Origin of the sequence: Pseudomonas sp. BF-B-30 (genome assembly GCF_019956305.1) — a bacterium.
Lineage (GTDB): Bacteria > Pseudomonadota > Gammaproteobacteria > Pseudomonadales > Pseudomonadaceae > Aquipseudomonas > Aquipseudomonas jessenii.
On the sequence record NZ_JAHBDG010000028.1, the window covers coordinates 1 to 57671 of the forward strand.

48 protein-coding genes (1 of these 48 running past the window's edge) are annotated in these 57671 nt (G+C 61.3%); 30 read left to right on the forward strand and 18 right to left on the reverse strand.

The features are described 5' to 3' along the window. Positions 1 to 578: 578 nt before the first annotated feature. Both rhtA and KGB29_RS15730 read left to right on the forward strand, forming a co-directional pair. Positions 579 to 1466 (forward strand): threonine/homoserine exporter RhtA, encoded by an 888-nt coding sequence (gene rhtA, locus KGB29_RS15725; protein WP_150812337.1) that lies wholly within the window; start codon positions 579 to 581, stop codon positions 1464 to 1466. Between the two features lie 169 nt (positions 1467 to 1635). After that, the gene (locus KGB29_RS15730; protein WP_090456987.1) at positions 1636 to 1917 is read left to right on the forward strand and encodes a hypothetical protein; all 282 of its coding nucleotides are present in this window, start codon (positions 1636 to 1638) and stop codon (positions 1915 to 1917) included. A gap of 14 nt (positions 1918 to 1931) precedes the next feature. Here KGB29_RS15730 and KGB29_RS15735 read toward each other — a convergent pair whose 3' ends face one another. Next, positions 1932 to 2492, reverse strand: a complete 561-nt coding sequence (locus KGB29_RS15735; RefSeq protein WP_150812336.1) for a TetR/AcrR family transcriptional regulator — start codon at positions 2490 to 2492, stop codon at positions 1932 to 1934. Positions 2493 to 2585: 93 nt separating this feature from the next. Here KGB29_RS15735 and KGB29_RS15740 point away from each other — a divergent pair, with 93 nt between their 5' ends. After that, positions 2586 to 3314 carry an SDR family oxidoreductase gene (locus tag KGB29_RS15740; RefSeq protein WP_218543364.1) on the forward strand — a complete coding sequence of 243 codons (729 nt, stop codon included), beginning with the start codon at positions 2586 to 2588 and terminating at the stop codon, positions 3312 to 3314. Positions 3315 to 3352: 38 nt separating this feature from the next. Further along, positions 3353 to 3943 carry a 2-hydroxychromene-2-carboxylate isomerase gene (locus KGB29_RS15745; protein WP_057713884.1) on the forward strand — a complete coding sequence of 197 codons (591 nt, stop codon included), beginning with the start codon at positions 3353 to 3355 and terminating at the stop codon, positions 3941 to 3943. An 88-nt stretch (positions 3944 to 4031) separates the two neighbouring features. Here KGB29_RS15745 and KGB29_RS15750 read toward each other — a convergent pair whose 3' ends face one another. From KGB29_RS15750 to KGB29_RS15770, 5 genes are all read right to left on the reverse strand, one after another. Continuing rightward, the gene (locus KGB29_RS15750) at positions 4032 to 5840 is read right to left on the reverse strand and encodes an aminopeptidase P family protein (protein WP_150812334.1); all 1809 of its coding nucleotides are present in this window, start codon (positions 5838 to 5840) and stop codon (positions 4032 to 4034) included. Positions 5841 to 5905: 65 nt separating this feature from the next. After that, entirely contained in the window at positions 5906 to 7063 is a 1158-nt protein-coding gene (locus KGB29_RS15755) for a cysteine desulfurase family protein (protein ID WP_150812333.1), read from the reverse strand. 206 nt (positions 7064 to 7269) lie between these two features. After that, positions 7270 to 7884, reverse strand: coding sequence for a LysE family translocator (locus KGB29_RS15760; protein WP_090456994.1), 615 nt, complete (start codon positions 7882 to 7884; stop codon positions 7270 to 7272). Between the two features lie 101 nt (positions 7885 to 7985). Continuing rightward, positions 7986 to 8255 (reverse strand): hypothetical protein, encoded by a 270-nt coding sequence (locus KGB29_RS15765; RefSeq protein ID WP_057713880.1) that lies wholly within the window; start codon positions 8253 to 8255, stop codon positions 7986 to 7988. Positions 8256 to 8372: 117 nt separating this feature from the next. Next, on the reverse strand, positions 8373 to 8744 hold the full coding sequence (locus tag KGB29_RS15770; RefSeq protein WP_150812332.1) for an antibiotic biosynthesis monooxygenase: 372 nt from the start codon (positions 8742 to 8744) through the stop codon (positions 8373 to 8375). 96 nt (positions 8745 to 8840) lie between these two features. Here KGB29_RS15770 and soxR point away from each other — a divergent pair, with 96 nt between their 5' ends. The 10 genes from soxR (at position 8841) to KGB29_RS15820 (ending at position 16416) form a co-directional block, all read left to right on the forward strand. Further along, positions 8841 to 9296 carry a redox-sensitive transcriptional activator SoxR gene (gene soxR, locus KGB29_RS15775; protein ID WP_150812331.1) on the forward strand — a complete coding sequence of 152 codons (456 nt, stop codon included), beginning with the start codon at positions 8841 to 8843 and terminating at the stop codon, positions 9294 to 9296. Between the two features lie 126 nt (positions 9297 to 9422). Next, positions 9423 to 9881, forward strand: a complete 459-nt coding sequence (locus tag KGB29_RS15780; protein WP_057713877.1) for a VOC family protein — start codon at positions 9423 to 9425, stop codon at positions 9879 to 9881. A gap of 289 nt (positions 9882 to 10170) precedes the next feature. After that, a complete protein-coding gene (locus KGB29_RS15785; protein ID WP_150812330.1) occupies positions 10171 to 11373 on the forward strand; it encodes a PepSY-associated TM helix domain-containing protein in 1203 nt (400 codons plus the stop codon). Next, positions 11370 to 11912 carry a thiamine pyrophosphate-binding protein gene (locus tag KGB29_RS15790; RefSeq protein ID WP_090457000.1) on the forward strand — a complete coding sequence of 181 codons (543 nt, stop codon included), beginning with the start codon at positions 11370 to 11372 and terminating at the stop codon, positions 11910 to 11912. The genes KGB29_RS15785 and KGB29_RS15790 overlap by 4 nt, the downstream gene beginning before the upstream one ends. Beyond that, entirely contained in the window at positions 11909 to 12238 is a 330-nt protein-coding gene (locus tag KGB29_RS15795; RefSeq protein WP_057713874.1) for a hypothetical protein, read from the forward strand. Before KGB29_RS15790 ends, KGB29_RS15795 begins: the two co-directional genes overlap by 4 nt. Then, a complete protein-coding gene (locus tag KGB29_RS15800; protein ID WP_150812329.1) occupies positions 12235 to 12810 on the forward strand; it encodes a DUF6162 family protein in 576 nt (191 codons plus the stop codon). Before KGB29_RS15795 ends, KGB29_RS15800 begins: the two co-directional genes overlap by 4 nt. Positions 12811 to 12845: 35 nt before the next feature. Next, on the forward strand, positions 12846 to 13772 hold the full coding sequence (locus KGB29_RS15805) for a metal ABC transporter substrate-binding protein (RefSeq protein WP_150812328.1): 927 nt from the start codon (positions 12846 to 12848) through the stop codon (positions 13770 to 13772). An 83-nt stretch (positions 13773 to 13855) separates the two neighbouring features. Next, on the forward strand, positions 13856 to 14614 hold the full coding sequence (locus tag KGB29_RS15810; RefSeq protein ID WP_167362898.1) for a metal ABC transporter ATP-binding protein: 759 nt from the start codon (positions 13856 to 13858) through the stop codon (positions 14612 to 14614). After that, positions 14614 to 15513: a metal ABC transporter permease gene (locus tag KGB29_RS15815; RefSeq protein WP_007993954.1), complete on the forward strand. Its 900-nt coding sequence runs from the start codon at positions 14614 to 14616 to the stop codon at positions 15511 to 15513. Before KGB29_RS15810 ends, KGB29_RS15815 begins: the two co-directional genes overlap by 1 nt. Beyond that, positions 15514 to 16416, forward strand: a complete 903-nt coding sequence (locus tag KGB29_RS15820; protein ID WP_150812326.1) for a metal ABC transporter substrate-binding protein — start codon at positions 15514 to 15516, stop codon at positions 16414 to 16416. 177 nt (positions 16417 to 16593) lie between these two features. On the opposite strand, the gene KGB29_RS15825 is transcribed toward KGB29_RS15820, so the two are convergent. The 4 genes from KGB29_RS15825 to KGB29_RS15840 all read right to left on the reverse strand — a co-directional run bounded on the left by KGB29_RS15825 (position 16594) and on the right by KGB29_RS15840 (position 20494). Next, the gene (locus KGB29_RS15825; RefSeq protein WP_150812325.1) at positions 16594 to 16821 is read right to left on the reverse strand and encodes an MbtH family protein; all 228 of its coding nucleotides are present in this window, start codon (positions 16819 to 16821) and stop codon (positions 16594 to 16596) included. A gap of 81 nt (positions 16822 to 16902) precedes the next feature. Continuing rightward, positions 16903 to 18303, reverse strand: coding sequence for an aspartate aminotransferase family protein (locus KGB29_RS15830; protein WP_150812324.1), 1401 nt, complete (start codon positions 18301 to 18303; stop codon positions 16903 to 16905). A gap of 188 nt (positions 18304 to 18491) precedes the next feature. Further along, the gene (locus tag KGB29_RS15835) at positions 18492 to 19817 is read right to left on the reverse strand and encodes an ATP-binding protein (RefSeq protein WP_150812323.1); all 1326 of its coding nucleotides are present in this window, start codon (positions 19815 to 19817) and stop codon (positions 18492 to 18494) included. Further along, the gene (locus tag KGB29_RS15840) at positions 19814 to 20494 is read right to left on the reverse strand and encodes a response regulator (RefSeq protein WP_150812322.1); all 681 of its coding nucleotides are present in this window, start codon (positions 20492 to 20494) and stop codon (positions 19814 to 19816) included. The genes KGB29_RS15835 and KGB29_RS15840 overlap by 4 nt, the downstream gene beginning before the upstream one ends. 328 nt (positions 20495 to 20822) lie before the next feature. Between KGB29_RS15840 and KGB29_RS15845 the strand changes: the two genes are divergently transcribed. The 4 genes from KGB29_RS15845 (at position 20823) to dsbG (ending at position 24960) form a co-directional block, all read left to right on the forward strand. Further along, positions 20823 to 21530, forward strand: coding sequence for a hypothetical protein (locus KGB29_RS15845; protein ID WP_150812321.1), 708 nt, complete (start codon positions 20823 to 20825; stop codon positions 21528 to 21530). 96 nt (positions 21531 to 21626) lie between these two features. Further along, complete coding sequence (gene dsbD / locus KGB29_RS15850) at positions 21627 to 23363, forward strand: protein-disulfide reductase DsbD (protein WP_150812320.1); 1737 nt, start codon at positions 21627 to 21629, stop codon at positions 23361 to 23363. Continuing rightward, positions 23363 to 24217, forward strand: coding sequence for a TlpA disulfide reductase family protein (locus KGB29_RS15855; RefSeq protein WP_150812319.1), 855 nt, complete (start codon positions 23363 to 23365; stop codon positions 24215 to 24217). Before dsbD ends, KGB29_RS15855 begins: the two co-directional genes overlap by 1 nt. Next, on the forward strand, positions 24193 to 24960 hold the full coding sequence (gene dsbG / locus KGB29_RS15860; RefSeq protein ID WP_057713862.1) for a thiol:disulfide interchange protein DsbG: 768 nt from the start codon (positions 24193 to 24195) through the stop codon (positions 24958 to 24960). The genes KGB29_RS15855 and dsbG overlap by 25 nt, the downstream gene beginning before the upstream one ends. 117 nt (positions 24961 to 25077) lie before the next feature. On the opposite strand, the gene KGB29_RS15865 is transcribed toward dsbG, so the two are convergent. Both KGB29_RS15865 and KGB29_RS15870 read right to left on the reverse strand, forming a co-directional pair. Beyond that, positions 25078 to 25890: an alpha/beta fold hydrolase gene (locus KGB29_RS15865; protein WP_150812318.1), complete on the reverse strand. Its 813-nt coding sequence runs from the start codon at positions 25888 to 25890 to the stop codon at positions 25078 to 25080. A 222-nt stretch (positions 25891 to 26112) separates the two neighbouring features. Beyond that, entirely contained in the window at positions 26113 to 39111 is a 12999-nt protein-coding gene (locus KGB29_RS15870) for a non-ribosomal peptide synthetase (RefSeq protein WP_150812317.1), read from the reverse strand. A 376-nt stretch (positions 39112 to 39487) separates the two neighbouring features. On the opposite strand from KGB29_RS15870, the gene KGB29_RS15875 reads away from it, so the two are divergent. Next, positions 39488 to 40036: an RNA polymerase factor sigma-70 gene (locus tag KGB29_RS15875; protein WP_046040580.1), complete on the forward strand. Its 549-nt coding sequence runs from the start codon at positions 39488 to 39490 to the stop codon at positions 40034 to 40036. Between the two features lie 133 nt (positions 40037 to 40169). Here KGB29_RS15875 and KGB29_RS15880 read toward each other — a convergent pair whose 3' ends face one another. The 3 genes from KGB29_RS15880 to KGB29_RS15890 all read right to left on the reverse strand — a co-directional run bounded on the left by KGB29_RS15880 (position 40170) and on the right by KGB29_RS15890 (position 42798). Continuing rightward, on the reverse strand, positions 40170 to 41183 hold the full coding sequence (locus KGB29_RS15880) for a GNAT family N-acetyltransferase (RefSeq protein ID WP_150812316.1): 1014 nt from the start codon (positions 41181 to 41183) through the stop codon (positions 40170 to 40172). 75 nt (positions 41184 to 41258) lie between these two features. Further along, positions 41259 to 42077 carry a substrate-binding periplasmic protein gene (locus KGB29_RS15885; RefSeq protein ID WP_150812315.1) on the reverse strand — a complete coding sequence of 273 codons (819 nt, stop codon included), beginning with the start codon at positions 42075 to 42077 and terminating at the stop codon, positions 41259 to 41261. Between the two features lie 97 nt (positions 42078 to 42174). Beyond that, a complete protein-coding gene (locus KGB29_RS15890) occupies positions 42175 to 42798 on the reverse strand; it encodes a TetR/AcrR family transcriptional regulator (protein WP_150812314.1) in 624 nt (207 codons plus the stop codon). Between the two features lie 178 nt (positions 42799 to 42976). On the opposite strand from KGB29_RS15890, the gene KGB29_RS15895 reads away from it, so the two are divergent. The 8 genes from KGB29_RS15895 (at position 42977) to KGB29_RS15930 (ending at position 52304) form a co-directional block, all read left to right on the forward strand. Continuing rightward, positions 42977 to 44779 (forward strand): acyclic terpene utilization AtuA family protein, encoded by a 1803-nt coding sequence (locus KGB29_RS15895; RefSeq protein ID WP_150812313.1) that lies wholly within the window; start codon positions 42977 to 42979, stop codon positions 44777 to 44779. A 12-nt stretch (positions 44780 to 44791) separates the two neighbouring features. Next, positions 44792 to 45661 carry an SDR family oxidoreductase gene (locus tag KGB29_RS15900; protein ID WP_057713854.1) on the forward strand — a complete coding sequence of 290 codons (870 nt, stop codon included), beginning with the start codon at positions 44792 to 44794 and terminating at the stop codon, positions 45659 to 45661. Positions 45662 to 45664: 3 nt separating this feature from the next. Next, the gene (atuC, locus tag KGB29_RS15905; protein ID WP_218543358.1) at positions 45665 to 47281 is read left to right on the forward strand and encodes a geranyl-CoA carboxylase subunit beta; all 1617 of its coding nucleotides are present in this window, start codon (positions 45665 to 45667) and stop codon (positions 47279 to 47281) included. 25 nt (positions 47282 to 47306) lie between these two features. Next, on the forward strand, positions 47307 to 48464 hold the full coding sequence (atuD, locus tag KGB29_RS15910; RefSeq protein WP_008049124.1) for a citronellyl-CoA dehydrogenase: 1158 nt from the start codon (positions 47307 to 47309) through the stop codon (positions 48462 to 48464). Next, positions 48461 to 49258, forward strand: coding sequence for an enoyl-CoA hydratase/isomerase family protein (locus tag KGB29_RS15915; RefSeq protein WP_150812311.1), 798 nt, complete (start codon positions 48461 to 48463; stop codon positions 49256 to 49258). Before atuD ends, KGB29_RS15915 begins: the two co-directional genes overlap by 4 nt. Before the next feature lie 117 nt (positions 49259 to 49375). Continuing rightward, positions 49376 to 51337 carry an acetyl/propionyl/methylcrotonyl-CoA carboxylase subunit alpha gene (locus KGB29_RS15920; protein ID WP_150812310.1) on the forward strand — a complete coding sequence of 654 codons (1962 nt, stop codon included), beginning with the start codon at positions 49376 to 49378 and terminating at the stop codon, positions 51335 to 51337. Between the two features lie 70 nt (positions 51338 to 51407). After that, positions 51408 to 51950 carry an exonuclease domain-containing protein gene (locus tag KGB29_RS15925; protein ID WP_057713849.1) on the forward strand — a complete coding sequence of 181 codons (543 nt, stop codon included), beginning with the start codon at positions 51408 to 51410 and terminating at the stop codon, positions 51948 to 51950. 69 nt (positions 51951 to 52019) lie between these two features. Beyond that, complete coding sequence (locus KGB29_RS15930) at positions 52020 to 52304, forward strand: pyrimidine/purine nucleoside phosphorylase (protein ID WP_150812309.1); 285 nt, start codon at positions 52020 to 52022, stop codon at positions 52302 to 52304. A 72-nt stretch (positions 52305 to 52376) separates the two neighbouring features. Here the strand turns inward: KGB29_RS15930 and KGB29_RS15935 are convergent, their stop codons facing one another. Further along, positions 52377 to 53183, reverse strand: a complete 807-nt coding sequence (locus tag KGB29_RS15935) for an MOSC domain-containing protein (protein ID WP_150812308.1) — start codon at positions 53181 to 53183, stop codon at positions 52377 to 52379. Positions 53184 to 53370: 187 nt separating this feature from the next. Continuing rightward, a complete protein-coding gene (locus KGB29_RS15940; protein ID WP_007973464.1) occupies positions 53371 to 54306 on the reverse strand; it encodes a chemotaxis protein CheV in 936 nt (311 codons plus the stop codon). A 463-nt stretch (positions 54307 to 54769) separates the two neighbouring features. Here KGB29_RS15940 and KGB29_RS15945 point away from each other — a divergent pair, with 463 nt between their 5' ends. The 3 genes from KGB29_RS15945 to KGB29_RS15955 all read left to right on the forward strand — a co-directional run bounded on the left by KGB29_RS15945 (position 54770) and on the right by KGB29_RS15955 (position 57189). Continuing rightward, positions 54770 to 55240 (forward strand): hypothetical protein, encoded by a 471-nt coding sequence (locus tag KGB29_RS15945; protein ID WP_150812307.1) that lies wholly within the window; start codon positions 54770 to 54772, stop codon positions 55238 to 55240. A 399-nt stretch (positions 55241 to 55639) separates the two neighbouring features. Beyond that, positions 55640 to 56533: a sensor histidine kinase gene (locus KGB29_RS15950; RefSeq protein WP_150812343.1), complete on the forward strand. Its 894-nt coding sequence runs from the start codon at positions 55640 to 55642 to the stop codon at positions 56531 to 56533. After that, positions 56530 to 57189, forward strand: coding sequence for a response regulator transcription factor (locus tag KGB29_RS15955; protein WP_150812306.1), 660 nt, complete (start codon positions 56530 to 56532; stop codon positions 57187 to 57189). Before KGB29_RS15950 ends, KGB29_RS15955 begins: the two co-directional genes overlap by 4 nt. Here the strand turns inward: KGB29_RS15955 and yegS are convergent. Further along, positions 57173 to 57671 carry the 3' portion of a lipid kinase YegS gene (gene yegS, locus KGB29_RS15960; RefSeq protein ID WP_150812305.1) on the reverse strand. It continues 419 nt past the right edge of the window, so 499 of the gene's 918 nt are visible here — the last part of the coding sequence; its start codon lies beyond the right edge, outside the window; the stop codon is at positions 57173 to 57175. The two genes, KGB29_RS15955 and yegS, sit on opposite strands and share 17 nt — an antisense overlap.

Sequence of the window (57671 nt, forward strand, 5' to 3'; positions counted from 1 at the left end):
GCTCAGCAATCGTTGGTTACATCTTTGATTTCTCGCGGAGTAACTTGCGATGCTGATAATCTGTTGACTAGCAGTCTGACTCCACAAGCACCCACACGAATTGCTTGATTCAGTTGTTAAAGAGCGGTTGGTTAAGATCTTTCGTCTCAACCGAGGCGCGCATTCTACAGCAGCCTCATTTGCTGTCAAGTGATTATTTTCAGAAGCTTTCAAAGTTTCCTTTGTAACTTCAACCACTTGCGCTTCAGATCTCTCATCAGCGGGAGGCGAATTCTACAGCGTTACACGCTGCTGTCAACACCTCTTTTTCAACTCCCTTTCGGCTTCGATGAACTGAAGCAACCTGCTGCCGAAAACTGCGTAACTCTTTGTTTACCAAGGAGTTTTCCGTTTCGACTGCGCCGGAAGTGGGGCGAATTATAGAGATCTGAAATCTGCCGTCAAGCACTGATTTAGGTTTTCTATCGACATGTGCAAAAACACTGCTTATATATAGACGCGCCTGCAAGGAATGCGCAGTATATTGCCCAACACAAATAGAAACGCCCTGATTCCTCTATTTCGGACGATGCCACGTAATGAATGACCAGCCTCGCAGCCTAGCCTCTACCCTGTTCTCGGTTGGGCTGCTGCTCATAGCCATGGCATCGATCCAGTCCGGAGCCTCCCTGGCCAAAAGCATGTTCTCCGTTGTGGGCCCCCAGGGGACGACAACATTACGACTGATTTTTGCCAGTGTGATCATGATGCTGATACTGCGTCCATGGCGGGCAAAATTCACTGCAAAGTCCCTGCGCACCGTCATCGTCTACGGAATGGCGCTGGGCGGCATGAACTTCCTCTTCTATATGTCGTTGCAAACCGTCCCGCTGGGCATCGCGGTGGCGCTTGAATTCACCGGCCCACTGGCGGTGGCGATCTACGCCTCGCGTCGCGCAATCGACTTTTTGTGGATTGCCCTGGCTGCCGCAGGCTTACTGTTACTGATACCGACGGGAGAAACGACCACAGGCATCGATCTTGTAGGCGCCGGTTATGCCTTGGGCGCAGGGGTCTGCTGGGCACTGTACATTTTGTTCGGTCAAAAAGCCGGGGCCGACAATGGCGTGCAAACCGCCGCACTGGGGGTAATGATCGCTGCGCTCTTCGTAGCCCCCATCGGTATTGTCCATGCAGGCTCAGCCCTGCTGAGCCCGGCATTGATCCCTATAGCCCTTGGCGTCGCCATCCTGTCCACAGCCCTCCCCTACACCCTGGAGATGGTCGCGCTGACCCGCATGCCAGCCAGAACCTTCGGCACACTGATGAGTATCGAGCCAGCCTTCGGCGCGCTATCTGGCTTGCTGTTCCTTCATGAATACCTCTCGCTGTCACAATGGATGGCAATCATGTGCATCATTCTGGCATCCGTCGGTGCCACCATGACCATGAGCACTAGCACCAGACCAGCCGTAGCGGCGGATTGAAAGCAGATATGAAACGGCTCTGGTATTTGCCGCCCAATTAGGCCATGTTTAGCCCCGCACCCCAGTGTCATGACATGGACCATTTCAGATAGGGATATCGGTACGCGTCAAGCGAAAGTGAAAGCGGCCAAACCCGGGCACAAGATCCGGGGACGCTATAAGGACAGTAATGAAACGATTTTTGATGCTGATCGCCGTACTTGCAATTGCGGGCTGCGCAGCGACTTCGGAAACACAGATCAAGCACGGTAAGAAAGGGCTGCACATCAACTGTTCTGGACTGTCTTCGTCCTGGGACAAGTGCTACGCCAGCGCCGCCAATTCCTGCGCCCCCAAGGGATACAAGGTCATTGCCAAGTCGGGAGATTCAGTGGAAGAGCCCGGCGATTACCCGTTTGGCCTCAATCCTGCGGGCTATACCAGCCGCAGCATGATTGTCATCTGCAAATAGGCAGGGCCGTCGGGTCAGGTTCTCGGGCTTGCGATCTGACGGCCAATTTCCTCGTAGCTGGAGTTCAGCACTGTGCGCTGGATATCCGGGCTAGCCAGCATGCGCGCTACGACCAGCGCGCCAATACATTGCGACAGAATCGCCCACGCCAGGCTGTCGCTTTGCAGAATACCCGCCCAACTTTCCTGAAGCCGACAAATCCAGTGCTCTGCCTGTTGACGGACAGTCAGGTCGGAACGGGCAATTTCCGCCCCCAATGCCGGCAATGCACAACCGGTTTCCGGATTCTCGACGTGAGACATACTCAGGTACTGCTTCAAGCAGCGCTCAAGCTTGTCACGGTCCTTTCCCTCCCCCAGTCGCGTCAGGCTTTGCCCCAACTCACGCTCGACAATGCTGGCGAACAACTCGTCTTTCGACGTGAAATGGCTATAGAAGGCGCCGCCACTCAAGCCAATCGCTTTCATCAGGCCGTCCACGCCCACCGTTGAAAATCCGGACTTCTTGGCCGATACCGCACTGCTTTCCAGCAGCCTTTGCCTGGTTTCCAGCTTGTGACTGGCCGAATAACGCATTGCCTTTCTCCCTAGCTTGCTCGCCTTGACGTCTGTCGAATCATAGCATAACGTTCGTTTAGTTAACGATCGTTTACCAAAAGGGATCTACCCATGAATAACAAGAAGGTCGTTCTTATCGTCGGTGCAGGTGATGCCACGGGTGGCGCCATTGCCAAGCGTTTTGCCCGGGAGGGTTTTGTCACCTGCGTTACCCGCCGCAGTGCGGACAAGCTCCAGCCATTGGTGGATGCCATAAAGGCCGATGGTGGCGAGGCCCACGGTTTCGCCTGCGACGCCCGCAAGGAAGACGACGTGGTCGCACTGGTCGAGCAGATAGAAAGCGAGATCGGCCCTATCGAGGCATTCGTGTTCAACATCGGCGCGAACGTGCCGTGCAGCATTCTCGAAGAAACCGCCCGCAAGTATTTCAAGATCTGGGAAATGGCCTGTTTTTCCGGTTTTCTCAATGCGCGTGAAGTGGCCAAACGCATGGCCAAGCGCCAACGGGGCACGATCCTGTTCACCGGCGCCACTGCAGGCCTGCGTGGCGCAGCCGGCTTCGCCGCATTTGCCGGTGCCAAGCACGGCATTCGTGCGCTGGCGCAAAGCATGGCCCGAGAGCTCGGCCCCATGAACATTCACGTTGCCCATGTCGTCGTCGACGGCGCCATCGATACCGATTTCATCCGCGACAGCTTCCCCGAGAAATACGCGACCAAGGATCAGGACGGCATCCTTAACCCCGAACACATTGCCGAGAATTACTGGCACCTGCACAGCCAGCCCCGCGACGCCTGGACTTTCGAGCTGGACCTGCGCCCCTGGAGCGAACGCTGGTAATTCCCCCCACACACAACAACAAGACGAGCGCCTTGAACATGAGCAAAACCGTGGAGTTCTACTTCGACCTCGGCAGCCCCGCCACCTATCTGGCCTACACCCAGCTACCGAAGATCTGCGCGCAAACCGACACCCGGTTGATCTACATTCCGCTCTTGTTGGGCGGAGTGTTCAAAGCCACCGGTAACGCCTCTCCGGCGACTGTCCCGGCCAAAGGCCGCTACATGTTTGAGGATCTGGACCGCTACGCCAAACGCTATGGCGTGCCTCTGAAATTCAATCCCCACTTCCCGATCAACACCTTGATGCTCATGCGCGCCGTAACAGGCATGCAGTTGCGCCACCCTGAACGCTTTGCAGCTTTCATCGATTGCCTGTTCAAGGCCATATGGGTCGAGGGTCGCAGCCTGGATGAACCGGCAACCGTCGCGGCAGTGCTCAGCGAAAACGCTTTCGATCCGCAAGAGGTGCTGGCCCTGACCGCCGATGAAGAAGTAAAAGCCCTGCTCAAGGACAACACCGAAAAAGCCGTACAGCGAGGCGTATTCGGAGCCCCAAGCATGTTTGTCGACAATCAGTTGTACTTCGGCCAGGATCGGCTGGACTTCGTGCTCGAAGCCTTGAGCTGAATCTCGACCACCAACCGCCCTTCGCCGCCCTATGGCTCAGGCGCTGGATAAAGCGCCTGAGCTGCACATAACCAATAGCAGCACCCGATCAGATAGCCGCCGTGCGGGTATTGAGCCACTCCAGCGCGGCACCTTCGACCAACGGACTCAGGCGCTCGCGCACTTCGGCGTGGTAGGCGTTAAACCACTGCTTTTCCTCGTCCGACAGCAGCGAGGTTTCCAGGCAGCGCGTATCGATCGGGCACAGGGTGAGCGTTTCGAACTTGAGGAACTCGCCGAATTCGCTTTTGCCTGCCTCACGGTTCATCGCCAGGTTCTCGATACGCACACCCCAACGACCCGGACGATAGGTACCCGGTTCAATGGACGTGATCATGCCGGGTTGCATCGCGGTTTGCGGGGCAGGCGCGGCCTGATAAGCAATGACTTGCGGACCTTCGTGGACGTTCAGGAAGTAACCGACGCCATGACCGGTGCCGTGACCGTAGTCGACACTTTCCGCCCAGATGGGCGCACGGGCGATGGCATCGAGCAGCGGCGACAGAATGCCTTTCGGGAACTGCGCGCGGGACAAGGCAATCACCCCCTTGAGCACGCGGGTGCAATCGCGTTTTTGCTCATCGGTCGGTGTGCCCACCGCAACCATGCGCGTGATGTCGGTGGTGCCGCCCAGGTACTGGCCGCCGGAGTCGATCAGCAGCAGGCCGTCCCCTTCGATCACCGCGTGTTCTTCTTCGGTGGCATGGTAATGCGGCATCGCGCCATTGGCGTTGAACGCGGCAATGGTGTTGAAACTCAGAGACACATAATCCGGACGACGTTCACGGGCCGCGGTGAGTTTTTCGTCGATGGTCAGTTCGGTGATGCGCTCGCGCCCCAGCGCCGAATCCAGCCAGGCAAAGAATTCGCACAGTGCTGCGCCGTCCTGTTCCATGGCCTGACGGATGTGTTCGGCATCGGCCAGGCTTTTTTGCGATTTGGCCAGGGTGGTCGGGTTCAGGCCTTCGATCAGGTTCACCCCGCTGTCGAGGTTGTCCAGCAACCCCGCCGTGACCCGCGCCGGATCGACTTGCAGGCTCGCGCCGCTCGGTACGGCACGCAATGCAGTAGCGACTTCGCTGTAATCGCGCAAGGTCACCCCGTCCCGTTCGAGGATGGCGCGCAGTTCGGCGCTGACTTTGCTCAAGGCGACAAACAGCGTGGCCTGTTGCTGATTGATCAAGGCGAATGAAACAAACACCGGGTTGAACGAAACGTCGCCGCCACGCAGGTTGAACAGCCAGGCGATATCATCCAGGGTGGCGATGAAATGCCAGTCGGCACCCCGCGCCTGCAGGGTTTCACGCAGTTTGGCGAGTTTTTCGCCACGGCTGACGGTCGCCTGTGGTGGCAAGTGCTGATAGATCGGTTCGTTCGGCAGGCCTGGGCGGTCGCTCCAGACGCCGCTCAGCAGGTCGATGTCGGTGCGCAGGCGAGCGCCACGCTCTTCCAGTTTACCGCCCAGGGTCCGTGCCGAAGCCACGGCCATGACCGCGCCATCGACCGCGACAACGCCACCCTCGGGGGTTTGCTCGGCCAGCCATTCCAGTGGTCCGGGTTGACCCGGTTGCAGCTTGACCAGATCAATGCCGCTGCCGTTGAGCTCCTTGGTCGCCTGCTCCCAATAACGGCTGTCGGCCCAGACGCCGGCAAAATCCGGGGTCACGATCAGGGTGCCGACCGAACCATGGAAACCCGACAACCACTGGCGCCCCTGCCAGTAACCCGGCAGGTATTCGGACAGGTGCGGGTCGGCCGACGGCACCAGCAAGGCGTGAATGCCCTCCCGGCTCATCAGTTCGCGGGTTTGCGCCAGGCGCTGGGGCACCGATCCATTGATCGAAAGCTGCGTATTCATCGTGTCTCCTGCTAACCACTTCATCATTATTGTTGAGTGCCGATCAATGTCGGCGCTTCGTCGCCCTATTGCCAGAATGCCGGAGCACTGGCGCAGGCTGCCTTGATCAGTTGAACCGCCTGGTCGATGTCCTGCTCGGTGGTGAAACGCCCGAGGCTCAAGCGGATGGTGCGACCGGCCGAGCGGGCATCGTGCCCCAGGGCCAGCAGTACATGGGATGGGGTATTGCTCGCGGAATTGCAGGCCGAGGTCGCGGAAAACGCGATCGAGGCCAGCAACGCCGCCGGGTTGAACTCGCCTTCGTCGAAGGTCAGGCTCAGGGTATGGGGAATGCGCCGGGTCGGGCTGCCGTTGAGACGCACGCCGGGAACGCTCTGCAATTGCTCGAGCAAGCGCTCACGCAAACGCACGATGGTGGCTTTCTCTTCATCGAACGCAGCCGCCGCCAGTGCAAAGGCCGCGCCCATGGCCGCGATCTGATGGGTCGCCAGTGTGCCGGAGCGCAAACCGCCCTCATGCCCGCCGCCATGGATCTGCGCCTGCAAACGCTGTTGTGCACGCGGACCGACGTACAACGCGCCGATGCCCTTGGGGCCGTAGAGCTTGTGCGCGGAAAACGACATCAGGTCCACCGGCCACAGTGCGAGGTCGATCGCCACTTTGCCCGCGCCCTGTGCGGCGTCGACATGGAACAACGCCCCGCGATCACGCACGACCTGACCGATGGAGGGAATGTCGTTGAGGGTGCCCAGTTCGTTGTTGACCAGCATCAGCGACACCAGGAAGGTGTCTTCGCGCATGGCTTCGCTGACTGCTTGCGCCGTGATCAGGCCCTCGGCGTCCGGCACCAGGTAGGTCACCGCGACACCGGCATCCTCCAGTTGCCTGGCGGTATCGAGAATGGCCTTGTGTTCGATCTGGCTGGTGATGATATGGCCCCCGCCAATGCGGCGGGCCTGGGCCACGCCTTTGAGCGCGAGGTTGTTGGATTCGGTGGCGCCTGAGGTCCAGACGATCTGCCCGGGCGTCGCGCCGACCAGCTCGGCGACCTGGCGTCGCGCCTGTTCGACCGATTGCCGGGCCTGCTGGCCGAAAACGTGGGAACTGGAGGCAGGGTTGCCGAAATTGCCGGTAAAGCCCAGGCACTCGACCATCACCTTGATGACCCGCTCATCCACCGGCGTGGTGGCGGCGTAATCGAAATACAACGGACGTTTATTCATAAAAGACTCGCAGAGCGTGTTCCGGGATCAGGAAGCTCGTGACTGCAAACGGCAAAGCGCAGCCTTGTGAGCTGCGCGCGGTTTTCAGAACGTTACCAATACCTGATCGGATGCCGTTAAAGAAGAATTACTTCATTTAAAAGTGCGTAGGAACGCTCCTGAAAAGTCAGCTTAACAGGCATCGGGCAACCGGTTGAAGCAATGCGTCAGCTAAAGCTTTCGAGTATCAGCGGATACAGCGAACCCACAAGCAGCGCGGCCATGCCCCAATTGAACAGGCGCAGCCAGCGGCGATCCTTCAGAACATTGCGCAACAGCGTGCCGCAAGCGGCCCAGACACCAACACTCGGCAGGTTGATGATCGCAAAGACGGCCGCGATCACGATCACATTCGTGAAGTACCCCTGCATCGGCGTGTAAGTGCTGATAGCGCCGATGGCCATGATCCAGGCCTTGGGATTGACCCACTGGAACGCGGCGGCACCCAGATAGCTGATCGGTTTCGCCTCGCCCTGCTGGCTCTCCGACATTGGCCCGGAATGGGCGATTTTCCACGCCAGATACAGCAGATACGCCGCCCCTACATAACGCAGCACGGTGTAGAGCAAAGGGTAGGTCTGGAACACCGCGCCAAGGCCAAAGCCGACCGCCACCACCAGTATGAAGAAGCCACAAGTGATGCCGAGCATGTGCGGAATCGTGCGGTTGAAGCCGAAGTTCACCCCGGAGGCCAGCAACATGGTGTTGTTCGGGCCGGGCGTGATCGAGGTGACGAGGGCAAACAGGGCGAAGCCCAGCAGCAGGTCGAGTGAGAGCGTCATGGGTGGCAGTCCGTCAGGGTCGGTCAGGTGTTGACCCTATCGCACACCTTCGGCGAAACCCATGGACAGTTACGCGAAACTTGGAGCAGTACAGTTTCGCCTCAGCTCGGACGACCGTGAAGCTGTACAGATCGCCCGACGTTCATTTCACCCTGGTTGTCGAAACCGAACGACTTTTGCGGCTGACCGAGCAGCTCGGCTTTTTTCGCGTGGTACTCGTCGAAGGACAATCCGCGGCGGTTCAGCGCTTCCAGCGCCAGTTCCTTGCTTTCTTCAGCCGTGTAAGGCCGAAGCTCAGGGGAAACATGGCTGGCACATCCGGCGAGTACGGAGACGGCGAGCATCAGCAACGTGGCGATCATCGGTTTCATTTCTGGCGTCCTGGCAACTGGGTTCGAGGCAATGAACACAGGCTACCCGCGCCTCCCGGGCAGCAGAAATCAACGCTTTCAATAGTGGCTATCAAGAAATGGCGATCATTGCCCTTGTCAGCGCCAGCCCACCAGGCTGCAGTGCAATGCATTGTCGTGGCTGCGCTCCAGGCTGTGCAGGACCTGGAACGAGCCGAAGGTCACGGCCTTCGCCTGATGGGCGCGGATCAACTGCCAGAAATCCTCTTCGCCGTTTTCAAAGGACCGGAACGCAGCCTCCCCGGCTTCGCGGGTTTGCCATTGCAGATAATTGAGTACCCGCCGGCCATCATCGCTGGCCTGGATGCTGGCACTGAGAAAGCCGCGGTGCTGCCGGGCCAGATGTTCGGTCTGTGCCGACAATGCCAATACCAGCGCGGGTAGTTGATGCGGCTCGATCTGGAATTCGATCAGTTGGGTAAAGCTGCGATTGTTCTCTGAGGCTTGCATGAAATGTCCCCCACTCACATGTAAGGCGAATCTTGCGATCCGAAGGTGTGCAGGGTAAAACCTCAAGTTAACTAGAGGTCAAGAGGCAATTTTTAAATGATCACCCCGGAAAACCTGCACAAGGAACTTACCGTCGGCCAAGTCGCGGCGCGCAGCGGTGTGGCGGTCACGGCGCTGCACTTCTATGAGTCCAAGGGGCTGATCAAGAGCAACCGCAATCAAGGCAACCAGCGCCGCTATCCCAGGGAAGTGCTGCGACGGGTGGCCTTGATCAAGGTTGCCCAGCGCCTGGGAATTCCTTTGGCGGAAATCGGCGAAGCCCTCAAGTCACTGCCCGACAACCGGGCGCCGACGGCGGCGGACTGGAAAATGCTGTCGGCGCAATGGAGCCGGGAACTGGATGAGCGCATCAATCAACTGACCCTGCTGCGCGATCGCCTCAACGGCTGTATCGGGTGTGGTTGCCTGTCGATGGAGGCTTGTCCATTGCGCAACGCAGGCGATTTGCTGGGAGAGCGCGGGCCGGGAGCGCACTGGTTGGAGCCAACTTGATGGCACTTGAATGGCGCTGCTGCTCGTCGGGCACTCGGTGAGGCAAAAGAGGCTGGCCTATATTTATTCGGTCGTACAACGGCACAGGTACTTTCCATTCACAAAACAACAACAGGGAGATCCATCATGAGCGTCAAACCCATTCCAGAGGGGTATCACAGCGTCACCCCCTATCTGGGCATCAACAAAGCCGCCGAAGCCATCGCCTTCTACAAAAAAGCCTTCGGCGCCATTGAAATCATGCGCCTGGACATGCCCGATGGCGGTGTCGGCCACGCGGAACTGCGCATCGGCGATTGCCCGATCATGCTGGGTACGCCATGCGATCAAGGACCGCTGAGCAACCCGGACAATTCGCCGTCCGTGGGTCTGCATTTGTACGTGACGGATGTCGACAAGTCCTACAAACAGGCGATCGATGCCGGCGCAACCGTTGTATCGGAGGTCAAGGATCAGTTTTACGGCGACCGTTCAGGGACCTTGAAAGATCCCTACGGGCACCTGTGGTTCCTGGCCACGCACAAGGAAGACCTGACCCAGGAACAGATCGAACAACGGGCCAAGGAGATGTTTGCCCAAGGTTGAAATCCCTGGTGATGGAGCGGGCCTCTTCGCGAGCAGGCTCGCTCCCACAAGGGTCCCGACTTCAGCAGCACCGCCGACATGCCAATCACTTGCGCAAGCAAGCCCGCCCGCGACCTGTCGACAATGAGAAACATTTTCTTTCATTTCCCCTTTCGGGATTTCCCCTGCTCATCCGTCCTACTTAGATGCAGTCCTTTCGCGTAGGCAAAAGCCACGACCGGACCTTCTGGGCGCTCATCCCTGCGAAGCCCGCAGCCGAGCTGCCTCTCATCCAGGCAAGACCTCCAACATGTCAAAGAAGTCCCGTTCAAAAATCTGGTTCCTGGTCCATAGCTGGCTGGCATTGCCGATCTGGTTTTTCGTGCTGATCGTCTGTGTAACCGGAACCCTGGCCGTCATCAGTCAGGAGATCGTCTGGCTGACCAACCCGCCAATGCGCGCCAGCCAGCCCTCGGACGACGCCCCGCTACTCAGTTATCAGCAGGTCATCGAGGCCATCAACAAGGCCGAACCGCAGACCGTGGTGCAGAGCATCAGCCGCCCCGACGAGTCGCATTTCGCCCTGGATGTCGAAGTCAGCTACCCCGACGGGCGCTCGGTGGTGATTTATGTCAATCCGTACAGCGGCGTGATCCAGGGTGTCGCGCCGGAGTTCAACTTCCGCGCCTTCACCCGGGCGCTGCACGGCTGGTGGCTCGTGCCGTTCACCAACGGTTACAGCTGGGGCTGGTACCTGGTGTCGTTTCTCGGCTTGCCGCTACTGGCGTCGCTGGTCACGGGGCTGGTGGTCTACAAACGCTTCTGGAAAGGCTTTTTTCGGCCAACCCTGCGTATTCGCCACGGCGCGCGGATTTTCTGGGGCGACTTTCACCGCTTGAGCGGCATCTGGTCGATCTGGTTCATCGCGGTGATTTCCATCACCGGCACCTGGTTCCTGATCCAGGCATTGCTGTTCGATAACCAAGTTTCCATTTCCACGGAAAAGATCATCCCGGCGATGTCCCGCGAAGCGGTGCCGCTGTCAACCGATGGCTCGCCCCCGCCGCGTATCGACCTTGATCGCGCGATTGAAATCGCCACGCAGAAAATCTCCGGGCTGGAGGCCAGCTTTGTCAGCTTGCCGGGCAATGCCTACAGCCACCTGGATGTCGGCGGACGCGGTTGGTATCCGTTGATGTTCCAGACCGCCACGATCAATCCGTACAACGGCGAAATCGCCGCCTCGCGCCTGATCTCGGACCGTTCGACCCTGGAGTTCGTCACCGAGTCCATGCGCCCGCTGCACACCGGCGATTTCGGCGGCCTGTGGATCAAGCTGATCTGGGCGTTCTTCGGCCTGTTGCTGAGCATGATGGTGCTCAGCGGTCTGCTGATCTGGACCAAACGCACGGCACTGGCCACGGCCAATGCCTTCAAGCGCAGCAACAAAAAACAGCGTGGCACCGCGGCGCAACCGGTCACGAACAATGAACCCTCGGAGGCCCACCTGTGAGCAAAGTCACTGCGGTCTCGCAACCCTCGCGCCTGCACGTGTTCTGGCACAAATGGCGCTTTCATCTGAACGTCCTGTTACTGCTGATTCCCCTGGGTTTCATGCCCAAGTACTTCGCCGACGAGGCATTGATGCGCGGCGACAGTGGCCTTGGCGAACGGGAAGTCGGCGAAGTCCGGGTCGGTCCCTGGAGCCTGCGCCTGGCGGAATTGCGCAACGCCGCGCCCATGCTCGACGGTCCGGCCGGTTACATGAAAGGTTTCAACGCCGCGTTGTGCGAGGCCTGTATCGGCCAGGTCAAGGCCACTTACCTGCGTATCGGCAAGCCCCGCAGCCTGCGTGCCGCCGGGGTGATTTTCTTCGGCACCCCGTACCGCATGGGTGCCTCGCTGCCCGTCCCGGAAAAGACCACGGCCGACGCCGAACTGTGGATCACCATGGAAGGCTGGGACGGCGCCATGCATCAGGCATCCATTCCTTTGAGCCAGGCCTCCCCCGCCACCATCGCCTGGCTGAACAAACAAGGAGGCAAACCATGATCACCCCTCTTCGCCCGCTCAACGCCGTGTTGCTGGTGCTCTGCGCCGGCTTCAGCGCCGCCGCCCTGGCCCACAATCCGATGTGCGAATGCAAGGCCATCGACGCGGAGCAGATCAAGTGCACCGGCGGTTTTTCCGACGGCAGCGGCGCTCCTGGCGTGACCCTCGATGTGATCGGCTACGACGAAACCATCCTGGTGCCGGGCAAGCTCGGGCCTGATTCGACCCTGACCTTCAAGAAGCCCGGCGCCGAGTTCTATGTGCTGTTCGATGCCGGCCCCGGTCACGTCGTGGAAATCGACCAAGCGGACATCGAGGCACCATGAGCACTCCAACGACCCAAGTCGTGCGCCCGGCCGGGGCCGGTCACGAAACCCTCTATGTTCTGCTGCTGTGCCTGATGATCCTCGCGGTGGCCGGCTCGGTGGTGCTCTGGCGCGGTGAATCCCATGAGGTGAGCAGCGTCAGCAGCCATCAACTGGATGCGCGCCGTGACCTCAGTGCATCCGAGCAAGGTATCTACGCCGATTTGCGGGTGACGCTGGACGAGATCCATTTGCTGCGCCAGGAACAGCAAGCGCTGCCGACACCCGAGTTGCTGGCCGAGGAAGGGTTTGCCCCGTTTGCCCGGGACGCCAGCTCCGTCAGCCGGGGCGGCCATGCCTGGCAATTGCTCGACGCCAAGGCCTATTTCGGCCAGAGCCAGATGCCGACGGTCGCCGGTTCGTATCTGTTGCGCCTGAGCGCAACCGCCGACGCTGCGCCGGACATCTGGCTCAACCGCGCCAGCACGCTCACGGCACCGGCCGACCTCAGCGATGCTGCGCTCGAAAGCGCCGGCTGGCAGCAGGTCATCGCGCAATTCGATGCCGGTGTGACCCGCCAGCACCGGCACTGAACCCTCGACTTTTTCCGAGAGAAGACCGCTTTCCCATGCCCAATTCATCTCAATGTTCTTTTTTGCGCCTGCTGCTGGTCGGCTTGCTCGCCTGCCTGCTGCCATCCCTGGCCAGCGCCGACGAAGCCAAGCGCCTGCGTATCGGCATCACCCTGCATCCCTACTACAGCTACGTGGCGAACATCGTCGGCGACAAGGCCGAGGTGGTGCCGCTGATTCCGGCCGGTTTCAACCCGCATGCCTACGAGCCCCGCGCCGAAGACATCAAGCGCATCAGCGGGCTGGACGTGATTGTGCTCAACGGTGTCGGCCATGACGACTTCGCCGACCGCATGATCGCCGCCAGCGAAACGCCGAACGTGCCGGTAATCGAAGCCAACGAAAACGTACCGCTACTGGCCGCCACCGGCGTGGCCGCACGCGGTGCCGGCAAGGTGGTGAACCCGCACACCTTCCTGTCGATCAGCGCCTCGATTGCCCAGGTCAACAACATCGCCCGCGAGCTAGGCAAGCTCGATCCCGCCAATGCCAAAACCTACACCGAGAACGCCCGCGCCTTCGGCAAGCGCCTGCGCAAGATGCGCGCCGACGCCCTGGCCAAACTGACCCAGGCACCGAACGCGGAACTGCGGGTGGCCACGGTACACGCGGCCTACGACTATCTGCTGCGCGAATTCGGCCTCGAAGTCACGGCCGTGGTCGAGCCGGCCCACGGTATCGAGCCAAGCCCGAGCCAGTTGAAAAAAACCATCGATCAACTGCGTGAACTGGACGTGAAGGTGATCTTCTCGGAGATGGACTTTCCTTCCACTTACGTCGACACCATCCAGCGCGAATCCGGCGTGAAGCTGTATCCGCTGTCGCATATTTCCTACGGCGAATACGCCGCCGACAAGTACGAAAAGGAAATGACCGGCAACCTCGATACCGTGGTGCGGGCGATTCAGGAGTCGGGGGCATGACATCGAAAGAAACCATCCTGGCCGATGCAGAATCCCCTGTGGGAGCGGGCTTGCTCGCGAAGGCGTCGTGTCAGTCGACCACCATGTTGCCTGATACACCGCCATCGCGAGCAAGCTCGCTCCCACAGGTTTCGGGGCCGACATTGGATTTTGCAGGCGTCAGCCTGACCCTCGGGCGCACGACGATCCTCGACAACGTGACATTTCAAGTCCGACCCGGCAGCGTGCACGCATTGGTCGGCCCCAATGGCGGCGGCAAGAGTTCGCTGATCAAGACCCTGCTCGGGCAAATGCCTCACCAGGGCCGCTTGAGCCAGCATTGGCCAGCCGAGCCGGGGACCATCGGCTATGTGCCACAGGCACTGGAGTTCGACCGGGGCTTGCCAATGACCGTCGACGATTTCATGGCCGCCATGTGCCAGCGTCGCCCGGCCTTTCTCGGCTTGAGCAAACACTACGCGACGGCGATTGGCGAGGCGCTGGAGCGGGTCGGCATGCAGGACAAACGCAAGCGCCGCATGGGCGCGCTGTCCGGCGGCGAACGGCAACGGGTGTTGCTCGCCCAGGGGCTGATTCCGCCTCCGCAATTGCTGGTGCTCGACGAACCGATGTCGGCCCTCGATGAGGCCGGTATCCGGGTGTTCGAACGCTTGCTCGGCGACTGGCGAGCGGCGGGCATCACCGTACTGTGGATCGAGCACGACCTGGAAGCGGTCGGGCGCCTGGCCGATCACGTCACCGGGCTCAATCGCCGGGTGCTGTTCGACGCCACGCCGCAACAGGCGCTGACACCGGAGCGTCTGTTGAACCTGTTCTCGACCCACCCACGGAGCCTTGCCTGATGAGTTACGAAGCTTTTCGCCTGATGGTCCAGGGCTGGGCGTCGTCGGGTTATCTGCCCGAGGCGCTGGCCTATGGATTCGTGGTCAACGCCCTGCTCGCCGGTCTGTTGATCGGCCCGGTACTGGGAGGCCTGGGCACGTTGGTGGTGGTCAAGCGCTTCGCGTTTTTCTCCGAGGCGGTCGGTCACGCCGCCCTGACCGGCGTGGCCATCGGCATCCTGCTCGGCGAACCCTACACCGGCCCCTACGGCAGCCTGTTCGGCTACTGCCTGCTGTTCGGCATCCTGCTCAATTACCTGCGCAACCGCACCGGTCTGGCGCCAGATACCTTGATCGGCGTGTTTCTCTCGGTGTCGCTCGCCCTGGGCGCGAGCCTGCTGCTGATTCTGGCGGGCAAGATCAACGTACACATTCTGGAAAACGTGCTGTTCGGCTCGGTGCTGACGGTCAATGGCAATGACCTGCTGGTGCTGGCCATCGTCGGTTCGCTGGTCATGGCCCTGGCCTTGCCTTTGTACAACCGCATCATGCTCGCCAGTTTCAACCCGCAGTTGGCGGCGGTGCGCGGGGTGGCGGTGAAGGCCCTGGATTATCTGTTCGTGATTCTGGTGACGCTGATCACCGTCGCCGCCGTGAAGGTCATCGGCGCGATTCTGGTGGGCGCCCTGCTGGTAATTCCGGCCGCCGCGGCACGCCTGCTCAGCCAATCGCTGAAGGGCTTTTTCTGGTGTTCGGTGCTGATCGCCACGGTCAGCACACTGTGCGGGATTCTTGCACCGATTGTCTTCGACCTGCCGATCCCGTCCGGCGCCGCGATCATCCTCGTGGCCGGTATCGCCTTCGCCCTGGCCGCCATCGCGCGCGGCGTCGTCCCCAGCCTGAAAGGGAACCTTGGATAAATGATTTTTTCACTGCGCCAACTGACCCTCGCCATCGCCCTGTGCGGGCTGGCGACAACGACCATGGCCGCCGACAACGGCAAACCGCTGCGTGTGCTGGCCTCCTTGCCGATTACTTATGGTCTCGGTGAGGTCTTGCTCAAGGGCACCGATGTCAGCCTCGAACGCGCGACCCCGGCCAACCTGCCCGGCAGCCGCCAGACCGCCTACTTCACTGGTCGTGGCGCCCCGGCGCTGGCCAAACTGGCAAGCGACGCCGATGCGGTGATCGGCCTGCGCTCACTGTGGCCGGATGACCCGCTGTACCCGATCGCCCGGCGCAGCAATATCCGCATCGTCGAAGTCGATGCCGCTCGTCCCGTGGATGGCGCCCTGCCCGGCATAGCCGTACAGCCCGACAACAAGGTCGACGGGCTGAACAGTCAGCCGTGGTTCTCCAGCAATAACATGGGGCGCATGGCCGATGTGATGGCGGCGGACCTGGTGCGCCTGGCCCCCAAGGCCAAGCCGAAGATCGACGCCAACCTGGCAACGCTCAAGCAGCGTTTGCTCAAGCTCAGCGCCGACAGCGAAGCGCGATTGGCCAATGTGGACAACCTCAGTGTGATGAGTCTCAGCGATCACTTTGGCTACCTGATCGGCGGTCTCAATCTGGAATTGATCGGCCAGGATGCACGCGCCGATGCCGAGTGGACACCGGAGGCGCTGAAGCAATTGGGCGCAACGCTCAAGGACAATGGCGTGACGGTGGTGCTGCATCACCGGCAGCCGTCGGATGCGCTGAAAGCGGTGATTGCCGGGTCGGGTAGCCGGTTGGTGGTGCTGAGTACCGATGCCGAGGATCCGGTGGCGGAACTGGAGGGGAATGTGGATCTGGTCATCAAGGGGCTTGGTGGCGTGTAATCTCAGTTGGACCGCGTTATCGTTCTTCGCGAGCAAGCCCGCTCCCACATTTGAAATGCGGTCCCCTGTGGGAGCGGGCTTGCTCGCGAAGGCGGCCTGATAGGCGACACAAGACTCCAGACCTGAAAAAGCCCGCTGACTGTCACCAGTCCAGCGGGCTTCTTTTTGCATGACGGATCAGTGCGTCACAGCCGCCTGCTCGTCCATCTTCTGCCGCAGGCTCAATGGACGCATGTCGGTCCAGGTTTCTTCGATGTAGGCCAGGCATTCCTTTTTCAGCCCGCTTTTACCCACGGTGCGCCAGCCTTGTGGCACGGCTTTGTAGTCGGGCCAGATCGAGTATTGCTCTTCGTGGTTGACCACGACCTGAAAGAGGATGTCCTCGCGGTCGAATACTGACGTCATGCTGTCTCTCCATCGTTTTCGGGCGGGTTGCGTTGTGCACGCAACCGTTATGTAGAAGGAACGATCCGCAGGGCGGAAAATTTAAGGATTGGCCGTGGCGGCGGCCAGGGCTCGCCCGAAAATCTCGGCCACGCGATCGATTTGCGCAGCGGTAATCACCAGTGGCGGCAGGAAGCGCACCACCGCGCCGTGGCGACCACCGAGTTCCAGGATCAAGCCACGCTTGAGGCATTCGCGCTGCACCAGGGGTGCCAGACGGGCGAAAGCCGGTGGATGGCCTTGGGCATCCAGCGCGCCCGTCGGGTCCACCAGTTCGACGCCGAGCATCAAGCCACGTCCGCGAATGTCCCCCAGTTGCGGGAAGTCCCGCTGCAGGATGCGCAGGTGCTCGGCCATACGCTCGCCCATCGCGGCGGCATGCTCGCAGACCTTGTGTTCGACCAGATAACGCATCACCGCGCAACCGGCGGCCATGGCCATCTGGTTGCCACGGAACGTTCCGGCATGGGCGCCCGGCAGCCAGGTGTCGAGCCAGTCGCGATAGACCACCACCGCCAGCGGCAGGCTGCCACCGATGGCCTTGGACATCACCACGACATCGGGAATGATCCCGGCATGCTCGAAGGCGAACATCTTGCCGGTGCGGGCGAAGCCACTCTGGATTTCATCGACGATCAGCGCGACACCCGCCTGTTCAGTGATCCGCCGCACACCGCGCAACCAGTCCAGATCCGCCGGAATCACCCCGCCCTCGCCCTGCACCACTTCCACGATCACCGCCGCCGGTAATTGCACACCAGCCTCGGGATCATTGAGCAGGTTTTCCAGGTAACTCAGGTTGGCTTTGACCCCTTGCGCGCCGCCGAGCCCGAACGGGCAGCGGTAATCGTAAGGGTACGGCATGAATTGCACGCCGCTGCCGAGCAAGGCGCCCAAGGGCTTTTTCGGCCCCAGACTGCCCATCAGGCTCAACGCGCCCTGACTCATGCCGTGATAGCCACCCTGGAACGAGATCACGGTGCTGCGACCAGTGGCGGTACGCACCAGTTTCAGTGCCGCTTCCACGGCGTCGGTGCCGGTCGGGCCGCAAAACTGGATCTTCGCTTCAGCGGCCAGGGCAGGCGGTAGCAGCCCGAACAGATCCTGGACGAACCGGTCTTTGACCGGCGTGGTCAGGTCCAGGGTGTGAAGCGGCAGCTCATCGGCCAGCACTTGCTGGATGGCTTCGATCACCACCGGGTGGTTGTGCCCCAGGGCCAGGGTTCCGGCTCCGGCCAGGCAATCGATGAAGGTGCGGCCTTCGACATCTTCGACGTAGATGCCCTTGGCGCGCTTGAGTGCCAGGGGAATGCGTCGCGGATAGCTGCGGGCGTTGGATTCCTGCCGGCTCTGACGGGCGAGCAATGGCGATTCGTTGAATTGATAAAGCGTCTCGGCGGACGTCGCCGGCTGCTCTTCGATAAGGTTGGTAGCGACTGACATCTCTCGACCCCTCAATAAGGTTTTCCTGTTCTGGAAACGCATCAGCGCTTGAGGGATTTAGGCGGTAACACGGAAACCTTTGCAGGAGCGAGCTCGCTCGCGATGGACTCAAGAACACCGCGTGCATTCAGAAAGCACACGTTATCGTTATCGACCATCGCGAGCAGAGCTCGCTCCTACAGGGGGGGTCAGACCGGTTGCAGCGGCATCGTCAGCTCAACCCGCAAGCCGTCCGGTCGGCTATCGAAATGCAGCGTGCAACCGCAACGCTGAACGATGGCCTGCACAATCGCCAGCCCCAGACCACAACCGGTGCTCTGACCGTTGCGCCAGAAGCGCTGGGTCAGGTGTTGCAGATCTTCTTCGGCAATCCCCGGCCCATGGTCGCGAACCACAAACTGCACACGATTGCCGGTGGTTTCCAGGCTCAACTCCACCGCTTTGTCGGCGGGGGTATGGCGCAGTGCGTTGTCGAGCAAGTTGCGCAGCGCAGCAATCGACAGCACGGCGGGCATTTGTACCGGCGCGGCGGAAACCTTGCCCGGCGCCTGAAACCTGATGCGCTGGCGATCGCCGCTTGCCGCGTCCTGGATCGCCAGTTTCGCCACTTGTTCGGCGTTGCATTGCACACCGTCGTCGAATGACAGACTGCCCTCGACGCGCGCCAACAACAGTAATTGTTCGAGGGTCCGGTGCATGCGGTCGGCGCCCTCTTCGGCCCGGGCCAGGGACTGGTCCCGGGCGCTGCCTTGCGTCATCCGCGCCACTTGCAGGTGGGTCTTGATCGCGGTCAGCGGGCTACGCAGTTCGTGGGCTGCGTCTCCGGTCAGGCGACGTTCGCGCTCGATGGTCTTGCCGATGCGCTGGAGCAACTGGTTCTGGGTTTCCAGCAAGGGTTGCAGCTCGCTGGGCAGTGGCTGGATCTGCAAGGGTTCGAGGGAGTCGGCGCTGCGGCGCATCAAGGCATCGCGCATGCGGTTGAGCGGCGCCAGCCCCTGGCCGATGCCCAGCCAGAGCAAACACAGGCAACCGAGCAGCGCCACGCCCACCGGCACCGAAGCGGCCAGCAGGATCGACATGTTCAACGCCTCACGCTCGATCTGCCGGTCAGCGGTGGTGATGCGCAGATCGCCCCGGGCCAACGTGAAACTGCGCCACGGCGCGCCGTCGATCATCTGATCGTGAAACCCGAGTTTCTCGGCCTCCAGGGTCTGCTGCGGATCGGAGTGACTGCGGGCAAGGATTTCGCCGCGCAACGAGCTGACCTGGCACGCCATGCCACCCGGAATGTTCAGCTGTTCGGCACTGAAGTGGGTGCCCTCGCCCTTGCTCGGCACGGGCGGCAGTTGCTCCATCAGGCCGGCGACCATGCGTGCCGAGGCCACCAGGCGCTGGTCGAGGGAAAACATCATTTGATTGCGCAGATCGCTGAGCATCCAGGCCGCGGCCAGGGCCCAGATCAAGGCAAATGCGGCGCCGAGCGTCAGACTCAGGCGCAAACGCAGACTCATCACTTCGATTTTTCTCCGCCATCAGCCGGCCCCAGGCGATAGCCCAGGCCGCGCACGGTCTCGACAATGCCGTTGCCGAGCTTGCGCCGCAGGTGATGGATATGGACGTTAAGGGCGTTGCTTTCCAGTTCGTCGTTGAAACCGTAGACGCTGTCCTTGAGTTGCTCGGTGGACAACACACGGCCACGGTTATGCAGCAAGGCTTGCAGCAATGACTGCTCACGGCGCGACAAGTCCACCGGCTGCCCCGCGAGCGTGGTTTCGCGGCTGCTCGGGTCGTAGGTCAGGGCACCATGCTCGATCAGGTTGACGCTGCGCCCCGCCACCCGCCGCAACAGCGTGTGCAAGCGTGCAGCGAGTTCGCGCAAGTCGAACGGTTTGAGCAGATAGTCGTCGGCACCGGCTTGCAGGCCATCGACGCGATCAGTGACCGAGTCCCGGGCGGTGAGGATCAAAACCGGCAACTCCAGGCCTTGATGGCGCAACTGCTGCAGCAGCTTGAGGCCATCCTCGTCCGGCAACCCAAGGTCGAGCACCATCACGTCGAACTCCGCCACCTTGAGCATCGCCCGGGCGGCGGACGCCGTGGCGACGTGTTCCACGGTCAGGCCATGGGCGGTCAGGCCGGCGACGATACCGCTGGCGATCAGCTCATCGTCTTCGCAAACCAGTACGTGCATGGGAACTCCGTGAGCAAAAAAGCAATTCAAACCGATGCGGATTAAGTGGCAATTATGGCAAGCCCTTTGACCGACGAGAAGCAGGGCTTTGTCCTGTCGGCGCCACCGTCTGTCAAAAATGCTGGATGATTGCGCATTTATTTAACCAGGCCGCACTTGATTCAAATTGAATAACACGGTTTCAACCCGAAACAAACCACTGCAAAAAACCGTACAAATCCAAAATACATAGAGTCAATCTGAATCCGCTTTTATCGCACCACCATTAACCTTGATAGTTAATACTCTTCAAACATCAAAAATTTATTCACCTGAAAGGATTCAGACCATGTCAATACTTAAAAACTTCGTCGCTGTCGACTGGCGCTCCGGAAAGGACCGTTGCTACTTCTTCTTCAAAGATTCCAATACTTACTCACGATACAACAACATTGAAGACCGGATTGAATCGGGGCACCCCACATCGGTAACTTACACAAACTGGAAAGAATTCCACCCACACGTTCGAAATCTGCGGTTCGGATTCGCCACAACCCGAATAGTTGGAGACAACCGGCTCGGGTGGGATTCCGATATCCTTTGGTTATTTTATTACGACAATGGCATCCCCATGGTATGTGAATATGACCAAGATACAGATACCCCCGTAAGTTTCAAACGCGTCGATCAATCTATATGGGCAATGCTTACACCTTATTTCGACAAAATTATTACAGGCACCACTTGGAGTACACCCTTTAAAAACACCGGCAAATACATTTTCAAATTTATCTTGAATGATGGAACCTACATCCATCTTGACTGGCAGAGCAAGAAACCTGTCATCGCCAACATCAACGATGACACTTGGCCAGGACTTGCATTTTATGCCGACGACATCATCACTGCTGTGCAGATCGATGCTGACGTTACGGACAGCTATCTGTATATCTTCCTGAAGGCAAACACTTACTTAAAATACAACATCGATAAAAACAAGCTGCAAGTCGGTCCACGAGACGTTGGCACAAACTGGCCCGGACTGGTGCACAGCTGATCTGACGCAAATTGCTGGCGGCCTGGTGGCGGTTAATCATCGGTTAATCGCCACCATCCATTGTGCCTCTCACTTGCACAGAACCAAGGCTTATCCATGCGTCGACTGTTTTTATTTTTTGTTCTCTTGATCTCGGGTCTGGCCCAGGCAGGAACCAATCCGTTCGACACCAAACCTGAATTCCTCCCGGTTGATAAAGCCTTCGCGTTTACCACTGAACGCCTGGAATCCGGTGAAACCCAGCTCTATTGGCAGATCACCGACGGCTATTACCTGTATCAGAAACGCTTGAAGTTCGATGGATTACCTGTCGGGCAACATCCCCCGCTACCGGAAGGCGAAGCCCACAGCGACGAGTTTTTCGGTGAACAGCAAGTCTACCGTCAGGGCCTGGAACTGAAAATTCCGGCGGGTGCCAGCGGTCAGGTCAAGGTCAGTTACCAGGGCTGCGCCGATGCCGGTTTGTGTTATCCGCCACAAACCAGAGTCGTGGACCTGGGCAATACCAATGCATTGAATGCGACCACTGAAGCGCCGGACCAGGCGCTGGCCAGCAGCCTGCAGCAACGGGCGCTGGGCTGGAGCCTTCTGGTGTTCTTCGGCCTGGGCCTGTTGCTGGCCTTCGCGCCATGTTCATTACCGATGCTGCCGATTCTGGCCGGGTTGATCGTCGGCAGTGGCGCCACGCCCAGACGCGGATTCGCCCTGGCCAGCAGTTATGTAGTCAGCATGGCGCTGGTGTATGCGGCAATGGGTGTCCTGGCCGCCTCCCTCGGGGCGAACCTGCAAGCCTGGTTGCAGAACCCCTGGCTACTGGGCAGTTTCGCGGCGATTTTCGTGCTGCTGGCGCTGCCGATGTTCGGTTTCTTCGAACTGCAACTGCCGGTGGCCGTGCGTGATCGCCTGGAAAACGTCTCGCGCAATCAACGCGGTGGCAGTCTGATCGGCGCCGGGGTGCTGGGGGCGCTGTCCGGTCTGCTGGTTGGTCCCTGCATGACCGCGCCACTGGCCGGCGCCCTGCTCTACATCGCGCAAAGCGGTAACGCGCTGCATGGCGGATTGATTCTGTTCGCCATGGGCATCGGCATCGGTGTGCCGCTGTTGCTGCTGGTGACCGTCGGCAATCGTTTCATGCCCAAGCCAGGCGCCTGGATGAACCTGGTCAAAGGCATTTTCGGCTTCCTGTTCCTCGCCACCGCATTGTTGATGCTGCGTCCGGTGCTCGACGAATCCCTGTGGGTCGGCTTGTGCGGTGCGCTGCTGTTGATCGCGGCCTACAGCGCCTGGAAACAGTCGGAAGGGTTTGGCCGTATCGCGCACCTGTTTGGCGCCAGTTCGTTACTGCTCGGTTTATGGGGTGGCCTGTTGGTGATCGGTGCAGCCGGTGGCGGCGATGATCCGTTCAAGCCATTGCAGGTCTACCGCGCCTCGAACCAGGCTGTGGCCGCCGTGCCGGTTGGCCACGATGCCTTCATCACCATCAAGGATCCGCAGGCACTGCAACGGGAACTCGACGCCGCACAGGCTCAGGGCCAGTGGGTGCTGCTGGACTACTACGCCGACTGGTGCGTGTCGTGCAAGGTCATGGAAAAACAGGTCTTCGGCAAAACCCGTGTCCTCGAGGCCTTGAGCGATGTGCGCTTGCTGCGACTGGACGTCACCGCCGACAATGCCGCCAGCCGTGAACTGCTCGGCCGTTACCAAGTGCCAGGGCCACCGAGCCTGCTGTGGATTGGCGTGGACGGTGAAGAGCGGCGCAGCCAGCGCATCACCGGCGAGGTCGATGCCGATACATTCCTGCAACGCTGGACCACCACCCGAGACGCCCGTTAATGCTGACTTTCACCCTCGGCACCTTTGCCATCGCGCTCAATCACCTGCTGTTGATCAGTGCGCTGGCGCTGGCCACTTTTGTCGGCTGGCGGGTCGCCAAGCGTGGTGGTGAAAACCCTGAGTCGGTGCTGTTCAGCCTGTTTCTGATGGGCATGCTGGCAGCCAGAATCAGTTTCGTGGCGGCCTATTGGGTGCACTATCGCAACGATCCGTGGCAGGTCATCGACCTGCGCGATGGCGGTTTCCTCGCCTGGCCGGGGGTAGTGGTCGTTTTGCTCGCCACGCTGTATCGCGGCTGGCGTCGCCCGGGGCTGCGCCGTCCATTGGGCTTTGGCGTGGCCAGTGGCCTGGCGTTCTGGCTGTTGGCGACGTTCTCCCTGTCGATTTATGAACAAGGCACACGCCTGCCGGAAATCACCCTGCGCAACGCCGCCGGCGAAACCGTGCAACTGGCCGACTACAAGGGAGGCCCGTTGGTGATCAATCTCTGGGCCACCTGGTGCCCGCCGTGCCGCCGGGAAATGCCGGTGCTGGAAAACGCCCAGCAACACCGGCCGGACCTGACGTTCCTGTTCGTCAATCAGTCAGAAAGCATGCAAAGCGTCGCGATCTTTCTGGAAACCCAGGGCCTGAGCCTGTCCAATGTGCTGTTCGACGGCAGTGGGCGTCTGAGCCAGGCCGTCGGTTCCATGGCATTGCCGACTACGCTGTTCTACAACCCCGAGGGTCGCCTGCTGGGCAGCCATCTGGGCGAGTTGTCGGAAGCCAGCCTGGCCCGCGCGCTGGAAAACTTCGACACCGTACCCGCCACCTCTTCAAGGAAACTGCCATGCCCCGCCTCCGCCACCTGCTGACCCTGAGCCTTGGTGCTGCCCTGTTGCACCTGCCATCGGTGCAGGCCGAAGAGTTGCCCGATGCCATCAAGAAAATCGAGGCCAAGGGCGCGAAAATCGTCGGCCAGTTCGACGCCCCCGACGGCTTGCGTGGTTATGCCGCGCAATACCAGAACCGCGGCATGGCGCTGTACCTGACCCCGGACGGCAAACACGTGTTGCTGGGCAACCTGTATGACGCCGAGGGCAATGACCTGAGCAGCGCACCTTTGCAGAAACTGGTGTATGCACCGATGGCCAAGGAAGTCTGGGCCAAGTTCGAAACCAGCAACTGGATCGGCGACGGCAAGAAGGATGCGCCGCGCGTGGTGTACCTGTTCAGTGACCCGAACTGCCCGTACTGCAACATGTTCTGGGAACAGGCCCGGCCATGGGTCAAGGCCGGCAAGGTGCAGTTGCGCCACATCATGGTGGGCATCATCCGCGAAGACAGCCCCGGAAAATCCGCCGCGCTGCTCGCCGCCAAAGACCCGGAAAAAGCCCTGCAGGATCACGAAGCCGCTGGCAAGGAGAGTTCGCTCAAGGCCTTGAAGGAAGTGCCGCCGGCGATTCAGGCAAAGTTCGCGGCCAACATGCAATTGATGGAAGAGCTGGAGTTGCAGGCGACGCCGGCGATTTTCTACATGGATGACAAGGGCAATCTGCAACAGCAGCAAGGCGCGCCGTCGCCGGACAAACTGGCGAAGATTCTCGGGCCGAAGTGACTTTTCCCCTTACAGGGTAGAGACAGCACTGACGCCATCGCGAGCAAGCTCGCTCCCACAGGGGAAGGTGATCACCTGTGGGAGCGAGCTTGCTCGCGATGGCGTCGGTAGATTCGACTAATTTCTGTCGGCCAAAAATGCCAACAAGGTTTCAGTCACAAACCCAGGGTTCTCCAGATTGGAAATATGCCCCGCCTCCGGCACCAGCACCCACGGGCAGCCAATCAGCTCAGCCATTTCACGGGCTTCACCCGGTGGCCGAGGCTTGTCCTGATCGCCGCACATCACCAGCGTGGTCGCTGCGTCCAGTTCGCCCAGACGCGATAACTGGTCATCGCGCCCAAATGTAATCCGCCCCATCGGCGCGATGCTTTCACGCAGGCGATCCGCGGGTAGAGCCGCGAGGGAAGCACGAAAATCCCGGTAGAGCGCCGACTGCGGATCAATGCCCGGCCGGAAGAAAATCGGCACCACGATATCCAGCAGCGCTGGCGTGATGACACCCGCCTCTTCGATCTGCTTCAACAGTGAAAAGTAGTACTGGCGAGTCGGCTCCGGTTCGGCGCCGGCGTAGGTGTCCATCAGCACCAGTCCGTTGATCCGCTGCGCTGCCGATAAGGCCAGGCGCACACCCCACATGCCGCCGACCGACAGGCCGACCAGCGTGACCCGCTCGATGTCCAGATGATCGAGCAGGACCAGGGCCTGACGCGCCAGGTCATCCAGCGACGTCGTACCGACAGGCAACGGCCCGGATTGGCCGTGCCCCCACAGGTCCAGGGCTATCACACGATACTGTTGCGAGAGCGCGGCAATCTGCGGCGCCCACATGGCCTGGTCCCACAGGTAACTACCGGCCAGCAGCACCGCCGGGCCGGTACCTTGATCGATGTAGTGGAGGGCTTGTCCGTCTATCGTTACGAAGGGCATCGACTGTCTCCGCGAGCAAAAAGGGAGCCCGAAGACTGAGCGGCTGACGGATCGCAGTCAATCGCGAGAATGTATGCGTTTGTACAACCGCCTACGCGGGCAAGTCGGATCGCCGCACCGCCGCTCCCACAGGGATTTATGCTGATCACAAATGATGTGTTCACCACCACCCCCTGTGGGAGCGAGCTTGCTCGCGATGGGGTCAGTACTGACGCCAGGGAATCAAAGCCCCTCCAGCTCCGCCATCAAATCATTCAAGCGATCCACCTTCTCCTCGGTGAGTTCGCTGGCCGTCAACCCGTCGATGTACCGGGCCAGTTCTTCCACCGTGCTGCATTCGAACATCGCCCGCAACGGCACATCCCGTTGCAGGGTTTTCTGCACCCGTGACGCGATTTGCGTGGCCAGCAGCGAATGCCCACCCAACTCGAAGAAGTTGTCGCGAACGCCCACTCTCTCGGCCTTCAGTACCTCGGCCCAAATGTCTGCCAGGGTCTGCTCCAGCTCATTGCGCGGCGCCTGGTAATCCTGGCTTTGCAATTGACCGATCTCCAGCGTCGGCAGGGCCTTGCGGTCCAGTTTACCGTTGGCGTTGAGCGGTAGCTTGTCCAGCCATAACCAGTGCAGAGGCACCATGTATTCCGGCAACTCGACACGCAGGCGTTGCTTGATGCGCTCCAGGCGTTCAGCCGGATCGAGCGCAACATCCGCCGCGACCAGATAGCCCACCAGGTGCTTGCCGTTCGCCCCTTCCTGCACACCCACCGCCGCATCGCGGATTTGCGGTTGTTCGTGCAGGCGAGCTTCGATTTCACCGAGCTCGATGCGGTAACCGCGGATCTTCACCTGATGGTCGACCCGGCCGACATATTCCAGAACGCCGTCACTGCGACGGCGTGCCAGGTCGCCAGTGCGATACAGGCGCTCACCCGGTGCGCCGAACGGGTTCGGCACAAACACCGGTGCCGTGCGCAGCGGATCGCTGACATAGCCGCGACCGACCCCGGTCCCCGCCACGCACAGTTCACCCACCGCGCCCAGCGGCACCAGTTCCAGCGCTCCGTCGAGCAGGTACAATTTGTTGTTGTCAGTCGGCGTACCGATCGGCAGGTAACTGCCGCGAGTCGACGCCATATCGACGCGGAAGAACGCCACGTCATCCGAGCACTCCGCCGGGCCATAGGCATTGACCAGGCCGATCTGCGGATAGCGCAGCAACCATTGATGCGCCAGTTCCGGCGGCATCGCCTCCCCCGTCGGCAACATCCAGCGCAAGCCGTCAAGGCTCATGCGCTCCTGGGCGAGCATGCCCTGGATCAGCGAAGGTACGCTTTCCAGCACGGTGATGCCCTGGCTTTGCACATGGGCCAGCAAACCCTGGGGATCGTGGGCAATGGTGTTCGGCACGATGTCCACCCGGGCGCCGAACAACGGCGCGGCGAGGAACTGCCACACGGAAATGTCGAAGCTTTGCGACGCGGTTTGCGCGATCACGTCGGCGTCGCTCAGGTTCAGGTATGGCACCTTGCTCAATTGGTTGTTGAGCATGCCGCGCTGTTCGACCATCACGCCTTTTGGCAAACCGGTGGAGCCAGAGGTGTAGATCACATAGGCGAGGTTGTCCGGACCACTGTAGACACCAGGATTGTCCGCCGACAGGGCAAGGGCCTGGACTTCCTCCCAGACCAGCAGCCGTGGCCGGCTGGAGCAGCCGAACTCCTCGAGCAAGGCTTGCGCCTGCTCACGACAGGCTTGCGTGCACACCAGCAATGGCGTGCGGCTCAGATCGATGATCCGGCTCAGACGCTGACTCGGCAAACCCGGATCCAGCGGCAGGTAACCCGCCCCTGCCTTGAAGCTGCCGATGATCATGCCCAGCAAGTCGAGGCTGCGTTCGGCCAGCAAGGCCACCGGTTGATCGCGCCCGACACCGGCGGCGATCAATGCATGACCGAGGCGGTTGCTGCGCTGGTTCAGCTCCAGATAACTGTATTGCCGGTCCAGACAACTGGCGGCAATCCGCAGTGGATGCCGGGCGACCTGCGTTTCGAACAATGCAACGTAACTCTGCTCCAGCGGGTAATCGTGTTCGCTCTGGTTGCAGCCATGGATGAGGAAGTCCTGCTCCTCAGCCCCCAGCAACGGCAGGTCGGCCATGTCGCCATGGAAACCTTCCACCAATGCCAGCAGCAGACGCTTGAACTCAGCGAGCATGCGCTCAACCGTGGCCTCATCGAAGTAGCGTTGGTCGTAGGACAGGTGCAAGCCCAGGTCATCGCCCGGATAGCACACGGCCGTGAGCGGGAAGTTGGTATGGGTTCGGCCCGAGTCCGAGGTCGCGTTGAGGCTCTGCGCACGGTCGAGCACCGAGACTTCCACCGGGGCGTTTTCGAACACGAACAGGCTGTCGAACAGCGGCTGGCCTTTGGGCAATTCGCTCTGTTCCTGAATGTTCACCAGCGGCAGGTATTCGTATTCACGCAGTTGCATGTTGTGGTCGAGCAGACCGCTGAGCCATTGGCGCACGCTGCATCGCTGGCCGTCCTCAGGCATTTTCACCCGCAGCGCGATGCTGTTGATGAACAGGCCGACGGTGCGCTGCATCTGCGGCATGTCCACCGGACGCCCGGCCACGGTGACGCCGAACAGCACGTCGCGATCACCGCTCAAGCGCCGCAGCACCAGCGCCCACGCCGCCTGGGCAAAGGTGTTGATGGTCAACTGATGGGCCTGGGCCAGTTCGCGCAATTGCGCACCTTCACGGGCATCGAGCCTTGCATAGCGATCCCCGACGATCATGCCGCCGCTGTCGCCGGCATGTTCACGCAGCAATGGCCGGTCGCTCGGGATCGGCGTGGTCCGTTCGAAACCCTGCAGGTTGGTTTTCCACCACTGCCGTGCTTCGGCCAGGCTCTGATGCTGCAGCCAACCGATGTAGTCGCGATAACGTGGTGGTACCTCCAGCTGCGCTTCCCGGCCTTCGCCGAGGGCGCTGTAGATCTCGAAGAAATCATTCATCAGCAGCGAACGGCACCAGGCATCGATGAGGATGTGGTGGTTGCTCATCATGAACCAGTAGCGCGCCGCGCCCACACGGATCAAACGCAAGTGGAACGGCGCCTGGTTGAGCAGATCGAACCCCGCCTCGCGTTCAGTCTTGAGCAGGGTTTGCAGCTTCGGCTCTTGCTCGACTTCGGCGAGATTGCTCCAGTCGAGGTATTCGATCGGCGTACTGCCCGGTTTGTGGATCACTTGCAGCATGTCTTCGCCGACGTTCCAGCAGAACGACGCGCGCAACGCTTCGTGGCGGGCGATCACCGCTTGCCAGGCCTGGGCGAAACGCTGCGGGTCGAGTTCGCTGTTGATGCGGTAGCGGTCCTGCATGTAGTACAGGCCGGTGCCCGGTTCCAGCAAGGTGTGCAACAGCATGCCTTCCTGCATCGGGGTCAGCGGGTAGACGTCTTCGATGACGGCGGCCGGGACCGGTAGCGCATCCAGTTGAGTCTGGCTGAGATTCGCCAGCGGGAAGTCCGACGGCGTCAGGCCACCCGCGTCGTCGCGCAGGCAATGCTCGATCAGGCTGTTCAACTCACCGAGGTAGGCATCGGCCAACTCGTCGATGGTTTGCCCATCGAAGCGTTCGGCGCTGAAAGTCCAGCGCAGTACCAGTTCACCGCCATACACCTGACCGTCGACGCTCAGCTCGTTGGGCAACGGGGCATTGGCATCGTGGGCCGCGCCAATGGCTTCATCCAGTGGATGGAACAGTGCGTCCGCCCCGAAGCTCTGGTCGAACTGGCCGAGGTAGTTGAAGGTGATCGGCGCCACCGGCAACTGCGCCATGCTGTGGCGGCTCAGGTCATCAGCCAGGTAACGCAGCACGCCATAGCCCAGGCCTTTGTGCGGCACGGCACGCAATTGCTCCTTGATCGCCTTGATCGACACGCCCTGCCCGGCGGCTTCTTCGATGTTCAGCGGCGTCAGGCGCAGTGGGTAGGCACTGGTGAACCAGCCGACGGTGCGGGTCAGGTCGATCTCGTCGAACAGCGCTTCGCGGCCGTGGCCTTCCAGTTGAATCAGCGCCGATGGCTGACCGCTCCAGCGGCACAGCACGCGGGCCAATGCGGTCAGCAGCAAGTCGTTGACCTGGGTGCGATAGGCACTCGGTGCCTGTTGCAGCAACTGCCGGGTACGCTCGCTGTCGAGGCGCACGCTGACGGTTTGCGCATGACGATTCTGCCGCCCGCCAGCGGGGTGATCACAGGGCAAATCGGCAGTGGGCCCGGCCAGGTGCGCCTGCCACCAGCCCAGTTCTTCGCGCAGGGACTCACTGCCGGCGTAGGCTTGCAGCCGTGCGGCCCAGTCCTTGAAGGCGCTGGTTTTCGCCGGCAGTTTCACCGACTGCTGCGCGTCCAGTTGGCGGTACACGGTTTGCAGGTCGTCCAGCAGTACGCGCCATGAAACACCATCGACGACCAAGTGGTGAATCGCGATGAACAGCCGTTGCTGGCCCTCGGGACCATCGACCAGCAACACGCGTATTAGCGGTCCCTCTTCGAGGTCGAGGCTGCGCTGGGCATCGGCGAACAGGGCGGGGCATTTATCCATCGACGAAACGCGTACCTGCCACAACACCGGCGCCTCGGAAATCGGCTGATGCTGTGCTTGCCACTGACCGGCGAGCTTGCTGAAGCGCAGACGCAAGGCGTCGTGCTGTTCGATTACCGCCAGCAGCGCTTGCTCCAGTCGATGGGGCTCCAGAGGTGCGGTCGGTTGCAGCAACAACGCCTGGTTCCAGTGCTGGCGCTGCGGGATGTCGGTGTCGAAGAACCAGTGCTGGATCGGCGTCAGACGCGACTCGCCCATGATCAAGCCCTGCTCGGCGCTGACCTGCTCGCTGCGGCTGGCCACGGCGGCGAGGGTCTGCACGGTCTGGTGCTGGAACAGGTCGCGAGGGCTGAAGTGAATGCCCTGCTGCCGTGCCCGGCTGACAACCTGGATCGACAGGATCGAGTCACCGCCCAACTCGAAGAAGTTGTCGTTGAGGCCGACCTGTCCAACGTTCAGCACTTCGCACCAGATCTGCGCGAGGCTGACTTCAAGCTCGTTGCTCGGCGCTACGTAGTGATGGCGATTCAGCTCCGGGTCCGGCGCCGGCAGAGCGCGGCGGTCGAGTTTGCCGTTGGCGGTCAGCGGCATGCGGCCCAGCAGGATCAGGTGCGTGGGCACCATGTAGTCTGGCAGTTGCGATTTCAGATGCGCCTTGAGGGCCTCGCGCAAGACCGATTGCTGTGCTTCGTTCTGTTCGGCGACGTCAGTCACCAGATAGCCGACCAGTTGCTTGCCACTCGGTGCATCGAGCGCCAGCACAACGGCTTCACGAATCGATTCGTGCTCCAGCAGACGGGTTTCGATCTCGCCCAGTTCGATGCGAAAACCACGAATTTTCACTTGATGGTCGATGCGTCCGAGGTATTCCACCAGGCCGTCGGCGCGCTGGCGCACCAGGTCGCCGGTGCGGTAGATACGTCCGCCGTTGGCGGCAAACGGATCGGCCACAAAGCGCTCCGCGGTCATGCCCGGACGCTGGTGATAACCCTGGGCCAGACCCGCGCCACCGACGTACAACTCGCCCGTCGCGCCTTGCGGCACCAACGCCAGGTCGGCGTCGAGAATGTAGGCCACGCGGTCGCCAATCACGCTTCCGATCGGCACGCTGCCGGCGCCCTCTTCCAGCACTTCAGGGGCGAGACTGGCCAGCGGCATGACCACGGTTTCGGTCGGGCCGTAGGCGTTGAAGAACAGGCTCGGCTTGAAGGCTGCGCGAATGCGCGCCAGGTGTTCACCGGTCAGCGCTTCGCCGCCGGTGATGATCATGCGCACCGCCAGGGTTTCATTTTGCGTTGCCAGCCATTGCGCCAACTGGCTGCCATAGCTCGGCGTGAATCCGAGGACATTGATCTGATGACGACGGATCAGGCCACAGATTTCTTCCGCGTCCCACTGCCCTTGAGCCCGCAGCACCACTTGCGCACCACTGAGCAGCGGCACCAGCAAACGCTCGGTGGCGGCGTCGAAGTTGATCGAATAGAAGTGCAGTTCGCAATCGTCAGGGCGCATGGTGAAACGCTCGATCACCGCGCGGCAGTGCATGGCGATTTCGCCGTGGGATACCACCACGCCTTTCGGTTTGCCGGTCGAACCCGAGGTGTAAATCAGGTAAGCCTGATGCTGCGGCAGGCTGATCAACGGCAATTCGGTGGCCGGGTAATTGGCCAGTGCAGCGGCGTCTTCTTCAAGACACCAGCGGCCGACGGTCGCCGGCAACTCGCCCAGGGCCTTGAACATCGCCGCGTCGCTGAGCAGCAAACCGATGCCGCTGTCATTAATCATGTAATGCAAGCGGTCCAGCGGGTATTCCGGATCCAGCGGCACATAGGCGCCGCCAGCCTTGAGGATCGCCAGCAGGCCGACGACCATCTCCAGCGAGCGCTCCAGTGCCAGCCCCACACGAACCTGCGGTCCGACGCCTCGTTCGCGCAGCATCCAGGCCAGGCGATTGGCCCGGCCGTCGAGTTCGGCATAGCTCAGGGTTTGCCCGGCGAAGGTCAGGGCCGGAGCGTCCTGGCGCATCAAGGCTTGCTCGGCGAACAGGTGATGGATGCACTGGTCCAGCCGATGCTCGCCCGGCTCGACGCCGAGGCTGTCGAGCAGATGTTGTTGTTCACCACACGCCAGCAGCGGCAGTTCGCTCAAGCGCTGCTGCGGATCGGCAATCAGCGCCTCCAGCAGGTTGCGCCAATGCCCGGCCATGCGCGCAATGCGCGGCTCGTCGAACAGATCGGTGCTGTAGGTCAGGCAGCAACCCAGGCGATGGTCCAGGTCGGTGACTTCCAGGTTGAGGTCGAACTTGGTCGCGCGGGCATCGTTGGCCAGGTACTCGACCGTCATGCCGGCCAGGGTGCGGCTTTGCTGGAACTCCCAGCGCTGCACGTTGCACATCACCTGGAACAATGGGTTGTAGGCCGCGCTGCGGGGTGGTTGCAAGGCTTCCACCAGATGATCGAACGGCAGGTCCTGATGGGACTGGCCTTCGATCACCGTGTGGCGCACCTGCTCGAACAACTCACCGACGGACATCTGCCCGTCGAGCTGGCAGCGCAGCACCTGTGTGTTGAGGAACGCGCCGATCAGCCCTTCGCTTTCCGGGCGAATGCGGTTGGCCACCGGCGCGCCGATGCGCAGATCGGTCTGACCGCTGTAGCGGTACAGCAGCGTGGCCAGGGCGGCGGTCATGGTCATGAACAGGGTCAGGCCGTGTCGCGCATTGAACGTGCGGACCCGTGCCGCGAGGTCGTCGCTCAGCTCAAAGCGATACAACTCACCCTGATGGCTTTGCACCGCCGGACGCGGACGGTCGGCCGGCAACTCCAGCAGCGGGTGTTCGCGGCCCAGTTGCGTGGTCCAGTAATCGAGCTGGCGCTGACGCTCGCCGGACTCCAGCCACTGACGCTGCCACACGCTGTAATCCAGGTACTGCACCGGCAACGGCGCCAGCGGTGATTCACGGTCATCGACGAACGCTTCGTACAGCGCGCTGAGTTCCCGGGCAAAAATGTCCATCGCCCAGCCTTCGGTGACGATGTGGTGCAGGGTCAGAACGAAGTAGTGTTCCTGTTCGGCGGTCTTGACCAGGCAGGCGCGCAACAGCGGTCCGGTCTCCAGATCGAACGGCTGATGCGCTTCGTCGTCGGCCAGTTGCTGGACCTGCCACTCGCGGACCTCGGCATCCAGCGCGGTGAAATCCTTCCACACCATGCGCACGCCGGTTTGCGCGTGTACTTGCTGGCGGGCGACGCCGTCGATGCTCGGGAACGTGGTGCGCAGGGTTTCGTGACGCAGGATCAGGGCTTGCAGCGCGGCCTCGAAGCGCGCCACGTCGAGCACGCCACGCAGCCGCGCCATGCCGCCGACGTTGTAGGCCGGGCTGTCGGGCTCCATCTGCCAGAGGAACCACATGCGCTGCTGGGAATAGGACAGCGGCACCGCCTGCCCGCGGTCGACTTTTTCAATCGGCGGCTGTTTGTTGGTGCTGCCACTGGCCTGGATCAGGCGAACCTGTTCGGCAAACGCACCGAGTTCGCTGTGCTCGAACAGCGCCCGCAGCGGCAACTCGACGTCGCAGGCCTGGCGGGTGCGGGAGATGATTTGCGTGGCCAGCAGCGAGTGACCACCGAGGGCAAAAAAATCATCGCGCAAACCGACTTGCGTCAAACCCAGCACTTCGCGCCAGATGCCGGCGATGCGTTGTTCCAGTTCTGTCACAGGCTCGACGTGCTCGCGAACCTGCCACTGCGGTTCCGGCAACGCGCGGCGGTCGAGCTTGCCGCTCGGGCCGAGGGGCATTTTGTCCAGGCGCATCAGTTGCGTCGGCACCATGTATTCCGGCAGTTCGGCGGCCAATGCGCTTTTCAGGCGCGCGGTTTGCTCGACCTCGTCCCCGGCATTGTCCGCAGCGGTGTAGTAACCGATCAACTGCACCCCGGCCACGGTGTCGCGCACCAGCACCACGGCTTGCGCAACCCCGTCCTGGGCCAGCAGCCGTGCCTGGATTTCCTCCGGCTCGACCCGGAACCCGCGCAACTTGACCTGTTGATCGAGACGGCCGAGGTATTCGATCACGCCATCCGCCGTCCAGCGCGCCCGGTCGCCGGTGCGATACAGGCGTGCGCCCGGCTCGCCCAACGGATCGACCACGAATCGTTCGGCGGTCAACGCCGGGCGACCGAGGTAACCACGGGCCAAGCCAACGCCGCTGATGCACAACTCACCCGGCACACCGACCGGAACGGGATGCAGATCGTTGTCGAGCACGCGGCAGATCACATTGCCCAGCGGCCGGCCAATCGGCGAGCGTTCGCCATCGGCGCTGGAGCATTGCCAGTGGGTGACGTTGATCGCGGTTTCGGTCGGTCCGTAGCGGTTGTGAAGTTGCACCGCCGGCAGCTGCGCCAGCACCCGGTTGCGCAGCTCCGCGGGCAAGGCCTCGCCTCCGGAGAACAGCCGGCGCAGGCTGGTGCATTCAGCACTGAGCGGTTCGTCGATGAACAGCGAAAGCAGCGGCGGCACGAAGTGCAACGTGGTCACGCCGTACGCTTGCACCAGCTGCGCGATGCGATGTGGATCGCGATGTTCGCCGGGACCGGCGATCAACAGACGTGCGCCTGCGATCAGCGGCCAGAAGCACTCCCACACCGACACGTCGAAACTGATCGGCGCCTTTTGCATCAGCACGTCGGTTTCGTTCAGGCGATAAGTGTCCTGCATCCATTGCAGGCGCTCGGCCAGCGCCGCGTGGGTGTTGCCGACGCCTTTGGGCTGGCCGGTGGAACCGGAGGTATAAATCACATAGGCAAGATTGTCGCCGTGCAGATGGAGCCCCGGCGCATGGCTTGGCCAACTGTCCAGGTGCAGGGTGTCCATGGCGATCACACTGACACCCTCGCTGGCCGGCAAGCGCTCGAGCAGTCGGGTGTGCGTCAGCAGCAATTGAACACCGCTGTCGCTGAGCATGTAGGCCAGGCGTTCGGCGGGGTAATCCGGGTCCAGCGGCACGTAGGCGCCACCGGCCTTGATGATCGCCAGCAGGCCGATCAACAGTTGCGGCGAACGCTCGCAGGCGATGGCCACGCAGACGTCCGGGCCGACGCCTTTGTCGCGCAGGTAATGGGCCAGACGGTTGGCCTGGGTGTGGAGTTCGGCGAAGTCCATCTGGCCGCCCTCCCAGATCAACGCCGGGCGCCCAGGTGTCAGCCGGGCTTGTTGGTTGAGCGATTCGGGCAGCCATTGACTGGCCGCTGCGCAGGGTGCGCTGGCCCAGTCCGATTGCTGATGCTGCTCGGTGGCCGTCAACAGCGGCAAGTCACCGATGGCGATGTCCGCTTGCTCGCAGACAGCCCGCAACAGGTTGCTGAAATGGTCGGCCAGGCGCTCGATGGTCGCGGCGTCGAACAGTTCGTTGGCGTAGTCGAAGGACAGGGTCAGGCGACCGTTGCGGTCTTCTTCGCTGTGCAGCTGCACATCGAACTTGGCTTCGCGGCTATGCCACGGCAACTCTTCGGCCAACAGCCCCGGCAGGCGCTTCAAGGCGCCAAGGTCGCGTTGCTGATGGTTGAACATGACCTGGAACAGGCCCTGTTCACGGGCCTGCGGGAAGGCTTCGAGCAGTTGCTCGAACGGCAGGTCCTGATGCGCTTGCGCACCCAACGCCGCCTGACGGGTCTGCGCCAGCAACTCAACGAATGGCAGACTTGAGTCCACTTCGGCACGCAGCACCTGGGTATTGATGAAGAAGCCGATCAGACCCTGGGTTTCCAGGCGTGGACGGTTGGCATTAGGCACGCCGATGCGGATATCTCGTTGGCCGCTGTAGCGGTGCAACAAGGTCTGGAACGCAGCCAGCAACAACATGAAGACGGTCGAATCATGGGCCTGGGCGGTCTGACGAATCGCATCGCTCAGGGCCGCGCCCAGACGTACGGTGTGGCGAGCGGCGCTGTGCAGTTGTTGTGCTGAGCGTGGATGGTCGGTGGTCAGGCTCAGGGTTGGATGTTCATCACCCAAGCGGTCTTTCCAATAAGCCAGTTGCCGCTCGCCTTCCCCTTGCGCCAGCCATTGCCGTTGCCAACTGCCGTAGTCGGCGTACTGCGTCGGCAATGGCGCCAGCACCGCTTGCAGGCCCTGGGAGGCGGACGCATACAGGCGCGAGAACTCGTCGATCAGCACATTCAGCGACCAGCCGTCAGCGATGATGTGGTGCAGGGTCACCAACAACTGATGGTCTTCGTCGTCGAAGCGCACCAGCGTCACCCACATCAACGGGCCTTTCTCCAGATCGAACCGGGTTCGCGCTTCGTCCTCGCGGATCTGCTGCGCCCGGGCCTCACGCTCGGCGGCCGGCAGGTCGCTGATGTCGATCAGTTGCAGGTTGAACTCACCGGCCGGATCGACCTGTTGCAGCGCCACGCCATCACGCTCGAAGAATCGCGTGCGCAGGGATTCGTGGCGCTCGATCAACTGCTGGAAACTGGCGCGCAAGGCGTCCTCATCCAGCTCGCCGCGCAGGCGCAAGCCGCCAGGAATGTTGTAGGCGCTGCTGTGTGGGTCGAGTTGCCAGGTGATCCACAGGCGGTTTTGTGCCAGGGATTGCGGCATCGGTTGCTGGCGCGACAGGGCCGTGATCGCGCCCTGGGCCAGGCCACCGTCCTGTTGCAGACGGGTCACGACATCGGCGAATGCGCCGAGGGTCGGCGCTTCGAACAGCAGGCGCAGGCTCAACTCCAGACCCAACTCTTCCCGCAGACGCGCCACCACTTGCGTCGCTGCAATGGAGTTGCCGCCAAGCAGGAAGAAATGATCGTCGGCGCCCACCCGCGCCACTTGCAACTGCTCACACCAGATACGTGCGATCAAGCTTTGCAGCGTCGATCCCGACTCGCTATTGCCCGTGCTTTCGTTGCTGGCCGACGGGAACACCGCGTAGCTGTCGAGGCTGCCGTCCACCAGGCGATTGCGACACGCCGAGCGCTGCAATTTACCGCTGGACGTTTTGGGCAGCGCGCCCGGATTGAGCAGCACCACCACGCTCGGTGCCTCCTGATACGCCTCGGCGACGGTCTGGCGAATGGCTTTGATCAAGGATTCAGGCGGCAGGATTTTCTGCACGCTGCGGCTGATTTCAGCGGCGATGCCGATGCCTTCCTGACCGTCAACCGTGACGGCGAAGGCGGCGACGCGTCCTTTGCGCACCACTTCCACTTCGCGCTCGACAGTCTGCTCGATGTCCTGCGGGTACAGGTTGTGCCCGCGCACGATCAGCATGTCCTTCAGGCGCCCGGTGATAAACAGTTCGCCGTTGCGCAGAAAACCCAGGTCACCGGTACGCAGCCAGGTCTGCCCGGCGTGCTGGACGAAGGTCTTGGCGGACGCTTCGGGGTTGCGCCAATAGCCTGAGGCGATGCTCGGCCCGCTGGCCCAGACTTCGCCGACGACGTTGTCGGCCTGTTCGCTGAGCGAGACAGGATCGAAGATCAACACCGCGTGCGCCGGCTGGCTGATACCGCAACTCATGATCGGGCTGCCCTCGCCCGCTTCGATGCGGCTCTGCGCCAGAGCCTGATCGTCTACCCGCAGGTTGCCGATGCCTTGGCCGCGCGCTGTGCCGGCCACGAACAAGGTGGCTTCGGCCAGACCGTAGGAGGCCATGAAACTGTCCGCGGTGAAGCCGCAGGTCGCGAACTTCCCGGCGAAGCGCTCCAGGGTGTCGAGGCGAATCGGTTCGGAACCGGAATACGCCACACGCCAGCCACTCAGGTCGAGCCGTTCCAGGGCCGACTCGCTGACCCGCTCACTGCACAAGCGATAGGCAAAATCCGGCCCGCCGCTGATGGTGCCGCCGTATTCGCTGATCGCCTCCAGCCAGCGCAACGGCCGACCGAGAAAATACGCCGGGGACATCAACACGCAAGGCACACCGCTGAAAATCGGCTGCAGCAAGCCGCCGATCAGGCCCATGTCGTGATACAGCGGCAGCCAGCTGACGATGACGTCGTCGGGGTTCAGGTCAATGCCGAAACCGTGGCGAATCAGCAATTCGTTGGCCACCAGATTGCCGTGGCTGACTTGCACGCCTTTGGGCAGCGCGGTGGAGCCAGAGGTGTATTGCAGGAAGGCGATGTGATCGTTCTGCAAGTCCACCGCGACCCAACGCTCGGCCAGTGCACCGTCGAGGGTATCGACACACAGCAGTGGCGGCGCGCCTTCGATCTGCTGCAACCCATCCCGCAGTCCGGCGCTGGTCAACAGCACGCGCGGCTGGGCATCGCTGATGATCGACAACAGGCGCTCCTGGTGATGACGTCGTGTCGACTCCGGCGGGTAGGCCGGCACCGCGATCACCCCGGCGTACAGGCAACCGAAGAACGTCGCGACGTAATCCGGGCCGCTGGGGAACAGCAACACCGCGCGGTCTCCGACATCCGTTTGGGCTTGCAACGCACCGGCAATCGTCCGCGCCCGCAGATCCAGTTCGCGATAGCTGAGCACCACCGCCTGGTCCGGGGTCTCGGCGAGAAAGCGCAGGGCCACCCGATCCGGCGTCAGCGCCGCTCGGCGCTGAAGGGCTTGGACCATTGTGCTGGGGAGTTCGAACGCGTCGGTCATGAGGTTTCCTGCCTGAATTCGGCTTGGTAGGAGCGAGCCTGCTCGCGAAAATCCGGAGAACGCCGCGGGGTGTCAGGCGCCCATCGTTGACGACCATCGCGAGCGAGCTCGCTCCTACAGGGTGATGAGGGTTGCGCTGTGCAATTCACCAATGAGAACGGATGACGTCTGGAAATAATTAGTCGCCAGGCTGGAACGCAAAGCGGACTGAAGTGAGTCAGCGTGTCGCAGTTCTCACTCTTTACCTTTGTAACGCATTAGTTCTTTTTCTCATTTGACAATCATTATCATTAAGCCTAATTTGTCGCTCGATGTGTAGGACGGCCCCCCGGCTCATTCGCCGTCCCACTAACCTTTTGGCAGCAAGGTGATTTCCATGATGGAACCAGTATCCACAAGCAGGTGCGATACACCGCTACTTCAGGCATTCGTCGACAATCGATTGATTCTGGTGAAGATCGCAGCCCGAATTACCGGTTGCCGCTCACGTGCCGAAGATGTTGTGCAGGATGCATTCTTCCGGCTGCAATCGGCCCCGCCCATCACCAGTTCGATCAAGGCTCAGCTCAGCTACCTGTTCCAGATCGTGCGCAACCTGGCGATCGACCACTACCGCAAACAGGCGCTGGAGCAGAAGTATTCCGGCCCTGAAGAGGAAGGGCTGAATGTGGTGATCCAGGGTGCGTCACCGGAAACGTCGCACATCAATTTCTCGACGCTGGAGCACATCGCCGATGCGTTGACCGAGTTGCCGAGCCGCACCCGCTACGCCTTCGAGATGTACCGCCTGCACGGCGTACCGCAAAAAGACATCGCCAAGGAACTCGGCGTCTCGCCGACCCTGGTGAACTTCATGATCCGTGATGCGCTGGTGCACTGCCGCAAGGTGTCGGGCAAGCGTGGCGATATGGCTGCTCGCCAATAAGATCCGAGATCTGCATCGCGCCCATCGCGAGCAAGCTCGCTCCCACAGTGTCCTGCGAACACAGGGAAAATGTGGGAGCGGGCTTGCTCGCGAAGGCGCACTCAAGACCGCAACGAATCTTGACCCTCAAGCCTCAGGCCAGTGCGCACCGATCAAAAAACCGCTCCCGCCCCAACACCATCAGGGCCGCGCGCTTGTGTGGAAAGTCGAACTCTTTCTCGCAGTGAAAGCGCTGCTCTTGCATGTATCCGATCATCTTCGCGTTATCGGCACGCGGCTCGGCAACCACGCGCTGCGTGCGCGGGTCATCGAGAAACAGATAATGCACCAGCGCCGATAACCAACTCGCCACCTTGTGCGGACCGCGGTGATTTTCTTCGCCCACCAGCATGTGGATGCCACGGTCGTAATCGCCGGCCTCGTAGAACGGCGCGATGCGATCTTCCCTGGCCCAGTAGGCCTCGAAATAAGCGAAGGGCTGATTGTCGAAACAACCGATCAGCGTCAGCGTGTGCGGGTCGGCTTCGAGTTTGCTCAGGTATTGGCGATGCTGTTCGAGGCTGCCCTCCTCCTGCCAGAAACTCGCGACACGCGGGCTGTTCTGCCAACGATTGAAGCGCACCAGATCTTGCTCGATGTCCAGCGTGCGCAGGGAAACCCGGGCACCCAGCCGCGCATCGAAGCGTTGATACACTTCACCACGGGGTTTGATCGGCCGCCGTGGATGACGCTTGCCGTCGGTGATGAGCATTTGCTGCGGGTAGCTGCCAGTCAGGGAATGCCCCAGCCAAGGCTGCGGCAACTGCCAGAACAAGGTGCGCTCGCAGTGATACTGGCCACCGATGGGGGTCGCAATCAGCAAGCCGCTGGACACGGCTTCGTTCGGCACGTCCTGCAGTTGCCAGATCAGGCGCTGACAGTCGGGGTTGCGAGCGAACAGCCAGTAACAGGCCACCCACAATGACTGTCCTTCAGGGCGACTGAAACGCTGCTCCAGTTGCACGTGCAACTCGGGGCCACGATTCAGCCGCAGGGCAAGCAACGGTTGCCCTTCCAGGCTGAGGCTCAGGCGGCAATCGGTTTCATCGGCGGCAAGACGACTGCCTGTCGGCAGACACAGGGCAGTCAGGTCATTCAGATTGGGCATGGGTCGGGCTCACGATAATCGTCGACAGTTCAACGAAGTGACGTGAGCCAGGGCGGGAAATTTAGCCAAAGACCGTCAATTGGCAACTTGTGGCGCCGCTGCGTTGCGCTGGACCGGCACCAGGGCAATCTTGTACGGATCGAAAATCCTCAGCATCTGGCCGTTGTCCCGCAAGCCTTGCAGCACCTTGGCGAATGCCTCGCCGCTGATGGGAGCCGTCGGGCGCAGGATGGCGTAATGGTGATAGACCTGATCGATGCGTTGGGACGCCAGCAACTCGCTGGCAACTTTTTCATTGCGCAGGAAGTAGTCGCTCAGGTACGAACGCGTGACCAGCGCGATGTCGGCCCGGCCGCGCAATACCATCAGCAGATTGCTGTCATGGGAATAGGTCAGCGTGGCGTTGTAGTTTTTCGCCAGGTACAGGGGGTCGGCATTGAAGTTGGCGAACTCGTAGTGATAGCCGCTGAACAGTGCCAGACGCTTGCCGCTCAGGTCGGCAAAATAGCTCTGCTGCCGATCGGGCAGGCGTTGCGCAACAAAAATCTCGGCGTCCTCCAGCCCCATGTCGACGGCCGTGTGGGGGAACTTTTCCCAACCCCAGGCGGGATTTTCAAAGATGGCCATGTCGATCCGGCCCTGCTCGAAGTCACCAAAACGCCGGGGAACGGACGTGGGTACCAGGACAAACTGGTAGTCGCTTTGCGATGCGTTCATCGCCTCGACCAGTTGCGGCAGCAACCCGGTATCTGCCCCGGATTCCGGGCGCACGGTGTAGGGAGGAAAGTGCGCGGCACCAATGCGCACCAGTTGTGCAGCCTGGGACGGCATCATCGTTGACGCCGCAAGCATCGTCAGCAAAAGCCGCGAGGCTGATCGAATTGGCGAACCCATCAAAACGTCCCCACTCCCCTAATAAAACGGTACCAATGCATTCAAGCTAGGCGGTTTCGTCCAGTTAGCCAGTTTAAAGTTGGCCAACACAACTTTATTACCGGTCTTCCAGCACCAGAATCAACGCCTCATCGGCCAACTGATCGAGGGTCATGCTGCCCCCGGCGCGAAACCAGGTGGTGGTCCAGGACAATGCGCCGGTCAGGAACCGTCGAGTGATGAACACATCGCCGCGGATAAACCCGGCGGCCTTGGCTTCGCCCAGTACTTGCAGCCAGATGTCTTCGTAGATGTCCCGCAGCGCCAGGACCCTGGCCTGGCCCTCTTCGGACAGCGAGCGCCATTCGTAGACCAGCACGGCCATGGCCTCGCCGCTACCGCCCATGATCGACTGCAATTCACAGCGGATCAGCGCCAGCACCTGCTCACGCACATTGCCGGCCTCGGCGATGGCCGCACGCATCAACGCAGTGTTGTAGCGTATGGTTTCTTCCATCACGGCGCGCAGGATTTCGTCCTTGCTCTTGAAGTGATGGAAAATGCTCCCGGACTGAATGCCCACGGCGCCGGCCAGGTCGCGCACGGTCGTGCGCTCATAGCCTTTATTGCGGAACAGGTGGGCCGCCACTTGCAGCAATTTGCCGCGGGCGCTGTCCGGGTCGGTCAATTGGCCGTCGTCCACCAATTGGCGCATCACCCTCAGGGCTTTTTGCTCGTCCACCCGTTCTCTCCTACAGTCGTTCAATCAATAACGCCAATCCCCTCGAAAACAGCGGGGTTGCGCGGGCAATTTAAGCGCATGGATGCAACCAAGCAAGCGCTTGGGCAGAAGATAATCAAGTCATTTACAAACCAAGCGCTTGCTTGGTAATGTCGACGCACTTCGGTTGGAGGTGGCTATGGAATGGACTGCGCCTGAAACAATTCGCATCGGTTGTGCCAGCGCCTTCTGGGGCGATACCTCGACCGCTGCCGCGCAACTGGTGGAACACGGGCATCTGGACTATCTGGTCTTCGATTACCTGGCCGAAATCACCCTGTCGATCATGGCCGGCGCGCGGATGAAAGATCCCCAGGCCGGCTATGCGGGCGACTTCATCGAAGTGCTCGCGCCCTTGCTGGGGCAACTCGCGCAGCAAAACATCCGGGTCATCAGTAATGCCGGCGGGGTCAACCCCCAAGCCTGCGCCACCGCCCTGCAAGCGGCCTGCGACAAGGCCGGGGTGGCGCTGAAGATCGCCGTGCTGCTGGGTGATGACCTGCAGCCGCAATTCAAAAAGCTGGGCAACCTGGGCATTCATGAAATGTTCAGCGGCGCCCCCCTGCCATCGATGTGCGTCTCGACCAACGCCTACCTCGGCGCACCCGGCATTGTCGAAGCCCTGCGCCTGGGGGCGGACATCGTGATCACCGGGCGCGTGGTGGACAGTGCGGTGGTCAGCGCCGCGCTGGTGCATGAGTTCGGCTGGTCGTGGCACGACTACGACAAGCTCGCCCAGGCGGCATTGGCCGGGCACATCATCGAATGCGGCGCCCAGTGCACGGGCGGTAACTTCACCGACTGGCGCGACGTGCCCGACTACGAACACATCGGTTTTCCCATCGTCGAAGTCAGCGCCGACAGCCAGTTCATCGTCAGCAAACCCGAAGGTACGGGCGGGCTGGTCACGCCGCTGACGGTGGGCGAACAGATGCTGTACGAAATCGGTGACCCGCGCGCGTATCTGCTGCCCGACGTGGTGTGCGATTTCACTCAGGTCAAACTGCTGCAACAAGGCAAGAACGCGGTGCAGGTGCACGGTGCCAAAGGCCTGCCGCCGACCGCTCAATACAAAGTCAGCGCCACGTACCTCGATGGTTTTCGCTGCACCGCCAGTTGCCTGATCGCCGGCATCGATGCCGTCGACAAGGCGCGGCGTGTCGGCGATGCGATCATCAACAAGACCTCGGGAATGTTCCGCCAGCGCGGCTGGGCGCCGTACAGCGAGGTGAATATCGAGTTGCTGGGCAGCGAGGCCACCTACGGCCCCCACGGCCAGCGTCAGGACAGCCGCGAAGTGGTGATCAAGCTCGCGGTGCGCCATCCGGACAAGCAGGCATTGGTCGTGTTCTCCCGGGAAATCGCCCAGGCCGCCACCGGCATGGCGCCGGGGCTGACCGGCATTGTCGGTGGCCGGCCGACGGTGTACCCGCTGATCCGGCTGTTCTCGTTCCTGATCGACAAAACCGCCTGCACGCTGGACATTGATTTCATGGGCCAGCGCCACCGGTGTGCCCTGCCCGCCCTCGATGTGCTCGACCCGCTGGACCTGCCAGCCCTGCTCGCGCCACCGAAACCGGATGGCCTGGCCGACGCCAGTGTGGCCCTGGTCAAACTGGCGGTCGCCCGCTCTGGCGACAAAGGCAACCACAGCAATATCGGCGTCATGGCCCGCGAGCCCGAATTCCTGCCATGGATCGCCGAAGCCCTGACCCCGGAAGTGATCGTCGACTGGATGGGCCACGTCCTCGATCCAATCCACGGACGGGTTGAGCGCTGGTACTTGCCCGCCAGCCACAGCCTGAATTTCCTGCTGGAAAACGCCCTCGGCGGCGGTGGTGTCGCCAGCCTGCGAATCGATCCACAAGGCAAGGCCTTCGCCCAGCAACTGCTGGAAATCCAGATCCCGGTGCCGCAGCGCATCGCCGACCAGTTCAACTAGAGGATTGCCGCCATGGCCTACGATTCGATTTTCAAAGCCGATTTGTTTGCTGGCCAAAACATCATCGTCACCGGTGGCGGCAGTGGCATCGGCCGCTGTACTGCCCACGAACTGGCGGCCCTCGGCGCCCATGTGCTGCTGGTCGGGCGCAATGCCGACAAGCTGAAAACCGTTGCGGCGGAGATCGCCGACGACGGCGGCAAAGCCGACTGGAGCACCTGTGATATCCGCGAGGAAGAAGCGGTGACGCATCTGGTCAGCGAGCTTATCCGCAAGCACGGTCCGATCCACGGCCTGGTCAACAATGCTGGCGGGCAGTACCCCTCGCCCCTGGCCTCGATCAATCAGAAGGGTTTCGAAACCGTGATGCGTACCAATCTGGTGGGCGGCTTCCTGATGGCCCGGGAAGTGTTCAACCAGTCCATGAGCAAGCACGGCGGGGCCATCGTCAACATGCTCGCCGACATGTGGGGCGGCATGCCCGGTATGGGCCACTCCGGCGCGGCACGTTCGGGCATGGACAACCTGACCAAGACCGCCGCGTACGAATGGGGGCATGCCGGGGTGCGAGTCAACGCCGTGGCGCCGGGCTGGATTGCCTCCAGCGGCATGGACACCTACGAAGGCGCCTTCAAGGCCGTGATCCCGACCCTGCGCGAACACGTGCCGCTCAAGCGCATCGGCACCGAATCGGAAGTCAGCGCGGCGATAGTTTTCCTGCTCAGCCCGGCAGCGGCGTTTGTCAGCGGCAGCACCTTGCGCATCGACGGCGCCGCCAGCCTCGGCGGCCGCGCCTGGCCGATCCACAAGGCGACCAACAGCGAGTCGTACAACGGTTTCCACCGCGCCTACATACCAGACGTGTTGAAGGACAAGGAATAACCCATGCCGGTGATTCAGTCGCAACTCGACCCCCACAGCGAGTCGTTCGCCCAGAATCATGCGGCGATGCTGAGCGCCATCGAGCAAGTTCGCGTGCTCGAACAGAACCTGCTGAACAAGGCCGCCGAAGCCAGGCCGAAGTTCGAAAAACGCGGCCAGTTGCTGCCCCGGGAGCGCCTCAATCTGCTGCTGGACCCCGGCGCACCGTTTCTCGAACTGGCCAGCCTGGCCGGCTACAAGCTGCACGACGACAAGGATGGCAGCTCCGCCGGTGGCGGCTTGATCGCCGGTATCGGCTACGTGTCCGGCGTGCGCGTGCTGGTGGTGGCGAACAACAGCGCGATCAGGGGCGGGACCATCTCCCCCAGCGGCTTGAAGAAATCCCTGCGCCTGCAACAGATCGCCATGGAAAACAAACTGCCAGTGATCACCCTCGCCGAAAGCGGCGGCGCCAACCTCAATTACGCGGCGGAAATTTTCGTCGAAGGCGCGCGCAGCTTTGCCAATCAGGCGCGGATGTCGGCCATGGGGTTGCCCCAGGTCACCGTGGTGCATGGCTCCGCCACGGCGGGTGGCGCCTATCAGCCGGGGCTGTCGGATTACGTGGTGGTGGTGCGTGGTAAGGCCAAGCTGTTTCTCGCCGGCCCCCCACTGCTCAAAGCCGCGACCGGCGAAGTTGCCACCGATGAAGAATTGGGCGGTGCCGAGATGCACGCACAAACCGCAGGCACCGCCGAATACCTGGCTGAAAACGACGCCGATGGCGTGCGACAAGTACGCGAGATTATCAGCCTGCTGCCGTGGAACGAGCAGTTGCCTCCACTCCCCGAACGTCGCTGGGAGGAGCCGCTCTACCCCATCGACGAACTGCTGGGCCTGATCCCGGATGATCCGAAAAAACCCTACGACGCGCGCGAAATCATCGCCCGCCTCGCCGACGCTTCGAACTTTCTTGAATTCAAGGGCGAATTCGATCAGCAGACCCTGTGCGGTCATCTGAAAATTCAGGGCCGCGCCTGTGGCTTCATCGGCAACAACGGCCCGATCACACCAAAAGGCGCGAGCAAGGCCGCCCAGTTCATCCAGCTGTGCGACCAGAGCCAGACGCCGCTACTGTTTTTCCACAACACCACCGGGTTCATGGTCGGCACCGAATCGGAACAGCAAGGCGTGATCAAGCACGGCGCGAAGATGATTCAGGCGGTGGCCAACGCCCGGGTGCCGAAGCTGACCATCGTGGTTGGCGGCTCCTACGGCGCGGGCAACTATGCGATGTGCGGTCGCGGTCTCGACCCGCGTTTCATCTTCGCCTGGCCCAACAGCCGTACCGCCGTGATGGGCGGCGCGCAAGCGGGCAAGGTCCTGCGCATCGTCACCGAGGCCAAACAGGCCAAGGACGGCCTGGTACCCGATCCGAAAATGCTCGACATGCTCGAACAGGTCACCGCGCAGAAACTAGACAGCCAGTCCACGGCGCTCTATGGCAGCGCCAACCTCTGGGACGATGGTTTGATCGACCCGCGCGATACCCGGACCTTGCTGGGTTACTTGCTGGATATCTGTCACGAGGCCGAGGTGCGGCCATTGCAGGCCAACAGTTTCGGTGTGGCGCGGTTCTAAGCCGACTATCAGGAGAACAATAAAAATGATCTTCACCCAGGAACACGAAGCACTGCGCCGCACCGTTCGCCAGTTCGTCGAGCACGAGATCAACCCGCATGTCGAGGAATGGGAAAAGGCCGGGCGCTTCCCCATCCACGAGATCTTCCGCAAGGCCGGCGACCTCGGATTGCTGGGTATTTCGAAACCGGAAAAATTCGGCGGCATGGGACTCGACTACAGCTATTCGATCGTCGCCGCCGAAGAGTTCGGCACCATCCATTGCGGTGGCATTCCGATGTCCATCGGCGTGCAGACCGACATGTGCACGCCTGCGCTGGCTCGGTTCGGTTCCGATGAACTGCGCGAGGAGTTCCTGCGCCCGGCCATCAGCGGTGAGCAGGTCGGCTGCATCGGCGTCTCCGAAGTCGGCGCCGGCTCTGACGTCGCCGGGCTGAAAACCACGGCGCGCAAGGACGGCGACGACTACGTGATCAACGGCAGCAAGATGTGGATCACCAACTCGCCGAGCGCCGACTTCATCTGCCTGCTGGCCAACACCTCGGACGACAAACCGCACATCAACAAGTCGCTGATCATGGTGCCGATGAACACACCGGGCATCAGCTTGAGTTCGCACCTGGACAAGCTCGGCATGCGCAGCTCGGAAACCGCCCAGGTGTTTTTCGACAACGTGCGTGTACCGCAGCGCAACCGCATCGGTCATGAAGGTGCGGGGTTCATGATGCAGATGCTGCAGTTCCAGGAGGAACGCCTGTTCGGCGCGGCCAACATGATCAAGGGCCTGGAGTACTGCGTCGACAGCACCATCGAATACTGCAAGGAGCGCAAAACCTTCGGCAACGCGCTGATCGACAATCAGGTGATCCACTTCCGCCTGGCGGAACTGCAAACCGAAATCGAATGCCTGCGGGCGCTGGTCTATCAGGCCACCGAGCAATACATCAAAGGCCAGGACGTCACGCGCCTGGCCTCCATGGCCAAGCTCAAGGCCGGGCGGCTGGGCCGCGAAGTCAGTGACAGTTGCCTGCAATACTGGGGCGGCATGGGCTTCATGTGGGACAATCCGGTGGCCCGGGCTTACCGCGATGTACGGCTGGTGTCGATCGGCGGCGGCGCCGACGAAATCATGCTGGGAATCATCTGCAAACTCATGGGCATTCTGCCGGGGAAAAAGAAATGAACAGCCTGCCGGTTTGCCAGACTTTGCTGCTGGAGCTGCACAACGGCGTGTTGCACATCACCCTCAACCGCCCCGAAAGCCGCAATGCGATGAGCTTGCAAATGGTCGCCGAGTTGCGCTCGGTGCTGGCCGCGGTACGCGATAAACCAGGGGTTCGCGCACTGGTGATCGGCGGCGTCGGCGGGCACTTCTGTGCCGGCGGTGACATCAAGGACATGGCCAACGCCCGGGCTCAAGGCCCAACTGCGCACCGGGATCTGAACCGGGTGTTCGGCGCGCTATTGCAAGAAGTGCAACACGCTCCGCAAGTGGTGATTACCGTGCTGCAGGGCGCGGTGCTCGGCGGCGGTCTCGGCCTGGCCTGCGTCAGCGATATCGCCCTGGCCGATCACCAGGCGCAATTCGGCCTGCCGGAAACCAGTCTCGGCCTGTTGCCGGCCCAGATCGTACCGTTCGTGGTGCAACGCATCGGCTTGACCCAGACCCGGCGCCTGGCCCTGACGGCGGCGCGTTTTGATGGCCACCAGGCACGGCGCATGGGCCTGGTGCATTTTGTCGAACATGATCCGCAGGCCCTGGCCGAACGTCTCGATGAGGTGTTGGCCCATGTGTTGTGTTGCGCGCCGGGGGCGAATGCGGCGACCAAAAAACTCTTGCTGGCAAGTGCGGGTCAGCCCTCCGATGCCCTGCTGGATCAGGCTGCCGAATGGTTCAGCGAAGCGGTGACCGGAGCCGAAGGCATCGAGGGAACGATGGCCTTCGTGCAAAAACGCAAACCGGGGTGGGCCATTTAAAAGCTTCGCGAGCAAGCCCGCTCCCACAGTTGATTTGTGTCGTTCACAAACCCTGTGGGAGCGGGCTTGCTCGCGAAGAGGCCCGAACAAACACCGCAAAATCCAGAGAGCCAACCCATGCCCGGACTCAAAAAAATCCTCATCGCCAACCGTGGTGAAATCGCCTGCCGCATCCAGCGCACGGCCCAGGCGCTGGGCTATCGCACCGTCGCCGTGTTCAGCGACGCTGACGCCGATGCACTGCACGTGCGGATAGCCGACGAGGCGGTCAACATCGGTCCGGCCCCGGTGCAACAGTCTTACCTGAACATCCAGGCCATCCTCGACGCAGCCCGGCGCACGGACGCGGATGCGATCCATCCGGGCTACGGTTTCCTCTCGGAAAACGCCGGGTTTGCCCTCGCGTGCAGGGACGCTGGCATCACCTTCATCGGCCCCAGCCCCGAGGCCATTGAACTGATGGGCAGCAAGCGCCTGTCGAAAATCGCCATGATCGAAGCCGGTGTGCCGTGCATCAACGGCTATCAAGGCGCCGGGCAGGACGATACCACCTTGGGCCGTGAAGCCGAGCGCATCGGCTATCCGTTGATGATCAAGGCCAGCGCCGGCGGCGGGGGACGCGGTATGCGCCTGGTGCACGACGCCAGCGACTTGCTGGAACAGATTCGCACCGCGCGCTCCGAAGCCCTGAACGGTTTTGGCAGCGCTGAACTGATCCTCGAACAGGCACTGGTCGAACCCCGTCACGTCGAGGTCCAGCTGTTCGGTGACCGGCATGGCAACCTCATTTACCTCGGCGAGCGCGATTGTTCAGTGCAGCGCCGGCATCAGAAAGTCATCGAGGAAGCGCCCTGCCCGGTGATGACCGCCGAGCTGCGCCAGGCCATGGGCGAAGCGGCGCTCAAGGCCGGGCGAGCGGTAAAGTACGTCGGCGCGGGCACCGTGGAGTTTCTGCTGGATGCGCGCGGGCAGTTCTACTTCCTGGAGATGAACACCCGGCTGCAAGTGGAGCACCCGGTGACCGAACTGATCACCGGGCTGGATCTGGTGGCCTGGCAGTTGAGCATCGCCGAAGGGCAACCGCTGCCCTTGCGCCAGGAACAGGTGCAACTCACGGGCCACGCCATGGAAGTGCGCCTGTATGCCGAAGACCCGGCCCAGAGTTTCCTGCCGCAAACCGGGCGCGTCGTGGCTTGGGAACCGGCATTGCAGGACGGCGTGCGGATCGACCACGGCCTGATCGAAGGCCAGGTCATCAGTCCTTTCTACGACCCGATGCTCGGCAAGCTCATCGCCCACGGTGCCACCCGCGAAGAAGCCCGGCGCAAATTGCTGCGGGCGGTCCAGGACAGCGTGCTGCTGGGGCTGCAAAGCAATCAACGCCTGCTTGCCAGCCTGCTGGAACATCCGCAGTTCGCCAGCGGTGATTTCAATACCGGGTTCATCGCGCAGCACTTCACCGATCACGCCTGCCTGCATCCCGAAACCCCTGGCGCACACCACTTGGCCATCGCCGCCGCCCTGTTCTATCAGGCTGCGGCGCAGGCTCACCTGGCCCCGCTTGGCGGTTGGCGCAACAACGCCAGCGTGCCGCTGCACTATCGCATCGGCCTTGAGGATCAGGACTGGCCGGTAGCGTTGCAGGCGATCCCGGGCGAGCCGTTGCGCATTCAGGTCGCCGAGCGCAGCCTCGAATTGAAGATCATCCACAGCGACGGACGCTGGGCCACCCTGGAAATCGAAGGCGTTCGCCAACGCCACGCTTATCGCCTGGAGGCCGGGCGTCTTTGGCTGTTTACCCGACCGGGCAGTCTGCAATTCGTGGATCGCACTCAGGCGCAGGTTACCGGCCAGGCCAGTGTCAGCTCCGGCACCCTCAAGGCACCGATGGACGGGGCGATTGTCGACGTCCTGGTCAACGAAGGCAGCCAGGTGACCAAGGGCCAACTGCTGGTGGTACTGGAGGCGATGAAAATGGAGCACCCATTGAAATCGGGCATCGACGGTGTTCTCAAGCGCTTGCAAGTGAAAGTCGGGGATCAGGTGAAAAACCGGCAGATTCTATTGGAGGTCGAATAAGGCGCTAGGCGGAACCGCCGGGGTTGGCTACGCTCAAAGCTATCAGGACGCGGATACCAGGAACCCTGCAATGCCTCATTGGCTGGTCATTGATCTGGAGGCCACCACCGATGAGGGTGGATGGCCCGTAACAGATATGGAAATCATTGAAATCGGCGCCACTCTGGTGGACCGCAAGGGGCGTGAACTGGACCAGTTCCAGCGCTTCGTCCGCCCTGTGCGGCGGCCGTTGCTGACGCCGTTTTGCCGCGAGCTGACGCACATCACCCAAGCCAACATCGATGCCGCGCAACCGCTGGGCGAAGTCTGGCCGGCGTTCGAACGCTGGCTCGGCCAACACCACACGCGACTTGAGGGCTGGGCCAGTTGGGGCGATTACGATCGCAAGCAACTGCTTCAGGATTGGCAGCAACTGGGACTCGCCAGCATGCTGGCCAACGTGCCGCACATGAACCTCAAACAGCGTTTTGCCAAGGCCAGGCGCCTGGAACGCCCGTTGGGATTAAACGGCGCGTTGCAACTGGCCGGCTTGCAGTTCAACGGCCAACAACACCGGGCGCTGGAAGATGCGCGCAATACCGCACGCCTGCTGCCACTGGTTCTGCCGCTTTAGACAGGTGACGACGCCAAGGGCCTTGTGCATACTGGCCGGCCCTATTCAGCCCTTTTCGAGGAATCGCCCATGTTTAAAGTCAACGAGTACTACGACGCCAGCGTCAAGTCGATCGCCTTTGGCACCGCAGAAGGTCCAGCGACCATCGGCGTCATGGCTCCGGGCGAGTACGAATTCGGCACCAGCCAGCGTGAAATCATGCACGTGGTCAGCGGCGCATTGACCGTCAAACTGCCCGACAGCAGCGATTGGGAAACCTTCGCCGCCGGCAGCCAGTTCAACGTGCCGGCCAACAGCAAGTTCCAGCTGAAAGTCGCCGTCGACACCGCTTACCTGTGTGAATACCGCGGCTAAAACCCGCCGGCTTCACTGCAATAAAAAATGCCCGTGTTTTTCGACACGGGCATTTTTTATTTTTCGCAAAAATTACTCGAGGATCTCCACCGGCATGCCGACTTCGAGTCGTCCGTTGCCGTCGTTGACCAGGTTCTGGCCGAACATTGCACCGTCTGCCTGCGAGCGATACTTCTGCAAGGTGGCCAAGGGTTCGCGATCATCGCTGCGCTCCCCGGTTTGCGGGTCAATGGTGGTCAGGATGCAGCGTGAACAGGACTTGACCACGCGGAACTCGACCTCGCCGATACGGATACGCTTCCAGCCGTCCTCGGCGAAGGCTGCACTGCCTTCGATCACCAGGTTCGGCCGGAAACGCAGCATCTCCAACGGACGCCCGACCCGTTGCGACAAGTCCTCGAGGGAGGCCTGACCAATCAGCAACAGCGGATAGCCGTCGGCGAACGCCACCTGGTCGTCATCCTTGCCGTAACCCGCCTCGGTTGTACGCGCACGCTCCAGTGGCACTTGCACCAGCCGCGTCGGTTTACCGATGAACTCACTGACCCAGGCACCTGCTTCATCGCCTGCATCGGGGACTCGCAAGGTATCGCGCCAGATCGTCACGCCACGCAGTTCTGCATCGCTACCGGGCAAGGCAATATCGATCGGCGAATGGCCGGGCGCGCTGAGGGTCAAGCCACCTTCGGCATTCCACAGCGCCGACAACTGGCTCATCTGCGCCACCGCCCGCTGGGTCAGGAAACGCCCGCTGGCCTCATCCACCAGCATCCAGCGGCGATCGCCGTCCAGCCCCAGCTTATCGAGGCCGACTTGCTGCAAGACCTCGCCCTTGCCGGATTTCAACGGATAACGATACAGCGCGCTCAGACGCAACATGGCCAGCTCCCTGGTAGGTAAAAACGCCACCCTATACGAGCTTGGTCAGCGAATCAAAGTGCAAAAACCCTGCAGGAGCGAGCTCGCTCGCGAAAAACCCAGGGACGCCGCTGGGCATCTAGTTTTACGCGTTATCGTTCAAGACCATCGCGAACAAGCTCGCTCCTACAGGTTGACCATGGCCTGATCAGGCCGGTACTTCGTCGAGCATCAAACGCTGGCGCACCACGTCGACGAGTTTGTCCGGCTGGAATTTGGAGAGGAAATTGTCGCAGCCGACCTTTTTCACCATCGAGTCGTTGAAGCTGCCGGACAGCGAGGTGTGCAGCACCACGTACAAGCCACGCAGGCGTGGGTCGTTACGGATCTCGGTGGTCAGGCGATAGCCATCCATTTCCGGCATTTCCGCATCGGTGAAGACCATCAGCAGTTTTTCGGTCATGTCCACGCCGGTATCAGCCCAGGCCTTGAGCATGTTCAAGGCCTTCAACCCGTCGCTGGCAATATGCATCTTCACGCCCAGTTGTCCCAGGGTATCGCGCAATTGCGCCAGGGCCACGTTCGAGTCATCCACCAGCAGCACCTCACGGCCACGGGCACGTTCCAGCACCGGATCTTCGAGCTTGTCGCGGGAGACTTTGGCGTTGTACGGGACGATTTCGGCCAGAACCTTTTCGACGTCGATGATTTCCACCAGTTGATCGTCGACTTTGCTGATGGCCGTCAGGTAGTGCTGGCGACCGGCGCTGCTCGGAGGCGGCAGGATGGCCTCCCAGTTCATGTTGACGATCCGGTCCACGCCACCGACCAGGAAGGCCTGAACCGAACGGTTGTATTCAGTGACGATAATCGTGCTGCCAGGCCCCGGCACCAACGGGCGCATGCCAATGGCCTGGGAAAGGTCGATCACCGGCAGGGTCTGGCCACGCAGGTTGACCACGCCGCACACAAAAGGATGCCGCTGCGGCATCAGCGTCAACTTTGGCAGCTGCAGGACTTCCTGTACTTTAAAGACGTTGATCGCGAACAATTGCCGTCCGGCGAGCCGGAACATGAGAATTTCCAGGCGATTCTCACCCACCAGTTGCGTGCGTTGGTCTACCGTGTCGAGAATGCCGGCCATCAATGACTCCAGGTCTTGTTCGGATGAATTCACTCAAGGAAGGTTATCGGCTGTTTTTGCCGAAGCTTGACCCTCTCTAAAATGCCACGCCCGGCCATTGATGTCACATTAACATCATGCTTTACTGGCGCGGCGATTACATCTGCTGCACTTCTGCGCCCCGCGACCACTGTTCGAGTGAAAGGTTCCCCTGCGTAAGGGATTCCCCTATCAATAATCAGGCGCAACCTGATATTCGCAATATCCGATAGCCATTAATGTGACGCCATTCTCATTGCATGAACGGAGTCAGGCTTTTGTGTGCGATCGCAAGTCAGTGGCCAACCACCCTCTCGTGTTGCCCAGCCTGCTTCCGGGCCAGCCGCTACTCGTTCATCCGACGACTCGGTAATGCCGGAGTTCCGACCGCCCTCGTCGACACACACGATATCCCCTCATTTGACATGACGTTGTGGAGATAAGTATGCCGAACGACCGTAAAGAGCGGGCCCAGCGTCTCACGGGGTTTCTTGTCGAGGCTGAAACACTCCTGGCTAAAACCGAGGAATGCCTGAGTCATCTGCAGTTGATCAGCAATGACAAGGACGCCATCGACTGTTTGCTCAGCACACTGCTCAAGCTGGCCAACAAGGCTGATGCCCTGGCGTTGGCGGCCGTGTCTGAATTTTCTCTGCATATTCATGGCCTGCTGAACCACGCACAGAACACCATGAGTCTGCACGACGAGGCGCTGAGTGCCCTGAAAGACTGCCTGACCCTGGTTGCCTGGCAACTCGAACTCATCGACCAGACCACCGGACAGCTCAGTCTCGACGACAGCGAGCAGGTCACCCTGATCGAAGCCTTTGCCTTTCAGGTCGGGCAAAGCCGGTTTCAACCACCTGTCAACTCCAGGCCCTTCACCCTCGTATCCTATTCAGAGCGACAGGCCTGAACTTGCCAAACCATGCCGCATGGCGTGTTTTGGTTATCAATACCGCGCTGTAACTTGAGTGCGCACATGTCGCAAATGAATATTTCGTAGCTATAAGCGACACTTTTAAACAACCGGCATTTTGCGACGGCAACAACCCACTTGTTCCATTATGGAAGCATCGTCAAAACGACTGGATTCCTGACTTTTCGGACATACATACGGACGCGACCAACGGTATCTTAGGTGCTACTATGCCGCCTGTTAGTTGACGCCAATTAATGGCAGTGTGATCTCAGCCGAATACAGGTCGCTGCAGTTCGCAGCTGAACTCGTCGGCGCTCCACATAAAAAAAACAGGGGCCTGTCAGCCAGCATGACCGGTCAGCCCGCAGCGAACATCCATTGGCTCCATCCGCTATGCACGCCAGCCTCAAGTCAATCGCCACGTGGCCACCCTCCCGAGCAAATGCACGCCTATTCACGCTGTTGCTATGTGCCTGCTCGACCCTCGGCAGTTTGCTGGTCCATGGCTTGTCCATTCCGTTGCCCCTGTCATTGCTGGTGCTCAACGTTGCCGCGCTGACCAGTGTTGCCGTGCAGTACTGCCTCTCGCGCAAATCGATCAAATTCCAGCCTCAGGAACTGGCGGACCGGCTGTTGCAGGTCCAGGAAAACGAGCGTCACCGGCTGAGCCGCGAACTGCATGACGACATCGGTCAATTGCTGACCGCCGCCAAACTGCAAAGCGACTGGCTCAAACGCCGGATGCCCGAAGCGCTCCAGGGACAATGCGCGGTCCTCTGCGACACGCTGGAAGAAACCCTGGCCAAAGTTCGTGACGTATCCGCCATTCTCAATCCCCGGCAGTTGACCAGCCTTGGGCTGGAAGCCAGTCTGCGGGCGCACCTGCTCAAGACCCTGGCCAACACCCCGGTGCACTGGAGCCTGGAATGCCAGCAGCGCCTGACCGGCATACCGGAGGAAATGGCCGTGGCGGCTTTCCGTATTACCCAGGAAGCGGTCACCAACATCCTGCGACATGCCCAGGCCAAGAACCTTCTGGTATGCCTGCAGCGCCTGCCTCAAGGCCTGAAGTTGCAGATCAGCGATGATGGTCAGGGCTTCGCGCCCGCAACAGACCCAGGTCGTGAAGGGCAGCGCGGTATGGCCGGGATGTCGGAACGGATCGATCAACTGGGCGGCACACTAACCGTTACCAGCGAGCCGGGCAAAGGCACTCAAATCGAAGCTCTTTTTCCCTGGGCGCCCCGTGCGCTCGAACGGGCCAGTTCGAATAAGGTTATGCATTGACTTGTAACTTACTACTGGTGGATGACCACTCGCTGATCAGGGCTGGCGTGCGCGCCCTGGTAATGGATCTGCCTGGCTACGCCGTCATCGGTGAGGCCAGTGACGGCTCGCAGCTGCTCGAAATGGTTGGGCGTCTGTCCCCGGATATTATCCTGCTGGATATTTCGATGCGCCAGACCGGCGGCCTAGAAGCCTTGCAGCAACTCAAGCGAGTGCGCCCGCAGAGCAAGGTCCTGATCCTCTCGATGCACACCGACCCTGCCCTGATCATGCAGGCGCTGGAGTCCGGAGCCCATGGCTACCTGCTCAAGGACACCACGGCGACCGAACTCGAGCACGCGCTGGAAGCCTTGCGCAACAACGAGCGCTATCTGAGCCCGGCCATTGCCCACACGGTGATCACTCAGGCACTGACCCGAAACCAGAAGCACCCACCCGAACCTGCCGACTCGCACAACCTGACGGCACGCCAACTGGAAATCCTGCGGTTGATCGTTCGCGGAAAATCCACCCGAGAGATCGCCAACGGCCTGGGGTTGAGCGTCAAGACCGTCGAAACCCACCGCTCGCAGATCATGAAGCGCTTGCAGATCTACGATGTGGCCGGCCTGGTGTTGTTTGCCGTGCGTGAACAAATCATCAGCCTCGATGACTAGGCACTTCACTGTCGCGTAACAACGGCGAATTCTCAGGCAGATGCACGAGTAACGCCGCCGGGCGAACCGAGAAACGCAGGCTGTCCCCTTCCAGCGGTTCACCATCAAGGTTGATGTACAGCCCTTCCGAAACCTTGATCTCGACCCAGGGCAGGCGCGCCCGAACAAACATGCTGTCGATGCCAAAGCCTTCGGTCAGCAGGTTTTTCAAAGTACTGACCACCTCCTGCGGTGCCGGCAGGATGCTGATATCCAGCAAACCGTCATCAACCAGTGCCTGCGGGCACAATTCCCGCCCGCCTCCGGCCTGCCGACCATTGCCGATGCCCAGTGCCAGCAGATCGCCGCGCCAGTGAAAGTCCGGCCCCTGCAATTCACCGTACGCGGTATGCAGCTCATTGAAGCGTGACAAGCCGGTGAACAGATACGCCGCACCGCCGAGGATTTTCTTCAGATCCTCCGGGGTGTTCGCTGTGACATGA

Bases quoted from the DNA above. Each gene is read 5' to 3' on its own strand.
- rhtA (WP_150812337.1), top strand. From the start codon at position 579: ATGAATGACCAGCCTCGCAGCCTAGCCTCTACCCTGTTCTCGGTTGGG.
- KGB29_RS15730 (WP_090456987.1), top strand. From the start codon at position 1,636: ATGAAACGATTTTTGATGCTGATCGCCGTACTTGCAATTGCGGGCTGC.
- KGB29_RS15735 (WP_150812336.1), bottom strand. From the start codon at position 2,492: ATGCGTTATTCGGCCAGTCACAAGCTGGAAACCAGGCAAAGGCTGCTG.
- KGB29_RS15740 (WP_218543364.1), top strand. From the start codon at position 2,586: ATGAATAACAAGAAGGTCGTTCTTATCGTCGGTGCAGGTGATGCCACG.
- KGB29_RS15745 (WP_057713884.1), top strand. From the start codon at position 3,353: ATGAGCAAAACCGTGGAGTTCTACTTCGACCTCGGCAGCCCCGCCACC.
- KGB29_RS15750 (WP_150812334.1), bottom strand. From the start codon at position 5,840: ATGAATACGCAGCTTTCGATCAATGGATCGGTGCCCCAGCGCCTGGCG.
- KGB29_RS15755 (WP_150812333.1), bottom strand. From the start codon at position 7,063: ATGAATAAACGTCCGTTGTATTTCGATTACGCCGCCACCACGCCGGTG.
- KGB29_RS15760 (WP_090456994.1), bottom strand. From the start codon at position 7,884: ATGACGCTCTCACTCGACCTGCTGCTGGGCTTCGCCCTGTTTGCCCTC.
- KGB29_RS15765 (WP_057713880.1), bottom strand. From the start codon at position 8,255: ATGAAACCGATGATCGCCACGTTGCTGATGCTCGCCGTCTCCGTACTC.
- KGB29_RS15770 (WP_150812332.1), bottom strand. From the start codon at position 8,744: ATGCAAGCCTCAGAGAACAATCGCAGCTTTACCCAACTGATCGAATTC.
- soxR (WP_150812331.1), top strand. From the start codon at position 8,841: ATGATCACCCCGGAAAACCTGCACAAGGAACTTACCGTCGGCCAAGTC.
- KGB29_RS15780 (WP_057713877.1), top strand. From the start codon at position 9,423: ATGAGCGTCAAACCCATTCCAGAGGGGTATCACAGCGTCACCCCCTAT.
- KGB29_RS15785 (WP_150812330.1), top strand. From the start codon at position 10,171: ATGTCAAAGAAGTCCCGTTCAAAAATCTGGTTCCTGGTCCATAGCTGG.
- KGB29_RS15795 (WP_057713874.1), top strand. From the start codon at position 11,909: ATGATCACCCCTCTTCGCCCGCTCAACGCCGTGTTGCTGGTGCTCTGC.
- KGB29_RS15800 (WP_150812329.1), top strand. From the start codon at position 12,235: ATGAGCACTCCAACGACCCAAGTCGTGCGCCCGGCCGGGGCCGGTCAC.
- KGB29_RS15805 (WP_150812328.1), top strand. From the start codon at position 12,846: ATGCCCAATTCATCTCAATGTTCTTTTTTGCGCCTGCTGCTGGTCGGC.
- KGB29_RS15810 (WP_167362898.1), top strand. From the start codon at position 13,856: ATGTTGCCTGATACACCGCCATCGCGAGCAAGCTCGCTCCCACAGGTT.
- KGB29_RS15815 (WP_007993954.1), top strand. From the start codon at position 14,614: ATGAGTTACGAAGCTTTTCGCCTGATGGTCCAGGGCTGGGCGTCGTCG.
- KGB29_RS15820 (WP_150812326.1), top strand. From the start codon at position 15,514: ATGATTTTTTCACTGCGCCAACTGACCCTCGCCATCGCCCTGTGCGGG.
- KGB29_RS15825 (WP_150812325.1), bottom strand. From the start codon at position 16,821: ATGACGTCAGTATTCGACCGCGAGGACATCCTCTTTCAGGTCGTGGTC.
- KGB29_RS15830 (WP_150812324.1), bottom strand. From the start codon at position 18,303: ATGTCAGTCGCTACCAACCTTATCGAAGAGCAGCCGGCGACGTCCGCC.
- KGB29_RS15840 (WP_150812322.1), bottom strand. From the start codon at position 20,494: ATGCACGTACTGGTTTGCGAAGACGATGAGCTGATCGCCAGCGGTATC.
- KGB29_RS15845 (WP_150812321.1), top strand. From the start codon at position 20,823: ATGTCAATACTTAAAAACTTCGTCGCTGTCGACTGGCGCTCCGGAAAG.
- dsbD (WP_150812320.1), top strand. From the start codon at position 21,627: ATGCGTCGACTGTTTTTATTTTTTGTTCTCTTGATCTCGGGTCTGGCC.
- KGB29_RS15855 (WP_150812319.1), top strand. From the start codon at position 23,363: ATGCTGACTTTCACCCTCGGCACCTTTGCCATCGCGCTCAATCACCTG.
- dsbG (WP_057713862.1), top strand. From the start codon at position 24,193: ATGCCCCGCCTCCGCCACCTGCTGACCCTGAGCCTTGGTGCTGCCCTG.
- KGB29_RS15865 (WP_150812318.1), bottom strand. From the start codon at position 25,890: ATGCCCTTCGTAACGATAGACGGACAAGCCCTCCACTACATCGATCAA.
- KGB29_RS15870 (WP_150812317.1), bottom strand. From the start codon at position 39,111: ATGACCGACGCGTTCGAACTCCCCAGCACAATGGTCCAAGCCCTTCAG.
- KGB29_RS15875 (WP_046040580.1), top strand. From the start codon at position 39,488: ATGATGGAACCAGTATCCACAAGCAGGTGCGATACACCGCTACTTCAG.
- KGB29_RS15880 (WP_150812316.1), bottom strand. From the start codon at position 41,183: ATGCCCAATCTGAATGACCTGACTGCCCTGTGTCTGCCGACAGGCAGT.
- KGB29_RS15885 (WP_150812315.1), bottom strand. From the start codon at position 42,077: ATGGGTTCGCCAATTCGATCAGCCTCGCGGCTTTTGCTGACGATGCTT.
- KGB29_RS15895 (WP_150812313.1), top strand. From the start codon at position 42,977: ATGGAATGGACTGCGCCTGAAACAATTCGCATCGGTTGTGCCAGCGCC.
- KGB29_RS15900 (WP_057713854.1), top strand. From the start codon at position 44,792: ATGGCCTACGATTCGATTTTCAAAGCCGATTTGTTTGCTGGCCAAAAC.
- atuC (WP_218543358.1), top strand. From the start codon at position 45,665: ATGCCGGTGATTCAGTCGCAACTCGACCCCCACAGCGAGTCGTTCGCC.
- atuD (WP_008049124.1), top strand. From the start codon at position 47,307: ATGATCTTCACCCAGGAACACGAAGCACTGCGCCGCACCGTTCGCCAG.
- KGB29_RS15915 (WP_150812311.1), top strand. From the start codon at position 48,461: ATGAACAGCCTGCCGGTTTGCCAGACTTTGCTGCTGGAGCTGCACAAC.
- KGB29_RS15920 (WP_150812310.1), top strand. From the start codon at position 49,376: ATGCCCGGACTCAAAAAAATCCTCATCGCCAACCGTGGTGAAATCGCC.
- KGB29_RS15925 (WP_057713849.1), top strand. From the start codon at position 51,408: ATGCCTCATTGGCTGGTCATTGATCTGGAGGCCACCACCGATGAGGGT.
- KGB29_RS15930 (WP_150812309.1), top strand. From the start codon at position 52,020: ATGTTTAAAGTCAACGAGTACTACGACGCCAGCGTCAAGTCGATCGCC.
- KGB29_RS15935 (WP_150812308.1), bottom strand. From the start codon at position 53,183: ATGTTGCGTCTGAGCGCGCTGTATCGTTATCCGTTGAAATCCGGCAAG.
- KGB29_RS15940 (WP_007973464.1), bottom strand. From the start codon at position 54,306: ATGGCCGGCATTCTCGACACGGTAGACCAACGCACGCAACTGGTGGGT.
- KGB29_RS15945 (WP_150812307.1), top strand. From the start codon at position 54,770: ATGCCGAACGACCGTAAAGAGCGGGCCCAGCGTCTCACGGGGTTTCTT.
- KGB29_RS15950 (WP_150812343.1), top strand. From the start codon at position 55,640: ATGCACGCCAGCCTCAAGTCAATCGCCACGTGGCCACCCTCCCGAGCA.